Origin of the sequence: Streptomyces lavendulae subsp. lavendulae (assembly GCF_002803845.1) — a bacterium.
GTDB lineage: Bacteria > Actinomycetota > Actinomycetes > Streptomycetales > Streptomycetaceae > Streptomyces > Streptomyces lavendulae.
On sequence record NZ_CP024985.1, the window covers coordinates 7,091,756 to 7,149,426 of the forward strand.

Here is a 57,671-nt window from a genome sequence, read left to right on the forward strand (position 1 = left end):
CTTCAACGTGACGTGCGAGGCGCCGAGCGGTGGCTACTGGGGCTTCTGGGCCCACACTCCGAATGTGACCGTGGTCTGACACATGTAGGAGGGGGCTGCCTCGACTCACCGAGGCAGCCCCCCTCGTGTCCACGATGCTCACCACGGGGGAGGTGGCAGGGTGCCGGGGTTACGGCAGTTCGATGGAGTTCCAGTCCCAGCCGGCGTTGGCGGGGACGGTGTAGCTGCTGGTGAAGGGCTGGATGTGGCCCGTGGTGTCGGCGAGGCCGGTGTACATCTTGATGGTGCCGTCGGTGAAGCGGTACATCATGGCCATGTCGGTGCGGCGGTCGCCGTTGAAGTCGCCGGAGATGAGCTTCATGGCGTTGCGGTCCCAGCTGTTGGCGGGGACGGTGTAGCCGGCGGTGAATTCGTCGAAGCCGCCGTCGGGCTTGGCGAGGGCGGTGTAGAAGCCGATGCGGCTGTCGCCGTGGTAGTAGGTCATGAGGGCGTCGGAGCGCCCGTCGCCGTTGGCGTCCCCGGCCTTGAGCTCGATGGAGTTCCAGTCCCAGCCGGCGTTGGCGGGGACGGTGTAGCTGCTGGTGAAGGGCTGGATGTGGCCCGTGGTGTCGGCGAGGCCGGTGTACATCTTGATGGTGCCGTCGGTGAAGCGGTACATCATGGCCATGTCGGTGCGGCGGTCGCCGTTGAAGTCGCCGGAGATGAGCTTCATGGCGTTGCGGTCCCAGCTGTTGGCGGGGACGGTGTAGCCGGCGGTGAATTCGTCGAAGCCGCCGTCGGGCTTGGCGAGGGCGCTGTAGAAGCCGATCCGGCTGTCGCCGTGGTAGTAGGTCATGACGGCGTCCGAGCGCCCGTCGCCGTTGGCGTCCCCGGCCTTGAGCTCGATGGAGTTCCAGTCCCAGCCGGCGTTGGCGGGGACGGTGTAGCTGCTGGTGAAGGGCTGGATGTGGCCCGTGGTGTCGGCGAGGCCGGTGTACATCTTGATGGTGCCGTCGGTGAAGCGGTACATCATGGCCATGTCGGTGCGGCGGTCGCCGTTGAAGTCGCCGGAGATGAGCTTCATGGCGTTGCGGTCCCAGCTGTTGGCGGGGACGGTGTAGCCGGCGGTGAATTCGTCGAAGCCGCCGTCGGGCTTGGCGAGGGCGCTGTAGAAGCCGATCCGGCTGTCGCCGTGGTAGTAGGTCATGACGGCGTCCGAGCGCCCGTCGCCGTTGACGTCCCGCTGCACTCCCGGCCGGACCGTGTCCCGGATCCAGCCGGCCAGGTCGTCGGTACGTGCGCCGATGGCGTCCGTACGGGTCTCGGCGGCCGGAGCGCCGAGGCAACCACCCTGCCAGGAGCGGGAGTTGATGCCGACCAGTTCGCCCGCGGAGTTGAGGAGCGGGCCGCCGGTGTCACCCTTGCAGATCGCGTCGGTGCCCTTCCCCCTCACTGCCAGGGTGGTGGCGCTGCCGGAGCCGACGGTGAAGGTTCCCGTGTGCGCCTTGTCCGGAACCCATTCGCCCTTGGTGCGGCCGAACCCGGCCGCCGTCAGCTCGGCACCGGCCGCGGGCGCGGCAGTGGCGAGGGATACGGACGTGACGGCGGCGACCGGCGTGGCCAGGCGCACCAGTGCAACGTCACGGTCGTCGCGCGGAGCGATCTCGGTGATCTCGACCGTGCTGCCGTCGCCGAGCGTCGCGGTGGCCTTCAGCGCGGGCTTGCCGGCCGGGACCGGGGTGCCGGGAGTGGCGGCGAAGCAGCTGGCGGCCGTCGCAATCCAGTTCTGGTCGACCAGAACACCTGTACAGGCGCGGGAGTTGGCCTCGTCGCCGATGTTCAGCCTGGCCAGGGCCGGGACCTGGCCGACGGTGACCTCCGGACCGGTGACGGCGGAGGCCGGGACGGAGGTGGCCAGACCCGCGGACACCGCGATGGCCGTGACGAGCAGGCCGCTGATCCGCGCCGGGCGCGGACGGGTTGCGAACATGTGCCTTCCTTAGGGATGGGCGGGAGGGACATCGCCCTCCCCCCGCGGCGCGCCTGGCGCCGCGGGGAGCCGGACCGGGTGTCGGAGAGTGCGTCAGGGCGCGCGTCAGAGGGTGCCGGCGAGCGTGATCGCGCCGAGCGTTCCGGTGACGTTCCGGGCGGCGACCGGCGCGGTCGGGCCCCAGGTGCGGTCGGTGTGGCGGATGGTGTGCACGATCCGGTCGTCGGTGGTCGTCACGGCCACCTGGAGCTCGCCGTCGACGGTGCCGGCGGCCACGGACCTGGCCGTCACGGTGCCGAGGTAGTCCTTCAGGTCACCGAAGGGCGCCCAGGTGGCGTTCCCGTAGCGGACGGAGTGGTACTGGCGGGTGCCGTTGTCGGTCGCGATGACGATGTGGGCGTCGCTGCCCGCACCGGCCATGGCCACGGAGGTGATCGGTCCGGTGGCGCCGGCCGCCCGGGCCACATCGCCCCAGGCGGTCCACTGCCCGTTGGTGTGACGGATGGAGTGGTACGCCTTGCCGCCGGTCACGGCCACGAGCTGCAGCTCGCCGCCGGCGCTGGCGGTGGCGACGGAGGTGACGGAGCCGATCGGGCCGACCGCGCCGGCGACGTCGCCGAACGGGGTCCAGGTGCCGTTCGCCCCGCTGCGGACGGTGTGGAACACCTTGCCGCCCGCGACGGCCACGACGTGCAGGTCGCTTCCGATCGACACGGTGGACACCTGCGTGATGTTGTTCAGCTCGCCGGCCGCGGTGTTCACGTCGCCGAACGCGCCCCATGTGCCGTCCGCCTTGCGGATGGTGTGCTGAAGACGGCCGTTGCCGCCGAGCGCCACCACGTGGGTGTCGCCGTTGATGCCGGCCACGGCGGCCGTGCGCACCCCGCCGATGTTCCCGGCCTTGGACTGGACGTCGGTGAAGCCCGTCCAGGAGCCGTCGGCCAGCCGGATGCCCTGGTACAGCGTGGAGCCGGCCTGGACCAGCGTCTCGGCCTTCCAGCCCGGGGTCAGGGCCCGCACCGACTGGATCCAGTCGGTCAGGTCGTCGGTGCGCGCGCCGATGGCGCCCGTACGGGTCTCCGTGGCCGGAGCGCCGAGGCAACCACCCTGCCAGGAGCGGGAGTTGATGCCGACCAGTTCGCCCGCGGAGTTGAGGAGCGGGCCGCCTGTGTCGCCCTTGCAGATCGCGTCGGTGCCCTTGCCGGCAATGGCGTAGGTGGTCGCGTCCGCGGTCGCGAGGGTGAAGGAACCGGTGTGGAGCTTGTCCGGGACCCATTCCGTCTTGGTGCGGCCGAACCCGGCCGCCGTCAGCTCGGCGCCCGCGGCCGGTGCGGCGGTGGCCCGCTTGACGCCCGCGATGCCGGTGGCCGGCGTGGCGAGGCGGGCGAGGACCAGGTCGCGGTCGGTGCGCGGCGCGAGGTCGACCACCTCGACGGCCCTGCCGTCGCTGAGGGTCGCGGTGCCCTTCAGCGCGGGCTTGCCGGCCGGCGCCGGGGTGCCGGGGGTGGCGGCGAAGCAGCTGCCCGCCGTGGCGACCCAGTTCTCGTCGACGAGGACGCCGGTGCAGCCACGGGAGTTGGCCTCGTCTCCGATGTCCAGCCTGACGACGGAGGAGAGCTGTCCGGCGGCGGCTTCGGGGCCGGTGAGGGCGAGGGCCGGGGTCGCGGAGATCAGGCCCGCGGAGACCGCCGTGGCGGACACGAGGAAACCGGTGATCCGCGGAGTGCGCGTACGGGAATCGGACATGGAGGTTCCTTCGAATGAGCGGATGCGTGGGAAATCGACCGGGGTGGCCGCCGTGAATTCGACCTCGGCCGCGCGCGAGGGCACCGCGACAGGTCGCGGGTGCGGTCGACACGGGACCGGATCCGGCGTGCGGAAAATGGGAAAGCGCATCCCGGCAAAGACCGATGCCGGGGCTGCCCGGCGTGTTACTTGGCGGTCCGGATTTCCAGGAGCATGAAATCGCGGCCCTGCTCGTCCGCGCTTTCGCCGACCGGGGTCCACGCGTTCTTGTTCACGTCGAAGGATTTCTCTTCGGCGCCCGTGGTCATGTCGACCTTGGCCGAGTAGCTGTTGCCCTTGACGGCGAACACCGCTGGAATCTCAAGGGTCAGGTATCCGGTCTTTCCGGTGACGCGGAAGCAGATCTTTTCGTTCGCGCGAGACCACACCTCCATCAGGTCGGTGGCGCTCGCGCAGTCCGCGAGGAGGATGTGGCCGTCACCGCGCTTCAGGGTGATGCCCCGCTCCGCGAGGATCTTGTCGGCGTTCGGGTAGCCGAAGTCCTCGATGGCGTAACCAGGGCCTTCGTCCGCGGTCGGCCTCATCGCGGAGCTGTCCGCCGAGGCCCCACCGATCCCGCCGGTGGTGATCGCGCACCACGCCAGGGCGCCCGCGCCCAGCGCCGCGCCCACCGTGCGGAGCATCGTCTTGCGTGCCTTCATCGCTGTCCTGTCGTCGGTTCGGGGAAAGCCCGAAGCATGTGTCAACGCGGAGGTGAAGGCTGCTGTCCAGCCGAAGGAAAATGAACCCGCACCAGGGTTCACCGCCCCGTGGAAGCCCCCCACTCCCCGAAAGAGCGTAACTGTAGGCCCGATGTGCCGGCTCCCCGCAAAGGGGCAGGGGCATGGCGGGTGGCGGAGAGATGGAGCACCGCCGGGCCTTCCGTATGGAAACACCAGAGCGTGAATCCAGTCAACGTGCGACGCGTGAGGTATGTCACGTCACTCGGGGGTTTCTCGTGTTGCCTGGACTTTTGAATTCCATTCCGCTTTTCCGGAGTATCGGATTCCATATTTGGCCGAGTCTGGAATAAGTGTCCTTATTTCGTCGAACGGGTTTTCAATACGGTGCCTTTCTGCGTAGGGTCACGATGCGCAGCCGCCCGTCCCGGCCTGACGTCCTTACGGGGCAGGGGACTTGGCCGCGGCCATCCCAACTCTCCGTCCGGCCCCGTCCGTCCGCCCGTGTGCGGACCGCCGGAGGCTGATCCCGAAGGGACCGTTTTGGACACCATCTTCTGGAGCAGGCGCCGGATCCTCGGCGCCGTCGCCGCCACTTCGGCCGTCGCGGCCACCTCCAGTCTCGTGCTCAACCCCCTGTCCGCGTGGGCCGATGACACCCCGCCGCCCGCGGGCGACCCGTTCCTGCTTCCGGACACCGAGCGGGCCAAGGTCGTCAAGGCCTGGATCCTGGGCGGCAGGGCCGTCCGCGCCGCCGCCGCGGCCGCGCTGACCGGCTCCGACGCCGACGTGCGCAACTTCCTCGACAACAAGCTGGCCGCCGAATCGGCGCAGGACAACCGTGTGGCGGTCATGAGCGGCCTGGCCGCGGCCGGCAAGGGGACCCGCCGGGAGGCCACCGCCGCGCTCAACAACGGCGACGCCTCCATCGCGGCGTTCCTCGGGGGCGGCTTCAAGGCCGCCATCATGGAGGACCTGCGGGTCGCCACCTCGACGGTGATGGCGGTGGGCGGCAAGGCCGTGAACCGTACGGGCAACGCCGCGCTGAACAACGGCGGCCAGCCCGCGCTGGAGGCGTTCCTGCTCGAAGGCCAGTACACGGCCCGGCTGGAGGACCTGCGCGTCGACGCCTCCAAGCTCATGGTCCAGGCGGGTCCTGAGGTGCAGAAGTACGCCAACCGGGCCCTGTCCGGCAGCCCCGACGACATCGTGTGGTTCCTGGAGACGGGGCAGCACATCGCGCGCGCCCGCGACCAGGAGCGCGTGAAGATCGAGGAGCTCGTCGCCGTCGTCCAGCGCGAGGGCAAGAACGCCGAGGCCAAGACCCAGCAGGCCGAGGAGTCCGCGGCCCGCGCCGTGGCCGCGGCCGCCAAGGCCAGGGAGGCGGCCGAGAAGGCCGCTGCCGAGGCCCAGGCCGCGCAGGACGACGTGGCCTCCGCCGGCCGGGCGGCCCGCAAGGCCGGTGATGCGGCGAAGGGCGCCGCCGACGCCTCCCGCGTCGCGATCAACGCCTCCCACGCCGCGGTCGAGGCCTCGCGCCGGGCCGCCTACGCCGCCGCGGCCGCGAGCCAGGCGGCGGCCAGTGCGGGTTCGGCCGCGGCCACGGCGTACCGGGCCGCGATCGCCGCGTCCAAGGACGCCGGCCAGACGGCCGCCGCCAAGGACGCCGCCGTCGCCGCTCGCAACGCCGCGGCCAAGGCACGTAGCGCCGCGGAGGCCGCCAACTACGCCGCCGACGCCTCGGCGGCCTCCGCCACGGCCGGCGCCGCCGCCGCTTCTGCGGCCCGCAACGCCTCCGCCGCCGCAAACGCCTCCTCGGCCGCCGCCTCCGCCGCGGGCGCGGCGCAGTCCGACGCCGCCGAGGCCAAGCGCCAGGCGCAGATCGCCAGTTCCAACGCCACCATCGCCACCAACGCCGCCGGCACGGCCCAGGCCCTGGCGAACGCCTCCGCCGCGGCCGCCCGTACCGCCCGGGACGCCGCCAACAGCGCCGCGGCACACGCCGACAAGGCCGCCGAGGCCGCGGAATGGGCCGTCAAGTACGCCGGCCAGGCCCTGGAGTACGCGAACAAGTCCACCGAGTTCGCCAACGAGGCCACCAAGGCCGCCAACAACGCCACCGAGGCCGTCAACAAGGCGATCGACGTGGAGAAGGCCGCCCGTGAGGCCGAGTGGCAGCGCCTGAACGAGGACACCCAGCGGGCCGTCGAGGAGATGCGCCTGATCGCCCAGATCGAGGCCAAGGAGAAGTCCGAGTACGAGCGCAAGCGGACCCAGGCCGAGCAGACCAGCCAGGCCACGAAGGACCTCGTCGCCCAGGCCGAATCCGCCCTCAAGGCGGGGAACACCGCCGCCGCCACCGCGCTCGGCCGCAAGGCGGCCCTGGCCCTGATGGAGTCCAAGGGCGGCTGGACCCAGGAGGCCGCCCGCTTCGCCCTCGCGGGTGCGGACGCCGAGATCCACGCCTGGATCGACGTCGACCGCCAGATCGCGCAGCGCCAGGACGACCGGGAGTCGACCCTCTTCCTCTCCCGCGTCTCCACTCCGAACGTGGCCTTCGGCGCCGCGGCGGCACTGGCGAGCAGCGAGCCGGACGCGGCCGGCACCTTCCTGAGCACGGGTGCCGTGCAGGCGGCCCAGATGGACAACCGCGTCGCCGTGGCCCGCGTCCTGAACGAGAGCCCCGGCGCGGCGGTGACCAAGGCGGCCAACGCCGCGCTGGACGCCGGGACGGCCCAGGCGCTGTACGACTTCCTCACCGGCGGCTTCGAGAAGGCGTTGCAGGAGGACGACGCGGTGGCCACCGCGACGCTCCTGCGGACCGGGGGACCGTACACCAAGGCCCACGCCCAGGTCGCGATGGAGGGACCGGCGTGGATCCGCCGCAACTTCATCGCCGGCATCCAGTACAAGAGCGCGCAGCTCGACGCCGACTCGGCCACCCACATCGCCGCCATGCAGGGCGCGATCGCCGCCGCCGCGAAGATCGCCCAGAAGGCGCAGGAGGACGCCAACCGGGCCCAGCAGGCGGCCGCCCTGGCCCGCAACGCCGCGGCCGAGGCGCAGCAGTGGGCGGACCAGGCGACGGCGTCGGCCCTGCAGGCCGAGACCTACGCCCAGCAGGCGAACACCCTGGCGAACAACGCCGAGCAGTCGGCGAAGAACGCGCAGGCCTCCGCGGACCAGGCGAGCCAGGCGGCCTCCAACGCCCGCCTCGCGGCCCGTTCGGCCAACTACTCGGCCAGCCGGGCCATCGAGTCCGCGCGCAGCGCGGTCGCCTCGGCCAACGCCGCCCAGGCCTCCGCCTCCGCCGCCCGGGCCTCGTCGCTCCAGGCCAACCAGGACGCCTCCACCGCCGCTGCCGCCGCCAGCCAGGCGTGGCAGATCGAGGGCGAGAAGCGCCGGACCGAAGCCGCCGCGGCGGCCAAGAAGGCGGCCGAGGAGGCCCAGGCGGCCAAGTCCTCGGGCCTCAACCAGTGCGACACGACCGCCTACGACTCGGTCAAGCCCGAGTCCGAGGTCGGGGACGCGAAGTGGTGGGCCGACTACCTCCACAAGGCCGGCATGTACGCCGGGCTCGCGGGCGCGGGCATCGGTCTCGTCGGAATCGGCGTGGGCCTGTTCTTCCCGCCCGCCGGCGCGGTCATCATGGCCGTGGGCCTGGGAGTCGGCATCGGCGCGGCCATCCTCGACGTGGGCAGCGCGGTCTTCTACGGGATCGGCTACGGCTGGTCGAGCGGCGAGTTCAAGCACCAGGCGGCCATCGCGGCCCTGAGCGTGGTCACCCTCGGCGCGTCCGGGGTGATCGGCGCGGCGGCGAAGGGCATCTCCAAGGGCGCCCACGTCGTGAGCCAGATATCCGAGGTCGCCCACGAGGCGGTCTCACCCATCGTCAGCTGGCTGGGATCCAAGTTCCACTGATCCCGCACGACGGGGCGGGCAGCGGCCACCGGCCGCCGCCCGCCCCACCGCCATGCCCGCTCCTCAGCCGCCTCCGCGGCGCCGGAGGCGGCCGACGGGCGCCGAGGCCAGGGCTCCGGCCCCTCCGACGGCTCCGCGCGGCGTTCGGGTCCAGCACGGGCACGTCCGCCACGGCCGGCGGCGTGCTGTGCACGGGCGCCCCGGAACGCGCATGTTCATCCGATCCTCCCAAGACCGGCCGATTTCCGGATAATGAGCGATCGGACGGGCAGGCGCACAGCCTCAGCAGTCTGCCGGCCCCCGCCGTTCGTCATGGCGGGCGTGCCGGCCGGTCGAGGAGGTGCGCCGTGTCCTGTCCGGCTCCGGCCGGGAGGATGCTGCCCGCCGGCCTGATCGCCCTGCCGGGTGTGTACCGGCCGCAGGCGGACACCCGGCTCCTCGCGGCGGCGCTCGACCACGAGGACCTGGGGCCCCGGACCCAGGTGCTGGAGATCGGTACGGGCACGGGCGCCCTGGCCCTGCACGCCGCGGGCCGCGGCGCGCGGGTCACGGCGGTCGACGTTTCCTGGCCGGCGGTGCTCACGGCACGCCTGAACGCCCTGCGCCGGCGACTGCCCCAGCGGGTGCTGCACGGACACTTCGCGGCGCGTGCCGCCCCGCTCCGCTTCGACCTGGTCCTCGCCCATCCGCCTTACGTCCCCGCCCCGCGGGCCCGACTGCCTTCCCACGGGCCGCAGCGCGCCTGGGACGCCGACCCTGACGGGCGCAGGGTCATCGACCGGATCTGCTTGGCCGCCCCCGCCCGGATCTGCTCGGCCGCCCCCGCCTCGCTGCGCCCCGGCGGCATCCTGCTGATGGTGCATTCGGGGATGTGCGGGGCCGAGGAGACCGTCGCCCGGCTGACCCGGGCGCGGCTGGCCGCCGAGATCACGGCGACGGCCTCCATACCGTGGGGCCCCGTACTGCGCTCCCGGCGGCCCTGGCTGGAACGCCAGGGGCCGGCGACCCGCGCCGAGCTATGGGAGGAACTGGTGATCATCCGTGCCCGGCACCTCTGACACAGCCGGTTCCGGCGCCCCGGACCCGGCGTACACCGCGGCTCCCGCCCGCCGGGTGTTCGTCGATGCGCGGGGCCCGGTCGTGGTGGAGGGTCCGATCGAGATCGTCCTGGAGACCGGGACGGTCGTCCGGTCCGACCGCTTCATGGTCGCGGTGTGCACCTGCCGCCGCAGCCGTACGTACCCGTGGTGCGACACCAGCCACCGCCGCCGCGCGCGGACCGTCCCGCCGCCCGAGGACAGGAACCCGTGAGGGCCACCAGCAGGGCGAACCGGTCCATCCCGGGGTCGGGGGCGGCAGACAGCCCGTCCGGCTGCAAGGCCCGCCGCCGTGCGGTGTCGGCGGCCGCTCGCGGCGCCCCCCCCCGGAGACCCGGGAACTCGTCGGGCGCGGGCCAGCGCGCCAGCGCCCCGACCCGGCCGAGGGACTCGTAGGCTGACCGGGTGCGCCACCACGATCTTGTCGTCATCGGTGCGGGATCCGGCAACGCCGACGTCGACGACTCCTTCGCCGATCTGGACGTGGCCATCGTCGAGGAGCGCTGGTTCGGCGGAACCTGCCTGAACGCCGGATGCATCCCGAGCAAGATGCTCGCCCACACCGCGCACATCGCCCGGACCGTCCGCGAGGCCGGGGCCTACGACGTGGATGCCTGGGCGCTGGAGGACACCACCGGCTTCCGCAAGGTGCTCGCCGAGCCCGGAACCGGGCGCATCCTCGGCGCACATCTGATGGGCGCGCAGGCCCCCACCCTGATCCAGCCCCTGGTCCTGGCGGCGACGCTCGGTATCGACGCCGTCACCCTCGCCAGGTCCCCGTACCGGATCCATCCCGCGCTCACGGAGGTCGTGGAGAACACCCTCCTCGACCTCGGCCTGTGAGCCCACCCCGCCGAGGAGGCGCCGTGACGGAGCTTGACCCCTTCACCGACGATCTCGACGGCCCGGTGTACGTGGTCACGGTCGCGGTCGGTGCGGAGCGGGCCGGGTGCCTGGTGGGCTTCGCCTCGCAGTGCTCCATCGACCCGCCGAGGTTCATCGTCTGGCTGTCGGTCGCCAACCACACCTACCGCGTCGCGCGCGGGGCCGAGTACCTCACCGTGCACCTGCTCCGCCGGGACGACCGGGCACTGGCGGAGCTCTTCGGAGGGGAGACGGGGGACCGCGTCGACAAGTTCGCCGCGGTCGGCTGGCTTCCGGGGGAAGCCGGAAGCCCGGTCCTGGCGCAGCTGCCCACCTGGTTCACCGGCCGGATCGAAGGGTGCATCGAGGGCGGCGACCACGTGGGCTTCCTCCTGGCCCCCGCAGCGGTGTGCCGCCCGGGCGACGGCCCGCCGCCCCCGCTGCTCCGGTACCGGGAGCTACGGAACCTGGAGCCCGGACACCCGGCCTGAGGCCACGGACGGCCGCCCCCGCCGGCCCCGGCAGCCGGTCTGCTGCGCGAGCTCGACCGGCGGGGCCGGCGGGTCGTCCTCGTGACCACCGCCGGGCCGCACCGCTTGAGCCGTGACCTGTCGGGTAGGCGCAGTGCACAGGAGAACGCCCAGGGACAGCCGCACGAAGGAAGTCGGACAAGGCCCCAGGACGGAGGCCAACAATGTCGAACACCACGCTCATCGTCATCATCGCCGTCGCAGCCGTCGTCGTGATCGCGCTCGCGGTCGGACTGTGGATGGCGGCGCGCCGACGGCGTCTGCAGAAGAGGTTCGGACCCGAGTACGACCGCGCGGTCGAGGCCGAGGGCGGCCGCATGGCCGCCGAACGCGACCTACGGGCCCGCGAGGAACACCACGACAAGCTTGAGATCAAGGCGCTGCCACCCGAACGGCGAGACCGGTACGCCGTCGAATGGAGCAGCGTCCAAGAGCATTTCGTGGACCGGCCGGAAGGCTCCGTGAAGGAGGCCGACGAACTGGTGTCGCGGCTCATGCGCGAGCGGGGTTACCCCACGGACGACTACCGCGGTCAGCTGCGTGACCTTTCAGTCGAACACGGCCGGACCCTGGAGCACTACCGGGCCGCCCACGACGTCAAGGTACGCAGTGCAGGTCACCAGACGACGACCGAGGAACTCCGCGGGGCGATGGTGCACTACCGCGCCCTGTTCGACGACCTGCTGACCGACCAGAGGAGTCGTTGAGATGCAGAACCACGCGAGCAGCAACGAACGAGTGGGGGACGCCGGAATCACGACGGAGGACATCGCCCATCCGGCGTCGGAGCCGGCTCCGGAGACCGGATCCGGCGGCACGCCGGCCGACGGGCGGACGACGCCCGTATACCCGGGGGAAGCCACCATGGACACGGCTGACACGGCTGACACGGCTGACACGGCTGACACGGCTGACACGGCTGACACGGCTGACACGGCTGACACGGCTGACACGGCCGATACGGCCGACACGGACCGAGGACCGGAGGCCGGCTCGGCGTCGCAGACCGGTGTCGACGAGCCATTGCTGGGTGCCGAGGACACCGCGGAGTACCACAAGAAGTGGAGCGAGATACAGGGCCGGTTCGTAGACGACCCGCAGGAGGCGGTCAGGTCGGCGGACGCCCTGGTCGCAGAGGTGATGCAGACGCTCGCCCGTTCCTTCTCCGCCCACAAGCAGGGACTGGAGGAGCAGTGGAGCCAGGGCGAACAGGTCGCGACCGAAGACCTGCGGCTGGCGCTGCAGCACTACCGGTCGTTCTTCAACCGCCTCCTGAACACCTGACCCGCGTCGGGTGCCCGGTGTGGGTGTTGCCCGAAGAAGGCAACACCCATACGGGTGACGGACCTCGGCACCCGTATGGCGCTGAGGTTCCGAACGAACGTCGCGGAGGTTCAAGTACGCGCCGTGTCGGCATTCCTAAGCTTCGACGGCAGAGGGAAACCCGGGCTTCGATCATCGAGGAGCCCCTTTTTTGAAGCCCGGTGGTCGGACAGTGCTGCCGTGGGAAGCGGAGACATGATGGGCCGGCGTCCTTATGACTATGTCGTTGTGGGAGCGGGGACAGCGGGGTGCGTGATCGCATCCCGGCTTACGGAACGCCCCCGCGTGCGGGTGCTGTTGCTGGAGGCGGGAGCCCGGGACGCGACCGAGGCGATGGCATCTCCTTGGGGGTTCCTGGGGTTCGACCCGTCCACCCTCTGGCTGGGCTCCTCGACCGTGCAGGCCGGTACGGGCAGGGCCGCCGACGTGCTGCGCGGTAAGGCGCTCGGCGGATCGTCGAGCATCAACGGCCTCTACCACCTGCGGGGGCACCGCTCCGGTTACGACGAATGGCCCGGACTCGGCGCTCCGGGCTGGGGTTTCGACGATCTGCTGCCCCATTTCCGCCGCAGCGAGAGCACGCGCGGTCGTGATGCCTCCGTGCGCGGCACGGAGGGGCCGGTCGTGGTCGCCCCGGTTCCGGAACCCCACCCCCTGGCCATGGCGGGCGTCGACGCCGCGGTGCAGGCGGGGTTCACACGCGCCGATGACATCGGCGGCGGGCTGGAGACCGGGTTCGGGTGGAGTGACATGAACCTGCCCGGCGGCGCCCGTCAGAGCGCGGCCGACGCCTACATCCGTCCGTTCCTCGGCCGGCCGGACCTGGACGTCGTCACGGACGCGACCGTGCGGCGGCTGCGCATCACCGCGGGCCGCTGCACCGGCGTCGAGTACACCGTGGGCGGTCGGCACCTGTCCGTCGAGAGCGCCGAGGTCATATTGACCGCGGGGGCCATCGGTTCCGCGCACCTCCTGATGCTGTCAGGGATAGGCCCGGCACGACACCTCGGCGAACACGGCATCGGCGTCGTCGCCGACCTGCCGGGAGTGGGATCCCATCTGCAGGACCATCCGATGGCGGCAGTGGTGTACGAGGCCGGCCGGCCCGTACCGTTCGTTCCCGCCAACCCGCCGGCCGAAATGATGGGCCTGCTGTACAGCGACCCCGCCGCGCCCCGGCCGGACCTCCAGGTCTACGTCGTCGCCGCACCGCTCCCGTCGGCATGGGGCCAACCGCCGGCCAACGGCTACTCCATCGCCTTCTCGGCGATGGCTCCGTACAGCAGCGGCACCGTGCGCCTGGCGGACGCCGATCCCGCCGGCGCTCCCGTCGTCGACCCCGGCTACCTGAGCGACGACCGTGACCTGGAGGTCATGCGCAAGGGCCTGGCAGTGGCACGCCGCATCGGGGAGGCCGACGCCTTCGCCGACTGGCGGGGGCAGGAAGCGGTGCCGGGCCCCGGGACGAGCGGCGCATCCGTGGAAGAGTTCCTCCGCAAGGCCACCGGCCCCTACTTCCACTTCACCGGCACCTGCCGCATGGGAACCGACGCCGATGCCGTCGTCGACCCTGCGAACCTTCGCGTACACGGGCTCGCCGGACTGCGGGTCGCCGATGCCTCGGTGATGCCGTCCATCCCCTCGGCCAACACCAACGCGACGGTCTACGCCATCGCCGAACGGGCTGCCGAACTGCTCGGCTGAGCCTCCTCCCGCGCGCGGCCGCCCCGCCCACGCTGCCCTCCCCCGGCAGCACCTCCCCCCTCAGACAGGAGCACCACCATGTCCGGAACGCTTCGGACCACTGACGTCGTCACCTCCGACGCCGACCTGCTCGACCGCACCGCGACCGCCGTGCGCGCCGCCGGTGCGGCGCTGCGCGAGCGCTTCGGCGAGGTGGTCCGCTACGAGACCCGCGAAGAGCTGATGCACGCGCTCGCCGCCAACGACAGCGCGGCGCTCGACATCCTGCGCCCCCGTCTCACGAGCCTGCGTCCGGAGGCCGGTTGGGTGGAGGACGAGCTGGACGGCGGGGCCCTGCCACACGGCGAGTGGTGGGTCGTGGACCCGGCCGAAGGCAACGTCAACCACCTGCACGCCCTGCCCGAGTGGGCGGTGACCGCCACCCTCGTACGGGAGAACCAGCCCGTACTCACCGTGGTCCACCTGCCGTTGACCGGCGAGACCTACACCGCGCTCACCGGCGCCGGCGCCCACCTCGACGGCCGGCCGCTCCACGTCTCCGGCACCGCGGACCTCGGCCTGAGCATCGTGGCCACCAGTCAGGCCCGGCCCGACGAGGACGAGAAGGTCGTGCGGCGCGTCGGCTCCTCGATCACCGCGATGCTCTTCGACGCGCTCGTCGTCCGCACCGCCGTACCCGCGACCCTGCACCTGACGAACGTGGCCGCCGGCCGGACCGACGCCTTCTGGCAGTTCGCCGGCGCCCGCGCGGACCTGCTGCCAGGCGCGCTGCTCGTCACCGAGGCCGGCGGACGGATCTCGGACGCCGAGGGCCGCCCCTGGACCCCGCAGAGCGGGAGCTTCCTGGCCGCCGCGCCCGGCGTCCACACCGAGGCCGTCGCCACACTCTCCCGCTGACCCCACACACCACGCCTCGCACACCACACCCCGCACAGCACATCACGCACCCACGCAAGGACCACATCACCATGACCACGATCGCAGTTCTCGGAAACGGCCGCGTCGGCGGCAACCTCGCCACGGCCCTCACCCGGGCAGGGCACGAGGTGACCGTCGCGGACCGCGCACCGGGCGCCGCCGCCGACGCAGCCCGGACGGCCCGGATCGTCATCAACGCCACCCCGGGCGACGGCTCACTGGACCGGCTCGCCGCCCTGCGCGAGGAACTGCACGGCAAGATCCTCGTCGACGTCTCCAACGCCACCGTCGACGGACCGGACGGACTGCCGGCCGACCTCGTCTACCCCGGCTCAAGCCTCGCCGAACAGCTCCAGGAAGCACTCCCCGAAACGCACGTCGTCAAGACGCTCAACACCATGCTCTTCCCGGTGATGACCGCGCCGGCCGCGCTCACCCAGTCGCCGACGGCCTTCCTCTCCGGCGAGGACCCCCTGGCCAAGCAGACCGTCCGCGAACTGCTCGTCGACCTCGGCTGGAACAAGGACTGGATCACCGATCTCGGCGGCATCCGGACCGCCCGCGCCACGGAGGCCGCCATCCTCTTCGTGCCGCACGTGATCCGGTCCACCGGATTCACCCCCTTCGCGATCTCGATCGCCCGCTGACCGCCGAGCCGCGCGAGCGCGACCAGCTCTGCCCCTCCATCGCTGCAATGCGAGCCGTCTATAGGAAGATTGGCACGGTGTTCACATGAGTCATGGCGCCGTCCTGCGGAACACGGTCACCACAGGACGGCGTCGAAGCATGCGTACGAGAGGGCCGGAGAGGGATGCACGGTACTGGAGCGGAGGTCGACGGCGCGCGCGGGGTGTTCGCGGTGGACTCGACCGCCCCGGGCTCCGCACCGCGGGGACTCGACGAGTTCCGGCGCGGATGGGAGACGCAGGTCGGTGACGAGGTCTTCCAACTGCCGGCCTTCAGCCCGGACACGATCGGTGACTTCCGGGTCAAGGGCACCGTCGCCAAGGTGCACGGCGCGGCGATCGCCGATCTTCACGCCGCGTCGGCGACCCGGACCGCGGACGTCCCTGGCGGCGATCAGGATCTGGTGGCCATGTACGTCGTGCGGCGCGGCGCGTGGACGCTGGGCGGCCCGCCCGGTTACGGCGACCAGACCGTGCCGGCCGGACAGTTCCTCGTCCGCCACCTCGGGCGCCTGACGGCCTTCGAGACGTCGGCGCACCTCACGGCGAAGTTCCTCGTCCTGCCTCCTGGCGAGCTCAAACCCCTCCTCGGGAACCGGGTCGTCACCGGGCCGGCGGACTCGGCCGAGATGCGCTTGCTGACGGCCATGACGGACATGGTTCACACGACCGTGGCCGACCTCGGCCCCGCCGGTGTGGCAGCTGCCCAAGGCACCCTGATCGAGCTGACCAAGGCGGTGGCGAAGGGCCGCTTCGACGACGTGGAACCCCGGTTGGCTCCCGCGCTCACCCAGGCGGCCAAGGACATCGCGGACCGTCGGCTCGCCGATCCCGACCTTTCTCCGGCGATGCTCGCGCGCGAACTCAACGTCTCCGTCCGCACGCTGCACCGGGCGTTCGCCGCGGTGGGCGAGCAGGTGACCACCTACATCCGCCACCGGCGACTGCACGAGGCCCGGCTCGCCCTCGTCGCGCCGTCAGGGCGCCTGAGCATCTCGGAACTCGCCGCGCACTGGCAGTTCGCGGACGGCAGCCACTTCACCCGGGCCTTCAAGAAGCACTACGGCCAGACTCCCACCGAGTACGCCCGCTCGACCGCAGCAGCCACGCCCTCCCCGCACCGCGGCGCTGCGTCCCCGACGAGCTGACGACAGGGCCGGTCACCCGGGGAGGGCGGTTTCCCTTCCGGGAGCCCGAGCCCGACCTGGCGGTCTAGAAGAACCCGAGCTTCTTCGGCGAGTAGCTGACCAGCATGTTCTTCGTCTGCTGGTAGTGCTCCAGCATCATCTTGTGGGTCTCGCGGCCGATGCCCGACTGCTTGTAGCCGCCGAAGGCAGCGTGGGCGGAGTTTGATGAAGTTCCGTAGGTGTGAAAGGTGGTTGACCAGTCATGATGACGGACCAGGAGTGGCTTGATCACTGGTTGCAGCGGGCGCCGGCTCTCTCAGGGGAGGTCCTGGAGCGACTCACGGAGCACATGACCGAGGGCGAAGACGAGTGACCACCGGGCGGTGTCGTCACTCCGAGCTGGCGAGCCTCGAAGCCTGCACGGACAGCAGGCCACGGAGATGGCCGAAGCCCCAGGTGTCGAGGCGTCGGCGTAGCTGTTGATCCAGTCCGTCGGCGGCGGGTCGTGTGGCTCTTCCAGGCCGTGGCACCACTGGGAGATGATGTTGTTGCCGAGAACGAGATCCGTGACGGCAGTGCGCAGCTGTCTGCGTTCCTGGACGACATGGACGGCTCTTGGAGAAGGTTTGACGGCACCGCATCGTTAGGCGCTGGAAGCCGCGGAACCAGGCGATGGTGCGTCCAACTACCCGGCGGTAGACGCCAAGGCCGGAGCTGTGCGGGACGCCGCGGCGGGCGATCGGGATGCCCTGCCCGTCGATGGCCAAGATCGGGCGGACCGTCGTCTCTCGTTCCGAGTCTCTTCCGATTCGGTTGGATCTTCAGGTGGTTGCGCCGGGCGTGGTAGAGCTGAGGTCGTGCTGGCCGTACGGGACGCTGAGGCATTTCGCAAGGTCGGAGGGGCTCAGTGCCGCACGAACGGTAGATCTCCGGGTTTCACCCGCTCGCGCGGCCCTGCATCACCTGCCCCGCTTGCTCCGTGACCGTCTGCTCCCTTGCTTGGGCTGCTTGCGCGGGGGCGCAGGCGGGCGGTCCTGCGCGTCAGGGGTGGGGGAGGGACGCAGGTTCACGGAGACAAGTGCGGCGGCGAGAAGGCCTTTGCTGCTGACGTCTGACAAGCGTTCACCAAGTGTTGCGGGCGACGAGAGAAGACGCCGGTGGGCTGCCGTCTCTTGCAGGTCGAGGCCGTAGCCGTAGTAGACCACCGCGGTGCCTCGGGTGCGTGCTGCCTTGAGCCATTGGCCGGAGACGTGGACGCTGGCGCGGGCGATGACCGTGCCGTCCCTGTGTTCCAGCACGAGGTGACGGCCGGTGAGAGTGAGAGTGATGTCCTCGGCTGACGGAACGCTGGCGGCCCTGTCTATCAGGCGCCTGAAGCCCTTGTCACAGGCCCGGTGGATCTGCAGTTCGGTCGACTTCCCGGATTCGAGAGAAGTCACCACGCGCATGTTGGTGGGTTCGAGGAACACCATGGCGCGGGGGCCGGGGAGCATGTGGCGGAACTCGGGAAGCAGAACCTCGAGGTTGGAGGTGCCGCCCAGAACGGAATAGGCGGGGTCGGAGGACATCGCCGCTCGTCCATGGCATGGGGCTGCCTCCTCGTACACGGCGTGCATCGCTGGGGCGGCGAGGAGCTGGGTGCCGGCGGCGGAGATGATCTCCCCGCTCTCAGCCTGGTGCTTGCGATGCACGATTTCCCCGGCCAACACCGCGAGCCGCGGTGTGAGTCCTTGGTAGAGCCGTTCCCACACGCTGTCCGGATCGTAGGGCTCGGTGAACGTCTTGTCCGTCAGATGCCTCATTAGGTCCATGGGCGCGGAGGCTGCGGAGTTGGTGCTGAAGGACCGCCACATGCCGTGCACCAGACGCAGGAGGACGAAGCGCGCGTGATCCGTGGGGATTTCCGGCGCCGGGTTCTCGTCGATGCTGGTTTCTTCGAGGAGGCGCCCCAAGAACTCGACTGCCTGCTGATTTCCGCTCGTGACCCACTTCCATGCGCTGGCAAGGCCGACATTGTGTACAAGGTTTCGCACGGAGAAGCTGTGCAGAGTGTGGGGCCCGGAGTAGGGCAGGAAGTCGGTGAGCGCCGCATGGGCGTCCTGCCACTTCTCCTGCTGGACGAGAGCCTCGATGAGCAGGCGCTTCAACTCTGCCGAGGACTTGCTCCAGGGCACGGACACGGTGGCGATGGCAGCGGATGCGGCCTGTTCGGCGCGCTGGGCTTCCCCCGCGCTCAGCAGCTCTGAGATGTCAGCGAGGTCGCGCAGTGCCTGGGTGGTTGCGGTTCCTGGGGCGGCATCAGTTACTGAGACGAAGCGCTGGAGCAGCCGGGAGAGACCGTCGTGGGAGGCCAGGCGTAGCTGGGTCTGGAGGACCAACACCGCGTTGGCGGCGAGCTCGATCGGACGGGGATCGAGTGGGGCTGGCAGGGCGAGGAGATGGGACAACACTCGACCGAGCCGTTCTTCGATCTGGTCGGCTGCGTCGACGGGTTCACGTAGTTGCACAATGTGGGCCAGCAGGACTTCGACCTGTGCGGTCACACCGAGATCGGGATGGCCAGCCTGCTCAAGTCGTACCAGCTCGCGCTCGAGTAGCTGCTGCGCGGTCTCGTACTGGCCGTGCGCGAGATGAAAGGCCGCGAGGTTCCCCATGAGCAGACAGGTCTGGAGATCGGCAATCCCGACGTCCTCGACGTGCCCGATCAAGGCAGTGACGTGTTGAGCAAGCTCCCACGAGCGCTCGGCCTCGTCTGTCTCGATCGCCCCCAGAAGCCACTGATTGGTGTGGGCGGCCACTTGCGGCAGCGCCGTCGCAGCAATCTGCGCCAGCCCGAGGTGCCGTGCCAGGATGACCTGCAGCACCGAGTTCATCGAAACGGTGTCTTCGCTCCCCGCAAAGGCCTCCTTGCGAACCGGCAGAGGCTCGTCGTAGCGCACCAAGGAGACGTTAGTGAGTTCGCGGAAGACCTCACGTACGGGATGTTCGACCTCGTCCAGGACCAACCAGCCGGGAGACGACGGCAACTGCTCTATGCCGACGATTGCGCAGGCGAGGGCGAGATGGACGGGGATCCGACGTGGAGCCAGCCAGCACAAGGCCGCGAGAGTGGACAGGGTGGGTTGCACCAGGTTCCTGGCCTGGGCACTCGTGATCAGACGCTCGACGCTCAAGGCGACTGCGGCGGCCAGTGTGCGGGGATAGCCGGATGGAACCGAGTCTTCGTCGTCTGCCGCTCGCTGCAGCAGTGTGTCCGCATAGGAATCCAGCCGATGCACTCCGATTCCACAGCTGACCAGATAGCCGCAGGCCACCTCGATGGCCAAAGGCCAGCACTCCAGGGCCTGCGCTAGGCGGGACACCACCTCGGCATGCTGCGCAGCCTCACCGTCCGACAGCTCCAGGCGCAACCGCAGCAACTCCAGAGCCTGCTCGTCGCGCAGGGCACCTACTTCGACGTGTCCACGCGCATTACGCCAGTTTCCGCCCAGCGACGTGACGATGATCCCGCCCCGGCCCAAGCTGGGCAACCAAGGGCGGGTGGACTTCGCCGCCGCATCGTCGAACACCATGAGCCACGGCCCTGGCAAAGACTGGAGCAACGCGTGCACCCGCTCACGAATCAGCCGAGGGTCCGTCACCTCCACAGAACCGCCAGTCCCCGTCAGATGACCGAGTATCCGGGCGAACGACGCGGTCAACGCCTCTTCCGTCTCGGCCTCGACCCAGAAGATCCTGTCGTAGCGGTAGGCATGCTCCGCGACGTAAGCGGCGGCCAGACTCGATTTGCCCAGCCCTGACAAGCCGGTGACGACACATACGGGAACGGTGCCGGAGTTTCCTGAACCGCTAGAAACGACCGCGTCGATCTCGGCGACCAGATCCGACCTGGACACCTCAGGGACGTTCGGCATCGGGCCGTATACGAGACCGAAATCCTGCCGGCCCACCGCAGCGATCAGCTGCTTGTCCTCAGCCAGCGCCAAACGCCGGAAGTCCTCGACGTCCCACTGCGCCAGACCCGGATCGGCCGCACGCCGCATGACCTCGGCCACCAAGTATCCCAGTACGAAGCCGCCGACCCGATCGGACAGCCCACGCCCGCTTCGCTCTCGCTGGAGGCGCAACGCGTCGTTGAGGTCCTGGCGCAACTGCGCCTCACTGCGCGGGTCGAAGTCGATCTCCGCACGTCCCAGCCGCTCCCACTGCTGTGACGTCAGCGCCTTGCATAGCGCCCAGGTGGCCGGAGCCCGCTTCAGGAGTTCTTCCAACTCCTTCTGCAGAGCCGGTAGGTCGGCGCCGTGAAGCCTGAGTACTTCGGCCAGCCGGAGACAGCTTTCGTTTGGGGAAGCAGAAGTGATCAAACGGTACTTCATCGCGTCAAAACCGGTGATCAGATGCAGCACTACCGCCACGGCGTCCCGTGCCCGGATCACACGTGTGGGCCCGGCGCTCTTGACCTGCACTGCCACAAGAGAACGCCCGTCGGCGTCGACCAGATCGAAGTCGACGCAATCAGCCTGCTGGACCGACGTCGCTCCAGCAGGTCCCTCCACCCGGCACGCCGCCACTTCACCTGTGCCAAGTCCTGCCAGCAACGCTTCCACGGTACGCAAGTACTGGTACTGAAACCCGCGAGCAGCGACCCGGCCACCGTCGAGCGTCATGCGTTCCTCCCCCTGGACCTGTTTAACCGACAGGATAGAGAGCACCACCGACAAGGCCTCTTAGACCGTGTCCTATGCGGTGAGACGGAGGAGTTACTTGTAGCAGCCCAGGGAAGCAGCGAGGTCGAGGAAGACCAGGTAGTTGCGGGGTGGTGTCCGTAGCGATGGTTGAGCCGACGGTATCCGGTGAGCCAGGAGACGGTCCGCTCGATGACCGACCGGTGCTGGCCCAGGCACTCTTTCGCGGAGGCTGCCGTGGCCTGTGTCGAGGCTATCTGAAGCGTCCAGGCCGGTGGCGGAGCCCGAGCCGACTGCACGGGGCCGGACAGAGCGGAGCTGTGTGGACGAGTCGACGTGCTGCGACCGTCCATCAGTAAGGCGCTGGCGCTGGTTCTGGTGGAGGGACCAGAGGAAGTGGCGCACGCCGCCCACCAGGCCGTGCGCGCGATGACCGCCTGGGCATGTGCGGCTGGCGTGTATCCACCTGAGCATCCTCTGGCAGTCTCTCGTTCCGTACGGTCCGTGTTTCGCGAGGGCCCGACTGACGTGGTGGGGCTGTCAGACATGGTGTGGGAGCGGATTCGCGAGTTCGAGGCGCGTGCCCGCGCAGCGCTGGATCATCGGGTGCCGGCCGCGTGAGCGGGGGCGGGAATCAGCGGCGGGGCAACCCAGGGAACTGGTCGTACCCAGCGTCGCCCGGAGTCACGATGGACTCAATCCGGTGGGGCGGGATCGGCGCCCGGTAGACGATGCTGGCGTCGGCTGGCGCGTAACCAAGGGCTTTGCCGACGAGTACGTGCACGATGGACCGGGACACATGGTGTGGTCCGGTGCCGGGGGCCGTGAAGTCGAGCAGCGCTGTGACGATCGTTGCCGTGCCGAGGTCGCGGAGCTTCATGGCGAGTTCGGAAGCAGTTCCTTCATGCAGCGCATAGAGTGCCTCACCTCCCCAGCAGGTCAGCAGCCGGCCACCGCCACCGTGATGCACCATGGCGGCACGGGAGAGACGCAGACATATCTGGTCCTCGCGCTTTGCCCACCCACGGTGCTCCGGGACGGTGTGGTTGTTCGCGCGCAGGGTCCTGTACTCAGAAGGGGTCAGGAAGCCGCGCTCGCGGGCCTGGTCCAGGCGCTCGTTCACGAGGTCGGGGGTGAGGAGCCGCAGCCCCCGAACGCGGATCGCTTCTCTCTCGTGATCTAGGAGGCGGCTGCTGTGCCATGCCCGGACGACATGCCCTTCGAGGAAGCGGCGCACGGTCTCCTCGTACGAGTCGAGGTCGAGGTCCTCGTAGCTCTCGGGATCGTGATGCTCACGGCGAGCGTCGTCCGCGAGCTCGTATACGAGGTCGGCGAGAGGCTGCGGCCACGTGGTGGGATCGTCGGCGTCGACGACGAGCAGGGGGCCGGGGTTCGTGGTCATGCCCGCCAGTCTGAAGTGGGGTGCTCCAGCGGCCAACTGCATTACGGAAGCCGGTTCGTCAGACCTAAACCATCAAGTCGTGATCCACGCCGACACCTGGGGCGTCGTTGTGGTCGGCCGGCCGTTGTCCGGCAACCGCAACGACTGCGAGGCGTGGGCAATGTCCGGAGCCAAGGACGCCGTCGGCCGCCGCGGCATGACGTACCGCTGCTGCAGCACCGCCTCATGGCTCGCGATCTAGGCTGCTCCAGCGCCTGCTGGCGCGTCTCACCGAAGACGTCAGAAGAACCCGAGGTTCTTCGGCGAGTAGCTGACCAGCAGGTTCTTGGGGACTGGCTCGATCACTGGCTGCGACAGGCCCCACCTCTGTCGGCGGAGGCACTGGAGCGTGTCGCTGCCCTTGTTGGCGGTGAAGGCGAGGGGGAACGAGGGCCGTCAGACGTCCCAGCTCGGAGCCCAAGTCAGGGTCGGAGCCGGTCCCATTGGACGTCGAAACAGACCAGGCCCATCGAGTGCGCGAGATCCGCAGCGTAGGCCGACGCTTCGTCGGCCATGCTCCAGCGCATGGGGAAGTAGATCAGTGGCCCGCTGGCTTCACCGATCAGCGGGCCCGTTGACCACGGTGACGTGTCTTCCTCGTCCTCCGTGAGGTCGCACCATCGTTCCAGAAGCGCGGCTACGTAAGCGGAGATGCGTTCGCTCGGAGGATGATTGGGCCCTTCTTCGATGTAGTGGTTGTAGAGGTCGGCGAAGACTTTGCCGGCGGTCTTGTCGTCCGTGGGACGTGCACCTTCCCAGACAACGAGGTCGTAGCTCATGCCCGGAGGCTCGCACACCGGTCTGACAGGAGTGCGAGCCGGACTGAGCAGCAGTGGCTGCGTTCTTAGAAGAATCCGAGCTTCTTCGGTGAGTAGCTGACAAGCAGGTTCTTGGTCCACTGGTAGTGCTCAAGCATCATCTTGTGGGTCTCGCGGCCGATCCCGGACTGCTTGGTCCCACCAAATGCAGCGTGGGCCGGGTAGGCGTGGTAGCAGTTCGTCCAGACGCGGCCCGCCTGGATCGCGCGGCCCGCGCGGTACGCCGTGTTGATGTCGCGGGTCCAGACGCCCGCGCCCAGGCCGTAGGACGTGTCGTTGGCGATGCGCACGGCGTCGTCGAAGTCCTGGAAGGAGGTCACCGACACCACCGGGCCGAAGATCTCCTCCTGGAAGATCCGCATCCGGTTGTCCCCCTCGAAGATGGTCGGCTCGACGTAGAAGCCGCCCGCCAGGTCGCCGCCGTGGTCGATGCGCCCGCCACCCGTGAGGACCTTCGCGCCCTCCCGCTGGCCGATCTCCACGTACGACAGGACCTTCCTCAGCTGCTCCTCCGAGGCCTGCGCGCCGATCATCGTGTCCGTGTCCAGGGGATGACCGGGCACGATCAGCTCCGTGCGGGCGACCGCCGCGTCCAGGAAGTCGCCGTAGCGGCCGCGCTCGATCAGGGCGCGCGACGGGCTCGTACACACCTCGCCCTGGTTCAGCGCGAACATCGTGAAGCCCTCCAGGGCCTTGTCGCGCAGGTCGTCGTCCGTCGTCCAGATGTCGTCGAAGAACAGGTTGGGACTCTTGCCGCCGAGTTCCAGGGTGACCGGCTTCAGGTGCTCGGCCGCGTACTGCATGATCAGGCGCCCGGTCGAGGTCTCCCCGGTGAAGGCCACCTTCGCCACGCGCGGGCTCGACGCGAGCGGCTTGCCCGCCTCCTCGCCGAAACCGTTGACGACGTTCACCACGCCCGGAGGCAGCAGGTCGGACACCAGGCTCAGCCAGTAGTGCACCGAAGCCGGCGTCTGCTCGGCCGGCTTGAGGACCACCGTGTTGCCTGCCGCGAGCGCGGGGGCGAGTTTCCACACGGCCATCAGGATGGGGAAGTTCCACGGGATGATCTGCGCGACCACGCCGAGCGGCTCGTGGAAGTGGTAGGCCACCGTGTCGTCGTCGAGCTGGCTCAGCGCCCCCTCCTGGGCGCGCAGCGCGCCCGCGAAGTAGCGGAACTGGTCGATCGCGAGGGGGATGTCCGCGGCGAGGGTCTCGCGGACCGGCTTGCCGTTCTCCCACGTCTCCGCGACCGCGAGGGCCTCCAGGTTCTGCTCCATCCGGTCCGCGATGCGCAGCAGGACCGTGGACCGTTCGGTGACCGAGGTGCGGCCCCAGGCGGGGGCCGCCGCGTGCGCCGCGTCCAGGGCCCGCTCCACGTCCTCCGCCGTGCCCCGCGCGATCTCGGTGAAGGGCCGGCCGTTCACGGGGGAGGGGTTCTCGAAGTACCGGCCCCGGACCGGCTCGACGTACTCGCCGCCGATGAAGTGGTCGTAGCGGGACGCGTACGCCATCAGCGCGCCCTCGGTACCGGGCGCAGCGTAACGGGCCATGGTGTTCCTCCCCTTGCCGGGCGCCGGCCACCGTCGGACGGCGCTCGGGGAGGAGGCTAGGAGCGGGCGGGTTGCGGGTACGTTGCGTGCCGCCGGGGCACCCGCTGCGGGCCCCCGCCCAACTCCTCGTCCAGGGCCCGTACGCGGGCCAGCGCGGCCGGCCGTCCCTCCGGCGGCAGGGCCGCCGCCAGCGCCCGCCACACCTCCGGGTCCTCCGCGCCCCACGCACTGCACACCCAGTCGGTCAGCAGCCCCGCGTCGGCACGGGCGATCACCGCCGCCCGCGCCTGGTCCTCGATGCGCCGCCGCAGCCGTACGATGCCCGGCGCGCCGGAGGCCGGCAGCAGGGGGCCCGTGTACCGGGACAGGCCGGCCGATACCGCGCCGGCGGCCAGGTGCCGGGTGACCGCGGTGAAGTCGGCCTCCACCGGGGCGGCGGTCCGGTAGGGGCGGGAGAGCAGGTTCCCGGCGCCCAGCAGCGTGCGCAGCCGGGACACCTCCGCCCGCAGGGTCACCGCCGAGACCGACTCGTTCTCGTAGAGCGCGTGGGCCAGTTCCTCTCCCGACAGGCCCTCGGGGTGCTGTGCGAGCAGCGCCATGATCTCGCTGTGCCGCCGTCCCAGCACGATCCGCCGGCCGCCGAGCACCAGCAGGGCCTCGTCGCGGCCGAGCGCCGTGAGGCTGTCCCGGGCCGCGCCGGCCGGGTGCGGCGCGAGCAGCGCCAGCTGGGCCTCGGCGGCCCGTGCCACCGCCTGTACGAGCGCGAGCGAGTGGGGGTGGGCCAGCCCGTCCCCGCCGGTGATGTCGACCGCCCCCAGCACCCGGCCGGTGGCGGGATCGCGCACGGGAGCCGCCGCGCAGGTCCAGGGGTGCACGAGGCGGCTGAAGTGTTCGGCCCCGAAGACCTGGACGGGTTCCCCGAGCGCGACCGCCGTGCCGGGCGCGTTGGTTCCCACCACGGTCTCCGCCCAGCGGGCCCCCGCTACGAAGCCCAGCCGCTCGGCCCGCCGCAGGGTCTCCGGTTCTCCCTCGACCCACAGCAGCCCGCCGCGCGCGTCGCACACCGCCAGCAGATGGGCCCCGTGCGCCGCGAACGCCCCGACGAGCTCCCGGAACAGGGGCATCACCCGGGCCAGGGGGTGCGCCGCGCGGTAGTCCCGCAGGTCCGCCCCGGACAGCTCCAGCCGGGGCCTGGCCTCCGGGCTGACCCGCGCCCGCGCGCACCGCCGCCAGGACTTGGCGATCACCGCCCGCACCGGCGGCTCGACCCGCCCGTCCCGGGTGAACGCCTCGTGCGCCCGCCGCAGGACGCGCGTGCGCTCTACGGGATCCGCCCCGCCCGGCAGCGCCAACGACGGACCACCCATGTCACCCTCCCGAGGGACCGTGGCGCCGCGGGTGCGCGGAGCGCCCCCATCGTCGTGCGGCTCCCGCACCCCGGCAAGCACTACGTCGGCCACACCGTGCCGAAACCGGGTGGGGCGGGGGATTCGCGGGGGATCCGGGGCGTGGGGGATCGGCTAAGGGAGGCCCTGTCGGGGGTCGGGTGGGGTGGTCGGGGTGGTCGGGGTGGTCGGGGTGGGTGGGGCCGGTGCCGGCGTGGCCGGGAGGTCCGGTGGGGCGAGGGAGGTCAGGGCCGATGCCGGGTCGGGGGCCGAGGGGCCCGCCAGGTGCCATCGGCCCGACTCGCGGCGCAGCGGCCACCAGCGGCCGTCCCGGTCCAGCCGCAGCTGCCGTTCCCCGTCGGGTGCCGTCCAGCGGGCACGGACCCGGCGCAGCACCGGCGCCTCCTCGTCCGGCCAGGCCGCCGCCAGGGCGGAGCCGGCCCGGGTCAGGGTGGCACGGTCCGGCGTCCAGTCGTCCTCCAGCGCCGCGAGGGCCGGGGCCCCGCCGAAGCCCCAGGCCCGTACGGCCCGGTCGGTGGCCGCCCGGTCGCGTCCGGTAGCCGCCGCCAGGCGGAACCGGAGCCGGAAGGGGCCGGCCTCGGCGGTGAGCCGTACCGCGTCTTCGGCCGTGGTCAGCGGGGGCCGCGGAGCACGCGCCGCATGCCCCGGAGCCAGCGCCTCCGCGAGCAGCCGGAAGGCCTCGGAGGCGGCCGCCTGCGCGAGGAACTCCACCGCGTCCACGTCCAGCCCGGCCGGCTCCGATTCGGTGTCCAGCGACGGCGGCTGGCCGGGACCCTCCGGCGGCACGGGCAGCGGCGGCAGCGGCGGCAGGCCCCGGGCGGCGGCCGCGAACGCCTCGGCGGCCGGCACTCCCGCATCCCCCGGGGTGGATTCCGCTTCGGTCCCCGTCTCCGCACCTGCCGCGCTGCGTTCCTCCAGCGCTTCCAGCACCTCCCGCTCCCCCCGCCCGCGCAGGAGGAGCAGCACGAACGGATCCCGGTCCAGCAGCCGTGCCACCTGGTGGCAGAGCGCCGCCGTGTGCGGACAGTGGTCCCACTCGCCGCAGTCGCACTGCGGGTCGAGGTCGCCGAGGCCGGGCAGCAGGCCCACCCCGGCCGCCGCCGCCTCCTCGGCCAGCCCCGGCGGCACCTCCCGGTCCAGCAACTCCGCGATGTACCCCGACTCCGCGGCGGCCAGGCCCAGCACCCGGTCCCATTCCGCTCCCGTGAACTCCCGGACCAGCACGTCCGTCCGGTGCGCCGTCCCGTCCGGGTCGCGCACCACGGCCGTGAGCCGGCCCGGGCGCGCCGACACGGCGCCGACCGCGCCCGTACGCGCGTACCGCCTGCCCTGTCCGACCTGCTGCCCGTCCAGTGCCCCCTCCTCCACGGCCCGCAGCCAGGCGTGGCCCCACCAGGTGGCGGCGGAGCTCCGCCCGGTGTGCCGGGGCAGCGCCGGGAAGGTCCTCGCATAGGGGTCGTCGTGGCCGCCGTTCACCGGTGGTTCCCCCCGTCGTCGTCGGTGCGCAGGGCCACCAGCTCGGCCAGTTCGGCATCGGTCAGCTCGGTCAGCTCGGTCAGCGCCGACTCGCCGGAGCCCAGTACCGCGTCGGCCAGGGCGCGCTTGGCCTCCAGCATCTCGGCGATGCGGTCCTCGACGGTGCCTTCGGCGATGATCCGGTGGACCTGGACGGGCTGGGTCTGGCCGATGCGGTAGGCGCGGTCGGTGGCCTGTTCCTCGACGGCGGGGTTCCACCAGCGGTCGTAGTGGACGACGTGTCCGGCGCGGGTGAGGTTGAGGCCGGTGCCGGCGGCCTTGAGGGAGAGCAGGAGGACGGGGACCTCGCCGGACTGGAACAGGTCGACGAGTTCCTCGCGGCGCGGGACGGGGGTGCCGCCGTGCAGGAGCCGGCAGGGGATGCCGCGGTCGGCGAGGTGCTTCTCCAGGATCCGGGCCATGGTCACGTACTGGGTGAAGACCAGCACCGAACCGTCCTCGGCCAGGATCGTGTTCAGGAGCTCGTCGAGCAGTTCGAGCTTGCCGGAAGCTCCTCCCCGGCGGTCCCCGGTGTACTGGCCGGGGTGGTTGCAGATCTGCTTGAGCGAGGTCAGCAGCTTCACGACGAGCCCCCGGCGCTCCATGCCGTCCGCCGCCCCGATCGCGGCGAGGGTCTCGCGTACGACGGCCTCGTACAGTGCCGCCTGTTCGGGGCTGAGCGCGACGGGGTGGTCGGTCTCGGTCTTGGGCGGCAGTTCGGGGGCGATCCCCGGGTCGGACTTCTTGCGGCGCAGCAGGAACGGCCGCACCAGCGCCGCCAGCCGGGCCGCCGCGTACGGGTCGCGGCCGCTCTCGACGGGCTCGGCGTAGCGGGTGCGGAAGGTGCCGGGGCTGCCGAGGAGTCCGGGCGTGGTCCAGTCGAGCAGGGCCCACAGTTCCGAGAGGTCGTTCTCGACGGGGGTGCCCGTCAGGGCCACGCGGGCCGGGGCCGGGATGGTCCGCAGCGCCTTCGCGGTGGAGGAACGCGGGTTCTTGACGTGCTGGGCCTCGTCGGCGACGACCATGCCCCAGGGCGTGGCGGCGAGGGTGGGGGAGTCCCGGCGCATGGTGGCGTACGTGGTGAGCACGAAGCCGCCGGCCGGGCCGTCCAGGCTGCGGCCCGCGCCGTGGAAGCGGCGCACCGGTGTCCCGGGCGCGAACTTCTCGATCTCCCGCTGCCAGTTCCCCAGCAGGGACGCCGGGCAGACCACCAGCGTCGGCTCGGGCCGGGCCCGGTGCAGGTGCAGGGCGATCAGCGTGACCGTCTTGCCCAACCCCATGTCATCGGCCAGGCAACCGCCCAGCCCGAGCGAGGTCATCAGGTCCAGCCACGCCAGACCCCGCAGCTGGTAGTCCCGCAACGTCGCCCGCAACCCCACCGGCGCCACCACCGGCGCCGGCTCCCCGGTCAGCCGCTCGCGCAGCGCGGCCAGCGCCCCCGACGCCGTGACGTCGACCCGCGCGCCCTCGACCTCGGCCGATCCGGTGAGTACGGCGGCCAGCGCGTCCGCCGCTGCGACGGGGACGGGCCCGTCCCGGCGGGCGCGGGCGCGGCGTACGGCGGCGGGGTCGACCAGCACCCACTGGTCGCGCAGCCGGACCAGGGGGCGCTTGTCCTCGGCGAGCCGGTCGAGTTCGGCGGGGGTGAGGTCGTCGGCCCCGTCGCCGAGGGAGTGGCGCCAGTCGAAGGAGAGTAGGGAACCGGCGCCGAGGAGGGCGGGCGGCACGGAACCGGGGGCGGTGGCCCTGCCGGGGCGGGTGCTCGTGACCGGGAGGGTGGCGACGGCGCGGGAGGTGAGGGTGCGCGCGAGACCGCGGGGCCAGTGCACCTGGACGCCGTCGGCGGCGAGGACCCCGGCGGTTTCGCCGAGCAGCTCGGCGACCTCCTCGTCGGCGAGGTCGACCGAGTCCGGTACGGCCGCCCCCAGCATCGGGGTGAGGGGCGGCCACAGCTTGACGGCCCGGCGCAGGGCCCGCAGGGCGTCCAGCCGGGCGCGGGGCGGGAAGGCGGCGCCGGTGGGTCCGGCGGCGGCCCAGACGTCGCGGGCATCGGCGACCAGGGAGGCGTCGGCGAGGCCGTGCAGTTGGAGGACGGCGCGGAAGGACGGGGCCGGGGTTTCCGCTCCCTCCTCCCCCTCCTCTCCCTCCTCGGCACGCCCGGCGCCACGGAGTTCGACGCGCAGGGAGATCCGGATCCCGCGGTCGTGGCCCGCGGCCACCTCGTCGGCCCAGGCGCGCAGCCCGGTGCCGGGCGGGGGTGCGGCCGCCGCCGGCCCGGCGGCGGCGTAGGCGGGACCGCCCGCCACGACGGACGCGGCGGGGGACCGGGGGAGGGTGTCGGCGACCGCGTCGAGGAAGGCCCGCAGGAGCGGCTCGGGCGAGGGCAGCCGGGGCGGGGCGGTGGTGTCGTCGGGGCCCACGGGGACGCAGTGGGCCGCGGGTGGCATCGCGGCGGCCAGTTCCCGGATCTCGTCGAGGGCTTCGGCGTCCAGCGGGCCGATCCGCCACGCGTCGTGGCCCTCGGGGCTCAGCCCGGGGAGCAGCAGACCGCGGGCGACGAGGCGGAGGGCGAGCAGCGCGGCGGCGCCCCAGAACGCGGTGGCCGAGGGCCCGGCATCCGAGGAACCGGCGTCTGAGGCGCCGGCGTCCGAGGGCCAGGCGTCCGAGGGCCCGGTGGCCGAGGACCCGGGGGCCGGTGCGGCGGCGGCCGTCCGGGCCCGGGTGAGCAGGGGGAGGGCCGCGCCGACGGGCAGCAGCAGGGCGGGGACGGTGGCGAGGCGCAGCCCGGGGGTGACGACGCGCAGTTCCCCGGATCCCGCCCGCACAGCCTCCGGTCCCCCGGGCCCCGTGGGCTCCCAGAAGGCGACGCGGCCCTCACGGGGAGGGTCCGCGGGCAGGAAGACGGCCGAGCGGGGGACGGGGCCGGAGACCTCGGAGAGCACGCGTTCCTCACACTTGACTACCGGGTACGGGGCGGCCGAGGGTAACCCACGCCGGAGAGCCGCGGGCCGGGGTGATGCCGTGACCCGGGTCACTCCGAAGGCCACCCGGGTGGCCGGGAACGCGCGGCACCGGTGGCGCGTTGTGAGGGTAGTGGTCGACGTGGAAGAAGGAGGTGTCCGCCGATGTCGAAGGGCGCGAAGATCGCCGTTGGTGCGGTCGTGGCAGCCATCGTGCTGTACTCCCTGCTCGGGTTCTGGGCAGGACTGGCGGTCCTGATCGGAGTCCCGGTCGTGGCCTATCTCCTGCTGGATTCTTCCCAGAAGCGTCGTCTGCGGGGTATGTCGAGGAAGCAACTGGGCCGCTGACGGCCACAGGGGGGCGTTTACGATGAGCACGGCACAGATCGCGGCGGTCAGCAGCAACGCCGAGTACTCGTTCACCAAGCCCAACCGGGAGAGCATCACGCTGCTCGCGGGCCTGGGTGTGGAGGGCGACGTGCACGCGGGGGTCACGGTCAAGCACCGTTCGCGGGTGGCCGCCGATCCGACCCAGCCGAACCTTCGCCAGGTGCACCTGATCCACCGGGAGCTGTTTGACGAGGTGGCCGCGGCGGGATTCAGCGTCGCACCGGGCCAGCTCGGGGAGAACGTCACCACGGAGGGCATAGACCTGCACGCGCTGCCGACCGGTGCGCTCCTGCGTCTCGGTGAGGAGGCGGTGGTCGAGGTGACCGGGCTGCGCAATCCCTGCCCGCAGATCAACTCCTTCCAGGACGGGTTGCTCAAGCAGGTCGTTGGCCGGGACGAGGAGGGCCGGGTGGTCCGCAAGGCCGGGATCATGGGCGTGGTCCACCGGGGAGGCACCATACGCCCCGGCGACTCCATCACGGTGACCCTGCCGGAACTCCCGCACGTTCCGCTCGAACGCGTCTGAGGCCCGGTCGGTCGATCGCGCCGACGGGGAGGCACCGCCGGCCTGCCGGCGGGTGACGTTCGCCGCGCACCTACGCCCGCCTCCACGTCCGTGTCCACGTTTGTGCCCACGTCCGTGCTGACGCCCACGCCCGGACCTGCGAACAGGGCCCGGAGATGAGCGGGGCGTGAGCCCGCGGGGTGTCAGGAAGGCCGGGTTGCCGCGCGGTCCAGGGCCGCCAGCAGCTCGGTGAGTCCGGGCAGTTCCGCGGCGCCCGCGCGCGGGACGGTCAGGACCTCGCCCGGCTCCTCGTCGAGCAGGACGAAGGCCGCGTCGTCGGTCCGGGCCACCAGGGACCAGCCGGGCCCGTCCGCCCGGAAGGTCCGCACGCCCTCACCGGCGAAGGCGGACCGGACCCGGCCCGCCGGTGGCGCCTGCACGGCGTATCCCGTGGCCTCCCGCAGCGCCCGCGCCAGCCCGGGGTGCGCCGCAGCGGCGGCCCCGCCGTCCGTCGCGACCCGCTCCCGCCAGTCCGCCCACTCCCGGGCGATCTGGTCCGCGCCCAGGCGCCGCTGCACCGGGCCCCACGACTCCGCCGACGGCGGAGCCAGCGGCACCCGCCCGGTGCCGTCCGCACCCTGCTCCGGGTCGTGCGGCTCCGGGATGCCCGGCGCCGCCACCGTCAGGTCCAGCGGCCAGCCCGCCAGCGAGAGCACGATCGTGCTCTCGTCGGGCGACAGCTCGTACTCCATGCCGCAGTCCCAGGAGGCGATCGCGGTGGCCACGAGCGAAACGTCGTCGACGACGACCGTCCAGCGCGCGCCCTCCGCGTCCTGCCCGAGCACCAGCCCGTACCCGTCGGCGACCGGGGACACGCCCAGAAGGGCGCAGGCCTGCGGAAAGTCGTCGCCGAACGCCGTCGGGAACTGCGTGGGGGTCAGCAGTACGGCGGTCAGCACGAACAGCGAACCCCCATCCTCCTCAGCGGACACGTGGCCTCCCGATCGCTCTCTCGTCGGCGCACCTTAACCAGCGGGTAATACGCGCGTCGAGAGTCCACGGGCGTCGATTTCCAAGCCCGCTACCTGCACGTAGAGTTGGGCACCCGCCACAGAAAGGGACACCGGTGCAGCGTTACGACCGGCTGAGGGAGATCCTCCGGCTCGACCCCGACAAGGACTTCCTCGCCATCTACCGGCTCACCACCACCTATGAGTTCCCGTGGGACTTCACCCGCGCCCTGGAACTCGCCCTCTTCCGCACCTACGCCGTGCCCTCCATCGGCGGCCTGCTCGCCGAGACGGCCGAATTCACCCGGCGCGCCCAGAAGCGCTACGACGACACCGCGCTGCTCCTCGACGCGGTCGTCGAGCACGGCTTCGACAGCGACACGGCGCTCACCGCGATCCGTCGCGTCAACCAGATGCACCGCAGTTACGACATCTCCGACGACGACATGCGCTACGTCCTGTGCACGTTCGTCGTGATCCCCGCCCGCTGGATCGACGCCTACGGCTGGCGCCCGCTGACCCACCACGAGCGGCGGGCCTGCGCCAACTACTACGCCACCCTCGGCCGCCATCTGGGCATCAAGGACATCCCGGGCTCCTACGAGGAGTTCGAGGCCACCCTGAACGCCTACGAACAGGCGCACTTCGGCTGGGACGAAGGCGGCCGGGAGGTCGCCGACTCCACCCTCGACCTCATGGCCTCCTGGTACCCGGCGCCGCTCGCCCCCGCCGTGCGCCGCGCGAGCCTCACCCTCCTCGACGAGCCGCTGCTGAGCGCCTTCCGCTACGAGCCCCCGGGTCCAGGCCTCCAGCGCCTGGTCCGGGGGGCGCTGTGGCTGCGGGGTCGCGCGGTGCGGCTCCTGCCGCCCCGCCGGGCACCTCACTACGCCCGCCAGAACCCGGAGATCAAGGGCTACCCCGACGGCTACGACGTCGGCGAGCTCGGTACGTTCCCCGTGCCCGGCGCGGGCGGCTGCCCCGTGCCGCACCCGCGCCGCCCGGCCGGAGCCGAAGCCCAGCCGCCCGCGTAGCCGCCGGGCGCCGGGGCGGCCCCGGCGCGCGGGGAGACGTAAGGCCCGAAGGCCTCAGGGGCGGCGGGCCGCCAGGACCAGGAAGCGGGCGTCCTCGTCGGCGTACGAGGTCATGTCCCAGCCCGAACCGGACAGCAGCGGGCGGAGGTTGTGCTCCGCCCGCAGGTCGTCCGGGGTCAGCTCGCGGCCGTGGCGGGCGGCGAGGGCCGCTCGCCCGATCGGGTGGAACAGCGCGAGGCGGCCGCCGGGGCGGACCACACGGGCGAGCTCGGCCAGGTTCGCCGCCGGGTCGGGCAGGTGCGCGATCAGCCCGGCCGCGAACACCGCGTCGAGGGATCCGTCGCGCAGCGGGAGCCGGGCCACGTCCGCGAGCAGCAGGGTGCCGTCGGCGTCCCGCCCGGCCTCCCGCGCGGCGGCCAGCATCCGCTCCGTGAGGTCCACGCCGAGCACGGTTCCCGCAGGGCCGACGGCCGCGCGCAGCGGGGTCAGGGCCCGGCCCGTCCCGCAGCCCGCGTCGAGCACCCGGTCGCCCGGGCCCACCCCGAGCTCGCCCACGGCGGCGGTGAAGGCGGGTCCGTCCTCCGGGAACTTGCGGTCCCAGTCGGCGGCGCGTGCCCCGAAGAACTCCTGCACGTGTGTGTGGTCCTCGTTCGTACGGCTCATAGGGCTCATGCCGCCATGATCCCGCACCGTCACCGCCTGTGGGCCGTGTGCAAGCTGGCACGTGGTGTGATCGGAGATGAACGTATCTCTGTCATATTCCAGCAGTTCCAGCGGCTTTCGAAATGCTCCCCTTGTTCGCGCCCTCACCCGGACTAGCGTCCCGTGGCCATGGGACACCTGGACCACGCCGCCTATGGCTGGCTGACACCCGCACTGTCATATGTGATGGCATCGATCGGCGCCGCCCTCGGACTGCGCTGCACCGTCCGCGCGCTCGCCGCCACCGGCACCTCCCGCCGTAACTGGCTCCTCACCGCGGCCTCGGCCATCGGCACCGGCATCTGGACGATGCACTTCGTCGCGATGCTCGGCTTCCACGTCACCGGCACCGAGATCCACTACAACGTGCCACTGACCGTCCTCAGCCTGTTCGTCGCGGTGCTCGTCGTCGGCGCGGGCGTCTTCGCCGTCGGTTACGGCACCGCCCACGGCCGCCGGTCCCTCGTCCTCGGCGGACTGACCACCGGACTCGGCGTCGCGAGCATGCACTACCTCGGCATGGCGGCCCTGCGCCTGCACGGCCGGGTCGCCTACGACCCGCTCACCGTCGGGCTCTCCGTCGTCATCGCCGTCGTCGCCGCCACCGCCGCCCTCTGGGCCGCGCTCAACATCAAGTCGCCGGCGGCCGTGGCCGTCGCCTCCCTGGTGATGGGCCTCGCGGTCAGCAGCATGCACTACACCGGGATGCTGGCCGTCTCCGTCCACGTCACCCCCTCGGACCGGGCACTGCCGGGGGCCACCGCCCTGCAGTTCATCTTCCCGCTCGCGGTCGGGCTCGGCTCCTACCTGTTCATCACCGCCGCGTTCGTGGCGCTGTCCCCGACCGCCGACGAACGCGCCGCGTCCGCCTCGGCCTCCGGTGCCGCCTCCGGGGCCGTCGCCGCCCCCGCACCCGCGGCGCCCGGCCGGCCGGGCGAGGGAGCCGTGCCCGCCCACTGAACGACCGCCCGTCCCGGCCACGTCCCGTCCCGGCCCGTACCGCCCCGAACGAGGAGCCCATGCGCACATCCCGCAGAAGACCGCAGGCAGCGGCTCCGCGGCCGGCCGTGCCACCCGTGCCACCGGTGCGCGGCCGCCGGGCGCACGCCGGTCCGCCCGCCGAGGAACCGCCCGGCCCGGACCCCGCTACCGCCCCGGCCGGGAGCGGTCCCGTCGGCACGCGCCCCCGGATCCGGCTGCGCCCCGCCACCGTCCGGGCGAAGATCGTCTCGCTGCTGATGGTCCCGGTCGTCTCCCTGCTCGGCCTGTGGGCCTTCGCCGCCGTCGCCGCCGCCCAGGACGTCGCCCGGCTCAGCCGGGAACGGCAGGCCGACGCCGAGATCCGTACCCCCGTCGCCGCCGCCCTGACCGAGCTCCAGGCCGAACGCCGCGCCGCCGTCCGCTTCCTGGCCGATCCGGCTTCCGACCAGGCGCCGGCCCTGGAACAGCAGGCCCGGCGCACGGACGAGGCCGTAGGGCGGCTCCGCCTCGGAAGCCGCCACACCGTCGCCGACTCCGGTGACCACCACGGCGACGTGGTCACCCGGCTGGACACCTTCGTCTCCCGCGCGGAAGGTCTCGCCGCGGCCCGCAAGGACGTCACCGGGCGCCGCGCCACCCCGGACGGCGCCTACGCGGTCTACACCGAGGCCGCCGACGCCGCCCTCGCCGTCGAGGGAGCCCTCTCCGGCGGTCAGGACCCCGAAACCGGCCCCGGCTCCCGCGTGCTGCTGGAGTTCGCCCGCGCCGGCGAGATGCTCTCCCGCGAGGACGTCCTGCTCGCCCTGCCGGGACCGCGCACCCCCGAGGCGCTCCGCCGCCTGACCGGCGTGGTCGAGAACCGTCGCACACTGACCGCCGCCACCGCCCCCGACCTGCCGGCGGCCCAGCGCGCCGCCTGGGAGTCCGTGGCGAAGAGCGCGTCCTACGCCGAGCTCACGGGCGCGGAGGACAAGGCCCTGGCCGCCACCCCCGCCGGCGGTGCGACGGCACAGCGGGAGGCGCCCAAGGAGGCGCCCAAGGAGGCCCCCAAGGAGGCATCGCGCGGGGTGCCCGCCGGGTGGGAGGCCGCGTACACGAGCGTCAGCGGCTCGATGCGCGACATCCGGCAGGCCGCCGGTGACGGGGCAGTGGGTCAGAGCGACCCGCTCGCCGAGGGGCTGCTCGGCCCCGCCGGGGCGGCGGTGTTGCTGGGGCTGGCCGCCGTCGCCGCCTCGCTGGTCATCTCGGTCCGCATCGGCCGCACCCTCGTCGTCGAACTGGTCTCGCTGCGCAACACCGCCCTGGAGATCGCCCACCGCAAGCTCCCGGACGCCATGGAACGGCTCCGCTCGGGGCAAACCGTCGGCATCGACATCGACATCGACACCGACACCGACACCGACGTCGAAGCCGTGGCCGTGCCCGGACGGCGGACCACCGAGGACGAGATCACCCAGGTCGGCACCGCGCTGTCCACCCTCCACCGCGCCGCCCTGAGCGCCGCCGTCGAACGGGCCGAATTCGCCAGCGGGGTGAGCGGGGTCTTCGTCAACCTCGCCCGCCGCAGCCAGGTCCTCGTGCACAAGCAGCTCAGCCTGCTGGACTCCATGGAGCGGCGCGCCGACGACCCCGGCGAGCTCGACGACCTCTTCCGGCTCGACCACCTCACCACCCGGATGCGCCGTCACGCGGAAAGCCTGATCATCCTCTCGGGCGCCGCTCCCGGCCGGGCCTGGCGCGTGCCGGTCCCGCTCACGAACGTCGTGCGCGCCGCCGTCTCCGAGATCGAGGACTACCCGCGGGTCGAGGTCCGCGGCCTCGCGGAGACCGCCGTCGTCGGCGCGTCGGTGGCCGACCTCACCCACCTCCTCGCCGAACTCGTGGAGAACGCGACCCAGTTCTCCCCGCCGCACACCAAGGTCCGGGTCAGCGGCGAGCCCGTCGGCGCCGGGTACGTCCTGGAGGTCGAGGACCGGGGACTGGGTATGGGCCGCGAGGCGCTGGCCGACGCCAACCGCCGCATCGAGCACTCCGAGGACCTCGACCTCTTCGACAGCGACCGCCTCGGCCTGTTCGTGGTCAGCCGCCTCTCCTCCCGCCACGGGGTGCGGGTGCGCCTGCGGCCGTCACCCTACGGAGGTACGACCGCGGTCGTGCTGCTGCCCAACTCCCTGCTCCAGGGCGCGATCGAGCCCGCCCCCGCCTCCGCCCCCACCACCCCGGACCCCGACCCCGTCCCGGTGCCGGGCCCGGCCCCCGTCTCCGCCGCGCCCGGCGCCCCCGGACCGCAGGGGTCGCGCCCCGCTCCGGTGGCCCCCCTCCGGCCGCGCGGCCCCGGTGGCACGGGCACCCGTACGCACTCGGCGTCCACCCCCGCCCCGGGGCCCGCGCCCGCCCTCGTCGCCGCACCGGTCGCCGGACTGCCGCGCCGGGTACGGCAGGCCAGCCTGGTCCCGCAGCTGCGCGAGGCGTCCGGTGAGCAGGCCCCCGGTGACGCCCGGACCTCCGAGGAGCCCCCGGACCGCAGCCCCGAACAGGCCCGGGAACGGATGGCCGCCTTCCGGGCGGGCTGGGCGCGCGGGACCCGGGAGACCTCGAACCCGAACGGCGGCCCCCACGCGGGCAGCGAAGGAGAAGTGTGATGATCGAACACCACGGGACCGGCTGGGGAACGACCGGACGCAGGAGCGCCCCCGGGACCGGCCGCGGGACCGACCCCAGGACCGGTTCCGACCCGGTGCGCCGGTCCGGCGAGCTGGACTGGTTGCTGGACGACCTGGTGACGCGGGTCCGCGAGGTCCGGCACGCCGTCGTCCTGTCCAACGACGGCCTGGCCGTGGGCTCCTCCAGTGCGCTGAGCAGGGAGGACGCCGAGCACCTCGCCGCCGTGGCCTCCGGGTTCCACAGCCTGGCCAAGGGCGCGGGCCGGCACTTCCGCACCGGGGGCGTGCGCCAGACGATGGTGGAGATGGACGAGGGCTTCCTCTTCGTCGCGGCCGCGGGCGACGGCTCCTGCCTGGCCGTCCTCAGCGCGGCCGGTGCCGACATCGGGCTGATCGCCTACGAGATGGCCCGGCTGGTCAAGCGGGTCGGCGAGCACCTCTACGCCCCGCCCCGGTTCGCGGTCCGCCCGCCGGCCGCCGGGTGAGGGCGGGGTCCGGAGCATGAACGGCCAGTGGTACGACGCCGAGGCGGGCCCGCTCGTGCGCCCCTACGCCATGACCGGCGGGCGCACGAAGCCGGGACCCCACGGCGTGCGCTTCGACCTCATCGCGCTGGTCGTGGTGGACCCGGCGGCCGGGGGAACGGGGGAGGAGGCGCTGCTCGGTCCCGAGCACCGGGCACTGCTCGGGCGCTGCCGCGACGAGACCCAGTCGGTGGCCGAACTCGCCGCCGACGCGGACCTGCCCGTGGGGGTGGTGCGGGTGCTGCTCGGTGACCTGTTGGAGGCGGGGCACGTCAAGGTCAGCCGTCCGGTGCCGCCCGCGCGGCTGCCGGAGATGCGGATTCTGCGGGAAGTCATCGAGGGATTGCGAGCGCTGTGATGGGACTGCACGACAACGGACCGGCGGAGCGGGGAGGTCCCGGGACGGACGAGGAACTGGCCGCGCTCGCTCTGAAGATCCTCGTGGCGGGGGGCTTCGGCGTCGGCAAGACCACGCTCGTGGGCGCGGTCAGCGAGATCAGGCCGCTGCGGACGGAAGAGCTGCTGAGCGAGGCGGGCGAGCGGGTCGACGACACCGGCGGGGTCGAACGGAAGACCACGACCACCGTGGCCATGGACTTCGGACGGATCACGATCCGCTCCGGCCTGTCCCTGTACCTGTTCGGCACGCCGGGGCAGGACCGGTTCTGGTTCCTGTGGGACGAGCTCGCGCTGGGCGCGCTGGGTGCGGTGGTCCTCGCCGACACCCGGCGGCTGGAGGACTGCTTCCCGGCCGTGGACTACTTCGAGCACCGGCGGATCCCGTTCGTGGTGGCCGTCAACTGCTTCACCGACGCCCGCCGATACGGGACCACCGACGTGGCGCGGGCCCTCGACCTGGAGCAGGGGACGCCGGTGGTGCTGTGCGACGCCCGTGACAAGGACTCGGGGAAGGAAGTGCTGATCAGGCTGGTCGAGTACGCCGGGCGGGTGCACACCGCCCGGCTGCTCGATGCGGTCGGGTCGCAGGCCGATCCGGTGTGACGTCAGTCGGCGATGCCGGCCGTCGCGATCACCTTCTCGATCGGTACGCGGACGAGGAGTTCGCCGGGAACCGCGTTGCGGCGGCCGAAGGCCTCGCCCCGCTCCTCGCCCATGTAGCGGGAGCCGATCCGCGTGGCCCAGGGGAGCATCTCCTCCAGGTCCTCGCTGATCTCGGCGCGTCCCTGGAGCACGACGTAGGAGAAGGGCGGCCGGTCGTCGTCCACGCAGAGGGCGACCCGGCCGTCGCGGGCCAGATTCCGCCCCTTGACGGTGTTCTTGCCGGTGTTGAAGACGAAGGCGTCACCGTCGAGAACGAACCAGATGGGAGCGATGTGCGGGCTTCCGTCCTCGCGGACCGTGGACAGCTTTCCGGTGCGGGTGGAGTGCGAGACGAACGCACGCCATTCCTCTTGAGTCATCTTCTGTGCCATGGGCCCATCCTCCTTGCCGGAAAGGGGCTGGTGGGGAAGGCTTGCGGCACGACTACGCGGGGTGGGGCGCGGCCACGTCGGCCGCGTCGACGGGGAGGGGCTGGAAATGGCACTGGACAAGCAGCTCGACTGGCTGCTGGACGATCTGACGCGCAGGGTCCAGCAGGTCCGCCACGCGGTGGTGCTGTCGAACGACGGGCTGGTGACGGCCGCGAGCGCCGGGCTGGCGCGTGAGGACGCCGAGCACCTAGCGGCCGTCGCGGCGGGGCTGCAGAGCCTGGCCAAGGGGTCGGGGCGGCACTTCAGGGCGGGGGAGGTGCGCCAGACCATGGTCGAGTACGACGAGGGCTTCCTGTTCGTCGTCGCGGCGGGTTCCGGCAGCAGCCTGTGCGCGCTGAGCGCGGCCGAGGCGGACATCGTGCAGGTGGCGTACGAGATGACGCTGCTGGTCAACCGGGTTGGGGAACACCTGGGGGTCGCGGAGCGGAGGATCACCGGGGGCTGACCGGCGGGCGCCGGGAGCGGAGTTTTCCACAGGCCTCGCGCGGGTTCGTCACGTTGGGTTACCTTCTTCACGCAGAGTGATCGTCGCTCGTGGGGGAGGACCGTGATGAAGGTGCAAGCGCTGGAGCGTGCGTCGGCCGGCAGGGAGACGCCCGAGGGCGTGCGTGCGGAGCAGCCGCTACCGGAGCCGGACGCGCGGCCGCCGGAGCTGCTGAGCGGCCCCCGGGCCGCGGGGGAACTGGGCCTGCGCCGGGGTGAGTTCGCGCGCGCCGTCCAGCTGGGTCTGGTGCGTCCCGGCCCGCGGGCGGCCGGCGGAGCCGCCCGTTTCACCCGGGCCGAACTGGACCGGGTCAGGGCGGCTGAGGGGTACCCGCAGGCACTGCGGGAGCGGGTCGAGACCGTGGCCGGTGCCGACGCCGGGGCACGGGCGCTGGGGACCGGACCGAGCCGCTTCACCCGGCTCGCGCGCTGCGGGCACCTCACCCCCGTCGGCTACCGGATCAACCGCTACCGGGCCGTCGTCTGGCTCTACCTGGCCGCCGAGCTGAGGGAGTTCGCCGCCCGGGAGCCCGGGATGCTGAGCGGGGCCGCGCCCCCGGAGGACCGGGAGATGCTGGAGGCCAAAGCGGACCTGCGCCCGCGCCGGTGGCGCGGGCGGCACGTGGGGCTGCTGCTGAGACGGACCGCCGATCCCTGGGAGCGGGCCGCCGTACTGGCCTCCGTGCTCCCCGAGCAGCAGGTGCGCCAGGCCGTCCCCGATCCGGCGGAACGGATCGTCCTCGCGGCGCTCGCGCCGCCCCCGCCCTACGGACACCCGCAGGTCCCGGCCGCGGCCGCCGTGGCCGGGCGGCTGCTGCTGGCGGAACCGCCGGACGAGGTGCACTGGTACCGGACCAGCCTCGACTTCGCCCTGACCGGGGCGCGAGGCCGGCGGAACTCGACGGGGGAGCGGGGTCAGTCGAACTCGACGGGGGAGAGGGGGCCGACGTAGACCCAGGCCCCCGCCTCGCGGGAGAAGGCACTGTGCTCGCGCAGCGAACCCGTGTGCCCGCCCTCCCGGTAGTGCGCCCGGAACTCCACCGACCCCTCCGTCTCGAACATCCCGCCGCGCTCGGTGGCCAGGATCTCCAGCCGCTCCCAGTGCTGAGCGGGATCCAGATCGAGCCGGCCCGGCCGGGTCGAGGAGTGCCAGGAGCGCATCAGGTAGGCGCTGTCGCCGACCGCGAACGCGCTGAACCGCGACCGCATCAGCAGCTCGGCGGTGGGCGCCTGTTTGGCGCCCGAGTGGAAGCGGCCGCAGCAGTCGGGGTAGGTGGCGGGCAGCCCGCAGGGGCAGGGGAGGACCGGGGTGGACATGTGCGCTCGACTCTGGGGAGGGGAGATGACGGGATTACGGACGCCACCGCCGCCGGCGCAGGAGCTGGCGGAGCGGTCGCGGAGACTACTGCGGGGACACGGCCGGCTTGGCCGCCGAGGCCGGGTACGGGCGGAAGAGACCCTCCTGGACCACGGAGACCAGCAGCCTGCCCTCCACGTCGTAGATGCGGCCACGGGCCAGACCGCGGCCGCCGTGCGCGATGGGTGACTCCTGGTCGTACAGGAACCACTCGTCCGCGCGGAAGGGCCGGTGGAACCACATCGCGTGGTCCAGCGAGGCCATGTCGAAACCGCGCATGCCCCACAGGGGTTCCACGGGGATGCGCACGGCGTCGAGGAGGGTCATGTCACTGGCGTAGGTGAGGGCGCAGGTGTGCACGAGCGGGTCGTCGCCCAGCGGGCCGACCGCCCGCATCCACACCGCACTGCGCGGATCGGCGTCCTTGAGCTCCTCCGGAGTCCAGCGGAGCCGGTCCACGTACCGGATGTCGAAGGGCTGACGGCGGGCCATCCGCTCCAGCGCCTCGGGCAGCGCGCCCAGGTGCTCGCGGATCTCGTCCACGACCTTCGGAAGCGCGTCCGGGTGGGGGAAGTCGAGGCGAGGAGGCAGCTGGTGCTCGATGCTGCCCTCCTCCGGGTGATGGAAGGAGGCGGTCAGATTGAAGATGGTCTTGCCCTGCTGGACCGCGGTGACCCGGCGTGTGGTGAAGGAGCGCCCGTCGCGCACCCGTTCCACCTGGTACACGATCGGCACCCCGGGGATGCCCGGACGCAGGAAGTACGCGTGCAGGGAGTGGACCGGCCGGTCGCTCTCGGTGGTGCGGCCGGCCGCCACCAGGGCCTGCCCGGCGACCTGCCCGCCGAACACGCGCTGGAGGGATTCCTGGGGGCTCGCGCCCCGGAAGATGTTGACCTCGATCTGCTCCAGGTCGAGCAGATCGACCAGTCTCTCGGCGGGGTTCGTCATCAGCAGCTCTCCACTGTCGGGTGCGGCGGGTCCGGCCGGCGCGGTGCCCGGGCACCGGCCGGCGGCGTGCGGGGTCGGGTCAGAGCAGCCCGAGTTCGCCGACCGAGGTGACCCGGATGACGGCCCGGCCCTCCTCGTCGGACGCGGCGAGGTCGACCTCGGCGCTGATGCCCCAGCCATGGTCGCCGTTCGGGTCGGCGAACGTCTGGCGGACGCGCCACAGGCCGTGGGCGGGGTCCTCCTCGATCTGGAGGAGCTTGGGGCCGCGGGCGTCGGGGCCGGTGCCGAGGTCGTCGTACTCGTCCCAGTACCCGTCCATGGCCTCGCCCCAGGCGTCGGCGTCCCAGCCGGACTCGGCGTCCAGCTCGCCCAGCACGTTGACGTGGTCCAGGGCCGCCAGCTCGACCCGTCGGAACATGGCGTTGCGGACCAGCACCCGGAAGGCGCGGGCGTTCGCGGTGACCGGCTTGACCTGGTCGGCCTTCTCCTGGGCCTGCTCCGCCGTCTCCACCTCCGGGTTCGCCAGCTGCTCCCACTCGTCGAGCAGGCTGGAGTCCACCTGGCGGACGAGCTCGCCCAGCCACGCGATGAGGTCCTGCAGGTCCTCGGACTTGAGGTCGTCGGGGATGGTGTGGTCCAGCGCCTTGTACGCGCCCGCCAGGTAGCGCAGCACGATGCCCTCGGTGCGGGCCAGCTCGTAGAAGGAGGTGAACTCGGTGAAGGTCATCGCGCGCTCGTACATGTCGCGGATGATCGACTTCGGGGAGACCGGGTGGTCGCGGACCCACGGGTGGCTCTTGCTGTACACGTCGTAGGCGTGCAGCAGCAGCTCTTCCAGGGGCTTGGGATAGGTGACGTCCTGGAGGCGCTCCATGCGCTCCTCGTACTCGATCCCGTCGGCCTTCATCGCGCCGACCGCGATGCCGCGCTCCTTGTTCTGCTGGGCGGCCAGGATCTGGCGCGGGTCGTCCAGGGTGGACTCGACGACCGAGACCATGTCCAGCGCGTAGGACGGGGACTCCGGGTCCAGCAGGTCGAAGGAGGCCAGCGCGAAGGTGGACAGCGGCTGGTTGAGCGCGAAGTCCTGCTGGAGGTCGACGGTCAGGCGGATGGTGCGGCCCTCGGCGTCCGGGGTGTCGAGCTTCTCCACCACGCCGCCGTCCAGCAGCGAACGGTAGATCGCGAAGGCCCTCCGGATGTGCCGCAGCTGGGCCTTGCGCGGCTCGTGGTTGTCCTCCAGGAGGTGGCGCATCGCCTGGAAGGCGTCGCCCGGCCGGGCGATGACCGACAGCAGCATGATGTTGGTGACCTTGAAGCGCGAGGTCAGCGGCTCCGGGTCGGCGGCGATCAGCTTCTCGAAGGTGGTGTCCGACCAGGCCACGAAGCCCTCGGGGGCCTTCTTGCGGACCACCTTGCGGCGCTTCTTCGGGTCGTCGCCCGCCTTCGCGAGGGCCTTCTCGTTCTCGATGACGTGCTCGGGCGCCTGCGCGACCACGAAGCCGGCCGTGTCGAAGCCGGCGCGGCCCGCGCGTCCGGCGATCTGGTGGAACTCGCGGGCGCGCAGCGTGCGGACGCGGTTGCCGTCGTACTTGGTGAGCGCGGTGAACAGCACCGTGCGGATCGGGACGTTGACACCGACGCCGAGGGTGTCGGTACCGCAGATGACCTTCAGCAGACCGGCCTGGGCCAGCTTCTCCACCAGCCGCCGGTACTTGGGCAGCATGCCCGCGTGGTGCACGCCGATGCCGTGGCGGACGTAACGGGAGAGGTTCTGGCCGAACTTCGTGGTGAAACGGAAGTTGCCGATCAGCTCCGCGATCTTGTCCTTCTCCTCGCGGGTGCACATGTTGATGCTCATCAGCGACTGCGCCCGCTCGACCGCCTGGGCCTGCGTGAAGTGCACGATGTAGACCGGCGCCTGCCGGGTCTCCAGCAGTTCCGTGATGGTGTCCGTGATCGGCGTGGTCACGTACTCGTACGACAGCGGGACCGGCCGGCTCGCCGAGCGGACCACCGACGTCGGACGGCCGGTGCGCCGGGTCAGGTCCTCCTCGAACCGCTTCACGTCGCCGAGGGTCGCCGACATCAGGACGAACTGCGCCTGGGGCAGTTCCAGCAGCGGGATCTGCCAGGCCCAGCCGCGGTCCGGCTCCGCGTAGAAGTGGAACTCGTCCATCACGACCTGGCCGATGTCGGCGTACTTGCCGTCGCGCAGGGCGATGGAGGCCAGCACCTCGGCCGTGCAGCAGATCACCGGGGCGTCCGCGTTCACGGAGGCGTCGCCGGTCAGCATGCCGACGTTCTCGGTGCCGAAGAGCTTGCACAGGTCGAAGAACTTCTCCGACACCAGCGCCTTGATCGGGGCGGTGTAGAAGGTCACCTTGTCCTGGGCCAGCGCGGTGAAGTGGGCGCCGGCCGCCACGAGGCTCTTGCCCGAGCCGGTCGGCGTCGACAGGATCACGTTCGCCCCGGAGACGACCTCGATCAGGGCCTCCTCCTGCGCCGGGTACAGGGTGATGCCCTGGTCCTCCGCCCACGAGGAGAAAGCCTCGAAGAGGGCGTCGGGGTCGGCGTTCGGCGGGAGCTGATCAATGAGGGTCACACCCCCCATCTTGCCTGGCTTCCGCCCGGAAGAGGGAACCGGCCACCGGGACGAAGATCGTCACCGGTACGCTGTGCCGTCGAGGCGGCCCGACCGAAACGCTCGACGGGGCCCGACCACACAGGACTGGGGCGGGACACAAGCCATGATGGGTCCGGCGCACTCACTGTCCGGGGCAGCGGCCTGGCTGGGGGTGGGCGCGGCGACGGCCGCCGCCGGGCACCCGATGCCGTGGCCCGTACTGGTCGTCGGCGCGCTCATATGCGCCGGTGCGGCCCTGGCCCCCGACCTCGACCACAAGTCGGCGACGATCTCGCGCGCCTTCGGCCCCCTCTCGCGGGGCCTGTGCGAGGTGGTCGACAAGATCTCCTACGCCGTCTACAAGGCCACCCGCGCCCCTCGCGACGCCCGCCGCAGCGGGGGACACCGCACCCTGACCCACACCTGGCTCTGGGCGGTCCTGATAGGCGCCGGCTCCTCGGCGCTCGCGGTCACCGCCGACCGCTGGGGCGTGCTCGTGCTGCTCTTCGTCCACCTGGTGCTGGCCGTCGAGGGCCTCCTGTGGCGGGCGGCCCGGATGTCCAGCGACGTCCTGGTCTGGCTGCTGGGCGCCACGAGCGCCTGGATCCTGGCCGGCGTGCTCGACCAGCCGGGCAACGGCGCGGGCTGGCTCTTCACCGGCCCCGGCCAGGAGTACCTGTGGCTCGGCCTGCCGATCCTGCTCGGCGCCCTCGTCCACGACATCGGCGACGCGCTCACCGTCTCCGGCTGCCCGATCCTGTGGCCCCTGCCGATCGCGGGCAAGCGCTGGTACCCGATCGGCCCTCCGAAGGCGATGCGGTTCCGTGCCGGCAGCTGGGTGGAGCTCAAGGTCCTGATGCCGGTCTTCATGCTCCTCGGCGGCATCGGCGGCGCATCAGCCCTCGGCTTCCTCTGACCACCCCGCCTCCGCGGACATCCAAACCCCCGGGCCCCCGACACCCGAGTCCCCGAGCAACCGGGCCTGCGGGTCCCGGACCTCGATCCTTCTGCCCCGAGTCCCCACCTCCGGGCCCTCGGGCTCCCGGGCTTACCGGCCCCGGCCTCCCGGGCTCGGCTCACCGGCCGCGGTACCCCGGCCGTGGGTCCCGGGTCCGCAGGCCCGGGCTCGCAGGGCGGGGAGGCAGGGCCGGGGACGCTCGTCGGTCAGCCGTGCCAGGAGTGCCAGAGGGCGGCGTAGGCGCCGTTGGCCGCCACCAGTTCGTCGTGGGAGCCCAGTTCGCTGATGCGGCCGCCCTCGACCACCGCGATCACGTCGGCGTCGTGCGCCGTGTGGAGCCGGTGGGCGATCGCGATGACCGTACGGCCGTCCAGCACCCCCGCGAGCGACCGCTCCAGGTGCCGGGCGGCCCGCGGATCCAGCAGCGAGGTCGCCTCGTCCAGCACCAGCGTGTGCGGGTCCGCCAGCACCAGCCGGGCCAGCGCGACCTGCTGGGCCTGAGCCGGGGTCAGCGCGCTCCCGCCGGACCCCACCTCGGTGTCCAGCCCCGCCTCCAGGGCCCGCGCCCAGCCGTCCGCGTCCACCGCGCCCAGCGCCGCCCACAGTTCGGCGTCGGCCGCACCCGACCGGGCGAGACGCAGATTGTCCCGCAGCGATCCCACGAAGACGTGGTGCTCCTGGTTGACCAGCGCCACGTGCTCCCGCACCCGCTCCGCCGGCATCCGCGACAGCATCGCGCCACCGAGCGTGACCTCACCCGTCCGGGGCGCGTAGATGCCCGCCAGCAGCCGGCCCAGAGTGGACTTGCCCGCGCCCGAGGGGCCGACCAGCGCCATCCGGGTGCCCGGCGGCACGGACATCGACACCCGGTGCAGGACGTCCACGCCCTCCTTGTAACCGAACCGGACCTCCCGCGCCCGCACCTCCCGGCCCCCGGGGGCGACGGCGGCGTCCCCCGCGTCCGGTTCGATCTCGCGCACACCGACCAGCCGGGCCAGCGAGACCTGGGCGATCTGGAGTTCGTCGTACCAGCGCAGGATCAGGCCGATCGGGTCGACCATCATCTGCGCCAGCAGCGCCCCGGTCGTCATCTGCCCCACCGACATCCAGCCCCGCAGCACGCAGTACCCGCCGATCATCAGCACGGCGCCGAGGATCGTCACGTAGGTGATGTTGACGACGGGGAACAGGACCGTCCGCAGGTACAGCGTGTACCGCTCCCAGGCGGTCCACTCCTTGATCCGCCGCTCCGACAGCGCGATCCGGCGACGCCCCAGCCGGTGCGCCTCCACGGTCCGCCCGGCGTCCACCGTCTCGGTGAGCGCCGCCGCCACCGCCGCGTACCCGGCCGCTTCCGAGCGGTACGCCGAGGGCGCCCGCCGGAAGTACCAGCGGCATCCGACGACCAGGACCGGCAGCGCCACCAGCGCGGCCAGCGCCAGCGGCGGGGCGGTGACCACCAGCGCCCCGTAGAGCAGCCCGGCCCAGACCACGCCGATGGTCAGCTGCGGCACGGCCTCGCGCATCGCGTTGGCCAGCCGGTCGATGTCGGTGGTGATCCGCGAGAGCAGGTCGCCCGTCCCGGCGCGTTCCAGGACGCCCGGGGGCAGACCGACCGACCGCACCAGGAAGTCCTCGCGCAGATCGGCCAGCATCTCCTCGCCGAGCATCGCCCCGCGCAGCCGCACCATCCGGACGAAGAACGTCTGGACGGCCAGCGCCAGCGCGAACAGCAGGGCCACGCGCCCCAGATGGAGCTCGCGCGCCCCCGAGGACAGCTCGTCGACGACCCGTCCCAGCAGGGTGGGGCCCACCATGGAGGCGACCACCGCCACGGCGTTGACCCCCACCAGCACCACGAAGGCCCGCCGGTGCCGGCGCAGCAGGCCGCGCACGTAGCCCCGTACGGTCGCCGACGTGCCCACCGGCAGGGTCGCGGCCGTCTCCGGGGCCGCCGGATCGTGTTCCGGGGGCGCCACGCCGATCATGCGGATTCCTCGATCCCTGTGAGTTCCTCTGCCGGCCCCGCCAGGCCGATCCCGGCGCGCCGCTGTTCCTCGTCCGTCTCGCGGGTGACGACCGCCCGGTAGCGCGGCTCGCCGTGCAGCAGCTCGCGGTGCGTGCCCGCGGGCAGGGCCCGGCCCTCGTGGACCAGGACGACCCGGTCGGCACGGTCCAGCAGCAGCGGCGAGGAGGCCAGCACCACCGTCGTGCGCCCGGAGCGCAGGGCCGCGATCCCGTCGGCGATCCGCGCCTCGGTGTGCGAGTCCACCGCCGAGGTCGGCTCGTCCAGCACCAGCACCTCCGGGTCGGTCACCAGCGACCTGGCCAGCGCCAGCCGCTGGCGCTGGCCGCCGGACAGCGAGCGGCCGCGCTCGGTGATCCGGGCGTCCATCGGGTCCCGCACCCCGTCGGGGGCCGACTGCAGCAGCGCGTCCAGGACGTCGTCGCACTGCGCGGCCTCCAGCGCCGCCCGGGGCGTCACCGACCCCGAGGCCGGTACGTCGAACAGCTCGCGCAGCGTCCCGGACAGCAGCACCGGATCCTTGTCCTGGACGAGGACCAGCTCGCGGGCCGTGTCCAGCGCGAGTTCGTCCAGCGCCACCCCGCCGAGCAGCGCCGAACGCGCCGCGCCGGCGGAGTCCGTCGGATGGCCGCCCAGCCGCTCCGCCAGCCGCCCCGCCAGGTCCGGGTCCCCGCACACGACCGCCGTGAAGGCACCGGCCGGGGCCAGCACCCCCGTCTCGGGGTCGTACAGGTCCCCGCCCGGAGCCGGAGCCGCCGCGGCCCCCGTCGTGCCGGCGCCGGCCGGGACCGCTTCCCCGGTGCGCGTCAGCGACAGCACCCGCGCGGCCCGCGCGGCGGAGGGCCGGGAGAAGGAGTAGGCCATCGCGATCTCCTGGAAGTGCCGCAGCGGGTACAGCATCGTGGCCACCGCGCTGAAGGCCGCGACGAGTTCACCCACCGCCAGCTGTTCGTCCGTCACGAGGACGGCCCCGTACCAGACCACCGTGATCATCAGGGCGCCCGGCAGCAGCACCTGCACGGCGGCGATCAGCGCCCACATCCTGGCACTGTGCACGGCGGCCCTGCGGACCTCCTGGGAGGCTTCCCGGTAGCGCCCGAGGAAGAGTTCCTCGCCGCCGATGCCCCGCAGGACGCGCAGGCCCGCGACGGTGTCGGAGGCCAGCTCGGTGGCCTTGCCCGCCTTCTCGCGCTGGACGTCCGCGCGCCGGGTGGCGCGCGGCAGCAACGGCAGGACGGACAGGGCGAGCACCGGGACGCCCACCGCGACGACCACGCCGATCGCGGGCGCGTAGAAGAGCAGGCCGACGCAGATCGCGGCGACGGTCAGGGCGGCGGCGAGGAACCGGGAGACCGCCTCGACGAACCAGCCGATCTTCTCCACGTCGCCCGTGGACACGGCCACCACCTCGCCCGCCGCGACCCGGCGGGTCAGGGCGGAGCCCAGTTCGGCGGTCTTGCGGGCCAGCAGCTGCTGGACCCGGGCGGCCGCCGTGATCCAGTTGGTGACGGCGGTGCGGTGCAGCATCGCGTCGCCGAGCGAGATGGCGATGGCGAGCAGCAGGAGCAGCGCGCCGACGCGGAGCAGTCCGCCGCCGTCGCGGCGCACGACCGCGTCCACGCCGAGTCCCACGGCGTAGGGCAGCCCGGCGACGCCGCCGAAGTGCAGGAGCCCCCAGGCCAGGCTGCGGGCCTGGCCGCCGAGTTGCCCCCGGCCCAGCCACAGCAGGAACCTCGGGCCGGTGCGGGCGTCCGGTACTCCGGGATCCGGATACGGAAGATCACTGATCTGCATGACGCCCCATGACTGGTCGAGTAGGCCGAACCCCGCAAGGTTCGTCCTCCCGGACCGGCCCCGGCAATCGATTTTCCGGTGCACGGGGGTGCGCCCGCGCGTGTTTCGGGGGTACGGAAACGCGAGCGTGCGGCGCCGGACCCGAGCCCGCGCGGGCGCGTTCAGGGGCGCGTGGCACGCTCCAGGGCGAGCAGCGCCGAGGAGTAGCCGCGCCCCGTGGCCCGGTCCATGCCGATCTCGCACATGCGGTTCGCCGACAGGTGCGCGTCGAACTGCCGGGAGGTCACCTCGGCGGCCTCGCGGGCCGTCGCCGATTCCGTCAGCTCCGGGTGCAGCATCCCCCGGTCGCCGGCGAAGGCGCAGCAGCCCGTGTCGTCCGGGACGACCACCTCGTCGGCGCAGGCCCCGGCGACCGCGCGCAGTTCGGCCTCGTCACCCAGACGGCGCATCGAGCAGGTGGGGTGGAGGACGGCGGACCCGACCGTGCGCAGCACCTCCAGCCGTGGCAGCAGTTCCCGGGCGGCCCAGACGACGGAGTCGAGGATCCGCAGTTCCGCGTGCAGGGCCCGGTTGTCCTCGGTCAGGTACGGGACGACCTCGTGCGCGAGGCCGAGGGTGCAGGAGGAGGCGTCGACCACCAGGGGCAGCCGGCCGCCGGCGGTCCAGCCCCAGGCGGCCTCCACGATCCGGTTGGCCATCACCCGGCTGCCCTCCTCGTACCCCTTGGAGTGCCAGATCGTCGCGCAGCAGGTGCCGGTGACATCGCGGGGGATCCACACCGGCTTCCCCGCCCGCTGCGACACGGCCACCACGGCCTCCGGCAGGGAGGGCCCGGGATCGCCGGCGGGCCCGCCGAAGATGCGGTTGACGCAGGCCGGGTAGTAGACCGCGGCCGCGCCCACCCGCCGGGTCGTGGGCAGCGCGCGGGCGGCGGCACCGGGGATCTGCGGCAGCCAGCGCGGCACCAGGTCGGGCCGTACGGCCTTGCGCGCGGCCTCCGTCGCCACCGCCAGGGGGCGGTCCCCGACCGCGGAGGTGATCTTGTCGGCGGCGGCCACGGCCAGTCGGGCGGCCGCCTCGACGGTCCGGAACCGCCGGGCGGCCAGGGCGGCGGCGCGTTCCTCGCGCGGGCCGTGCCGGAGGTGGCGGAAGTCCTTCATGAGCGCGCCGGTGTCGATGCCGACGGGGCAGGCGAGGGCGCAGGCCGAGTCGCCCGCGCAGGTGTCGACGGCGTCGTACCCGTAGGCGTCGAGCAGGCCGTCGAGGACGGGGGAGCCGGGCGGCTGGCGCATCATCTCGCGGCGCAGCACGATCCGCTGGCGCGGTGTGGTCGTCAGGTGCTCGCTGGGGCAGACCGGTTCGCAGAAACCGCACTCGATGCAGGGGTCCGCCACGGCCTCGACCCGCGGGATGGTCTTCAGTCCGCGCAGATGGGCCCGGGGGTCGCGGTCGAGGAGGATGCGCGGGGCGAGGACCAGGTCCGGGTCGACGAGCCGCTTGGTGCGCCACATCAGCTCGGTGGCCCGCGGGCCCCATTCGAGTTCGAGGAAGGGGGCCATGTTGCGGCCCGTGGAGTGCTCGGCCTTCAGCGAGCCGTCGAACCGCTCGACCGTGAGCCGGCAGAAGGCCTCCATGAAGGCCGCGTACCGGTCGACGTCGGCGGGGACGGAGGCGTCGAAGGCGAGCAGGAAGTGCAGGTTGCCATGGGCGGCGTGCCCCGCGACGGCGGCGTCGAACCCGTGCTCCGCCTGGAGTACGAGGAGCGCCTCGCAGGCCTCGGCGAGCCGGGACGGGGGGACCGCGAAGTCCTCGGTGATCAGGGTGGTGCCGGGGGCGCGGGCCCCGCCGACGGCGGTGACGAAGGCCTTGCGGGTCTTCCAGTAGCCGGAGACCACCGCGGGATCGCCGGTGAAGGTGTTCGTCACGGAGGCGACGGGGGCCACCAGCTCCAGTCCGGCCAGCACCCCGGCGGCGCGGCGCTCGTGCTCCGCGCGGCCCGCCGCGTCCGGGGCCCGGAACTCCACCAGCAGCGCGGCCGTGTCCCGGGGCAGCCGGGCCCAGTCGGCCGGCACGCCCGCGACGCTGACGCAGGCGCGCAGGGTGTTGCCGTCCATCAGCTCCACGGCGAGGGCGCCGGCCGCGTTGAACAGCGGCACGGCCGCGGCCGCGGCGGGCAGGGAGGGGAAGAAGAGCAGGCCCGTGGTGAGCTCGCGGTCCAGGGGGAGGGTGTCGAAGACGACCTCGGAGATGAAGCCGAGGGTGCCCTCGGAGCCGACCATCAGGCCGCGCAGGACCTCCACGGGGGTGGTGCCGTCGAGGTAGGCGTCGAGCCGGTAGCCGGTGGTGTTCTTGATCTCGTATTTGGCGCGGATCCGGGCGACCAGCTCCGGGTCGGCCTCGATCTCCCGCTTGATCTCCATCAGCCCGTGGCACAGCGCCGGCTCGGCGCGGGCCAGCTCCTCGTCCGCGAGCGGGTCGGCGGTGTCGACGACCGTTCCGGTCGGCAGGACGAGGGTGAGGGAGGAAAGGGTGCGGTACGCGTTCCTCGTGGTCCCCGCGGTCATGCCGGAGGCGTTGTTCGCGACCACTCCGCCGAGGGTGCAGGCGATGGCGCTGGCCGGGTCGGGACCCAGGATCCGGCCGTGCCGGGCCAGGGCCGCGTTGGCCCGCAGGACGGTGGTGCCGGGCCGGATGCGGGCGCGCCGGCCCTCGTCCAGGACCTCGATCCCGGCCCAGTGGCGGCGGACGTCGACCAGGATGTCCTCGCCCTGGGCCTGGCCGTTCAGCGAGGTCCCGGCGGCGCGGAAGACCACCTCGCGCTGTCTGCCGTGGGCGTAGGACAGGACGGCGGAGACGTCGTCGATGTCCTCGGCGATCACCACGACCTGCGGCACGAACCGGTACGGGGAGGCGTCCGTGGCGTAGCGGACCAGGTCGGAGACCTTCCAGAGCACCTTCTCGGCGCCGAGCAGTTCGGTCAGCTCGGCGCGCAGCACCGAGGGGGTACCCGGGGCCATGCGGTCGGGGACCCGGTCGGGGGCCGGGGCGGCGGGGCCGTGCGGGCGCAGCGCCCCCGGCTTCGGTTCCAGCAGCGGCATGTGGAGCCCCTCCGTGTCCTGGTCCGTCCCCCGGCCGGGCGCCGGCGGCTGCCGGCTCAGCAGCCGCCCTGGGCCGGGGCGTCGGCCAGTGCGTTCAGCAGGCCGCCGAGCACCTCGCGCTGTGGCGCGGTCAACGGAGCCAGGATCTCCTCCGCGGCGTCGGTCCGCGCGCTGCGCAGACGGCGCAGCGTGGCGCGGCCGGTTTCGGTGAGCTCGATCCGGATGACGCGGCGGTTGGCCGGATCCGGCGCGCGGCGGACGCAGCCGGCCGCCTCCAGGCCGTCCACGAGGGTGGTCACGGCCCGCGGCACGACCTCCAGACGCGTGGCCAGATCGGCCATCCGGGGCGGCCGGTCACCTCCGTAGTGCGCGACGAGCCTCAGCAGCCGGCCCTGGGCCGGGGTGATCCCGAGCGGCTCCATGTGGCGCTTCTGGATGCGGTGGAGCCGCCGCGTGAGGCGCAGCAGCTGCTCGGCGAGTACGCCGTCGGTGGAGTCCGGGGTGGGGTCGGCGGCGGACCCGGCGGCGGAGTCGGGGATGTCGGTCTCGGAACCGGTGCTCATACTGGAAAACAGTACCAGGACCGGATTCATTGTGAGTATAGGTAACAATGAGCTATGCTCATCGGAGTCTCGTCAGAAGGAGGCCCATGCGCCCCGAAGAACCGAAGTGGACCCCATCGAACGAATCCCTCGACCCCACCCGTCCGGCCCCGGCGGACCGGCCGCGCGAGCTGCGGCGGATCCTCGGCCTGTTCCGGCCCTACCGCGGTCGCCTCGCGGTGGTCGGCGCCCTGGTCGGCGCCTCCTCGCTGGTCGGCGTCGCCTCGCCGTTCCTGCTCAAGGCGATCCTGGACGTCGCGATCCCCGAGGGGCGTACGGGCCTGCTGAGCCTGCTCGCGCTCGGCATGATCCTCACCGCCGTCGTCACCAGCGTGTTCGGTGTGCTCCAGACCCTGATCTCCACCACCGTCGGCCAGCGCGTCATGCACGACCTGCGCACCGCCGTCTACGCCCAGCTCCAGCGGATGCCGCTGGCCTTCTTCACCCGCACCCGCACCGGTGAGGTGCAGTCCCGGATAGCCAACGACATCGGCGGCATGCAGGCGACGGTCACCTCGACGGCGACCTCGCTCGTGTCGAACCTGACCGCGGTCATCGCCTCGGTCGTCGCCATGCTCGCGCTCGACTGGCGGCTCACGCTGGTCTCCCTGCTCCTGCTGCCGCTCTTCGTGTGGATCAGCCGCCGGGTGGGCCGGGAGCGCAAGAAGATCACCACGCAGCGCCAGAAGCAGATGGCGGCCATGGCGGCCACCGTCACCGAATCCCTCTCGGTGAGCGGCATCCTCCTCGGGCGCACCATGGGCCGGTCCGATTCCCTGACCAAGGCCTTCTCCGAGGAGTCCGAGAAGCTCGTCGGGCTGGAGGTGCGCTCCAGCATGGCCGGGCGCTGGCGGATGTCGACCATCGGCATCGTCATGGCCGCCATGCCCGCGCTCATCTACTGGGCCGCGGGCATCGCCCTGCAGGCCGGCGCCCCCTCGCTCTCCGTCGGCACCCTCGTCGCCTTCGTCACGCTCCAGCAGGGCCTGTTCCGGCCCGCCGTGAGCCTCCTGTCGACGGGGGTGCAGATCCAGACCTCGCTCGCCCTGTTCGCCCGGATCTTCGAGTACCTCGACCTGCCGGTGGACATCACCGAGCGCGAGGCGCCCGTGAAGCTGGACCGGGCTAAGGGCGAGATCCGGCTGGAGGACGTGCACTTCTCTTACGACGCCAAGGACGGCCCGACCCTCACCGGCATCGACATCACCGTCCCGGCCGGCGGCTCCCTCGCCGTGGTGGGCCCGACCGGCTCGGGCAAGAGCACCCTCAGCTATCTGGTGCCCCGGCTCTACGACGTGACCGGCGGCCGCGTCGCCCTCGACGGGGTGGACGTGCGCGACCTCGACTTCGACTCGCTGGCCCGCTCCATAGGCGTGGTCTCCCAGGAGACCTACCTCTTCCACGCCTCCGTGGGGGACAACCTGCGCTTCGCCAAGCCGGACGCAACCGACGAGGAGATCACCGAGGCGGCCCGGGCGGCCCAGATCCACGACCACATCGCATCCCTGCCCGACGGGTACGACACCCTGGTCGGCGAGCGCGGCTACCGCTTCTCCGGGGGTGAGAAGCAGCGGCTGGCCATCGCCCGTACGATCCTGCGCGATCCGCCGGTGCTCATCCTCGACGAGGCGACCAGCGCCCTCGACACCCGCACCGAGCACGCCGTGCAGCGGGCCATCGACAACCTCTCCCGGGGCCGCACCACCATCACCATCGCGCACCGGCTCTCCACCGTCCGGGACGCCGACCAGATCGTGGTCCTGGACGCGGGCCGGATCGCCGAGCGCGGCACGCACGAGGAACTGCTGGGAGCCGGAGGCCGCTACGCCGCGCTGGTCCGCCGGGACCGCGACGCAGCGCATGTGGCGCCCGGAACGGGCGAGCTCGGTGCGGCCGCCACCACGGGCAAGGCCGAAAGCGTGACCGCCGACGTGACCGCCGACGTGATCGCGAGCCCGAATGCGGGTGCGGGCCGGGGAACGCCGGGGGAGCCGATGCCGACTCCGGTGAACGTGTGATCATATGAATGGTTTGGGTGGGTAATGCCGCAGAGAGGGTGTTCTGCCATCTAGCGTGCCCGTATGCATGATGAGTACCGGCCGCCACCACGCCGTTCACGGCTCACCCGCCGGGGCCGCCTGGCGCTCTTCCTCGGCATGCTCCTCGGGCTCGGGGCTGCCGTCCTGATCCCGCTGCTGCCCGGCGGAGAACCGCCCGAGAAGCCACGCCGGCTGCTGATCCCCGAAGGCTGGCGGGCCCCGCAGGTCTACGCCGCCATCGACCACGAGCTCCGGCTCCCGGCGGGCACCACGAAGAAGACCGTCGCCACGGCCGCGCTGGCCCTGCCGGCGGAGGCCAAGGGCAACCCCGAGGGCTACCTCTTCCCGGCCACCTACCCGGTGACCTCGAAGTCCACCCCGAGCGCGCTGCTCGCGTACATGGTGGAGACGGCGAACCGGAACCTCGCCACGAAAGCCGTCGCCGACGGCGGCAAGGCGCACGGGATGACCCCGTACCAGACGGCCACCCTCGCCAGCATCATCGAGGCGGAGGCCCGGACCCCGGCGGACATGGGCAAGGTGGCGCGCGTCGTGCACAACCGGCTGGCGAAGTCGATGCCGCTCCAGATGGACTCCACCCTCAACTACGCGCTCGACCGCAACACCCTCGACGTCACACTGAGCGACACCCGGATCGACCACCCCTTCAACACCTACGAACGCCAGGGCCTGCCCCCCACCCCGATCGACAGCCCCGGGCTGCGCGCCATGGCGGCGGCGGTCGCGCCGACCCCCGGCGACTGGCTGTTCTTCGTCACGGTGAAACCGGGTGACACCCGCTTCTCGAACACCTACGAGGAGCACAAGAAGCACGTGGCGGAGTTCAACCGGCTGCGCGCGGCGGCCGGCGCACCCGCGGCCCCCAGGCCCTGATCCCCCCAGGCCCTGAGCCCCTGACCCCTCACCCGGTGCCGCCGACCCCTGCGGCGGCCGGCTCCCGGTCCAGCAGGCGACGGATCTCGCGGACGGCGGTGGCGCCCGCGCGGTTGGCGCCGATCGTCGAGGCCGACGGGCCGTAGCCGACCAGGTGGACACGCTCGTCCCGTACGGCCCTGGTGCCCTCGACCCGGATGCCGCCGCCCGGCTCGCGCAGCCGCAGCGGGGCCAGATGGTCGACGGCGGCCCGGAAGCCGGTGGCCCAGAGGATCACGTCCGCCTCCACCCGGCCGCCGTCCGCCCAGGCGGCCCCGGATGCGGTCAGGCGGTCGAAGACGGGCCGCCGCTCCAGGATCCCGGAGGCGAGCCCCGCCCGGACGGCCTCGTTCAGGGGCAGACCGGTCACGCTGACCACGCTCTGCGGGGGCAGCCCGCGCCGGACCCGATCCTCCACCAGTGCCACCGCCGCCCGGCCTTCGGCCTCCCCGAAGGTCCCGTCGCGGAACACCGGGGGCCGGCGCGTGACCCACGTGGTCTCCGCCGCGACCTCGGCGATCTCCAGCAGGTG

General features: G+C 72.3%; 45 protein-coding genes and 4 pseudogenes (2 of these 49 running past the window's edge). 26 read left to right on the forward strand and 23 right to left on the reverse strand.

Going from position 1 to position 57,671, the window contains the following annotated elements; genetic code table 11:
- Positions 1–79, forward strand: partial view of an FG-GAP-like repeat-containing protein gene (locus tag SLAV_RS31735; protein ID WP_100661105.1) — the end only. It extends 1,868 nt beyond the left edge of the window; only the last 79 of its 1,947 coding nucleotides appear in the window; the start codon falls outside the window, past its left edge; the stop codon is at positions 77–79.
- Between the two features lie 90 nt (positions 80–169).
- Here the strand turns inward: SLAV_RS31735 and SLAV_RS31740 are convergent, their stop codons facing one another.
- The 3 genes from SLAV_RS31740 to SLAV_RS31750 form a co-directional block, all read right to left on the reverse strand.
- Entirely contained in the window at positions 170–1,969 is a 1,800-nt protein-coding gene (locus SLAV_RS31740) for a trypsin-like serine protease (protein ID WP_100661106.1), read from the reverse strand.
- A 105-nt stretch (positions 1,970–2,074) separates the two neighbouring features.
- Positions 2,075–3,715 (reverse strand): trypsin-like serine protease, encoded by a 1,641-nt coding sequence (locus tag SLAV_RS31745; RefSeq protein ID WP_051841093.1) that lies wholly within the window; start codon positions 3,713–3,715, stop codon positions 2,075–2,077.
- Positions 3,716–3,900: 185 nt separating this feature from the next.
- On the reverse strand, positions 3,901–4,416 hold the full coding sequence (locus SLAV_RS31750) for a hypothetical protein (RefSeq protein WP_199922184.1): 516 nt from the start codon (positions 4,414–4,416) through the stop codon (positions 3,901–3,903).
- A gap of 561 nt (positions 4,417–4,977) precedes the next feature.
- Between SLAV_RS31750 and SLAV_RS31755 the strand changes: the two genes are divergently transcribed.
- The 11 genes from SLAV_RS31755 to SLAV_RS31810 all read left to right on the forward strand — a co-directional run bounded on the left by SLAV_RS31755 (position 4,978) and on the right by SLAV_RS31810 (position 16,625).
- A complete protein-coding gene (locus SLAV_RS31755; RefSeq protein WP_037687655.1) occupies positions 4,978–8,355 on the forward strand; it encodes a hypothetical protein in 3,378 nt (1,125 codons plus the stop codon).
- Between the two features lie 374 nt (positions 8,356–8,729).
- Positions 8,730–9,413 (forward strand): methyltransferase, encoded by a 684-nt coding sequence (locus SLAV_RS31760; protein WP_030232580.1) that lies wholly within the window; start codon positions 8,730–8,732, stop codon positions 9,411–9,413.
- Positions 9,397–9,666: a CDGSH iron-sulfur domain-containing protein gene (locus SLAV_RS31765; RefSeq protein WP_030232584.1), complete on the forward strand. Its 270-nt coding sequence runs from the start codon at positions 9,397–9,399 to the stop codon at positions 9,664–9,666. Before SLAV_RS31760 ends, SLAV_RS31765 begins: the two co-directional genes overlap by 17 nt.
- A 191-nt stretch (positions 9,667–9,857) precedes the next feature.
- A complete protein-coding gene (locus SLAV_RS31770) occupies positions 9,858–10,295 on the forward strand; it encodes an oxidoreductase dimerization domain-containing protein (protein ID WP_030232586.1) in 438 nt (145 codons plus the stop codon).
- 23 nt (positions 10,296–10,318) lie between these two features.
- Positions 10,319–10,807, forward strand: coding sequence for a flavin reductase family protein (locus SLAV_RS31775; RefSeq protein ID WP_030232588.1), 489 nt, complete (start codon positions 10,319–10,321; stop codon positions 10,805–10,807).
- Between the two features lie 203 nt (positions 10,808–11,010).
- Positions 11,011–11,553: a hypothetical protein gene (locus SLAV_RS31780; RefSeq protein ID WP_030232591.1), complete on the forward strand. Its 543-nt coding sequence runs from the start codon at positions 11,011–11,013 to the stop codon at positions 11,551–11,553.
- Between the two features lies 1 nt (position 11,554).
- The gene (locus SLAV_RS41850; protein WP_208754741.1) at positions 11,555–12,130 is read left to right on the forward strand and encodes a hypothetical protein; all 576 of its coding nucleotides are present in this window, start codon (positions 11,555–11,557) and stop codon (positions 12,128–12,130) included.
- Between the two features lie 237 nt (positions 12,131–12,367).
- Positions 12,368–13,873: a GMC family oxidoreductase gene (locus tag SLAV_RS31795; protein ID WP_051841113.1), complete on the forward strand. Its 1,506-nt coding sequence runs from the start codon at positions 12,368–12,370 to the stop codon at positions 13,871–13,873.
- Between the two features lie 78 nt (positions 13,874–13,951).
- On the forward strand, positions 13,952–14,770 hold the full coding sequence (locus SLAV_RS31800) for an inositol monophosphatase family protein (RefSeq protein ID WP_030232599.1): 819 nt from the start codon (positions 13,952–13,954) through the stop codon (positions 14,768–14,770).
- 71 nt (positions 14,771–14,841) lie between these two features.
- Entirely contained in the window at positions 14,842–15,438 is a 597-nt protein-coding gene (locus SLAV_RS31805; RefSeq protein WP_030232601.1) for an NADPH-dependent F420 reductase, read from the forward strand.
- 164 nt (positions 15,439–15,602) lie between these two features.
- Positions 15,603–16,625: a helix-turn-helix domain-containing protein gene (locus SLAV_RS31810; RefSeq protein ID WP_051841094.1), complete on the forward strand. Its 1,023-nt coding sequence runs from the start codon at positions 15,603–15,605 to the stop codon at positions 16,623–16,625.
- Positions 16,626–16,689: 64 nt separating this feature from the next.
- On the opposite strand, the pseudogene SLAV_RS40660 reads toward SLAV_RS31810, so the two are convergent.
- The 4 genes and pseudogenes from SLAV_RS40660 to SLAV_RS31825 all read right to left on the reverse strand — a co-directional run.
- Positions 16,690–16,824 (reverse strand): annotated as a pseudogene (locus tag SLAV_RS40660) (aldehyde dehydrogenase family protein); the annotation flags it as partial.
- Positions 16,825–17,563: 739 nt separating this feature from the next.
- Complete coding sequence (locus SLAV_RS31820; protein ID WP_158740719.1) at positions 17,564–21,271, reverse strand: tetratricopeptide repeat-containing protein; 3,708 nt, start codon at positions 21,269–21,271, stop codon at positions 17,564–17,566.
- Between the two features lie 93 nt (positions 21,272–21,364).
- Positions 21,365–21,516, reverse strand: a pseudogene (locus SLAV_RS42660) (IS5/IS1182 family transposase); the annotation flags it as partial.
- Positions 21,517–21,923: 407 nt separating this feature from the next.
- A complete protein-coding gene (locus tag SLAV_RS31825; protein WP_030232612.1) occupies positions 21,924–22,691 on the reverse strand; it encodes a hypothetical protein in 768 nt (255 codons plus the stop codon).
- Positions 22,692–22,758: 67 nt separating this feature from the next.
- Here SLAV_RS31825 and SLAV_RS31830 point away from each other — a divergent pair.
- Positions 22,759–22,881: pseudogene (locus SLAV_RS31830) on the forward strand (IS5/IS1182 family transposase); the annotation flags it as partial.
- A 271-nt stretch (positions 22,882–23,152) separates the two neighbouring features.
- On the opposite strand, the gene SLAV_RS31835 reads toward SLAV_RS31830, so the two are convergent.
- The 5 genes from SLAV_RS31835 to SLAV_RS31855 form a co-directional block, all read right to left on the reverse strand.
- A complete protein-coding gene (locus SLAV_RS31835; RefSeq protein ID WP_030232615.1) occupies positions 23,153–23,509 on the reverse strand; it encodes a hypothetical protein in 357 nt (118 codons plus the stop codon).
- Between the two features lie 65 nt (positions 23,510–23,574).
- Positions 23,575–25,098, reverse strand: coding sequence for an acetaldehyde dehydrogenase ExaC (gene exaC / locus SLAV_RS31840; protein ID WP_030232617.1), 1,524 nt, complete (start codon positions 25,096–25,098; stop codon positions 23,575–23,577).
- Between the two features lie 56 nt (positions 25,099–25,154).
- The gene (locus SLAV_RS31845) at positions 25,155–26,465 is read right to left on the reverse strand and encodes a GAF domain-containing protein (RefSeq protein WP_030232620.1); all 1,311 of its coding nucleotides are present in this window, start codon (positions 26,463–26,465) and stop codon (positions 25,155–25,157) included.
- 153 nt (positions 26,466–26,618) lie between these two features.
- Positions 26,619–27,980 carry an SWF or SNF family helicase gene (locus tag SLAV_RS31850; RefSeq protein WP_030232623.1) on the reverse strand — a complete coding sequence of 454 codons (1,362 nt, stop codon included), beginning with the start codon at positions 27,978–27,980 and terminating at the stop codon, positions 26,619–26,621.
- The gene (locus SLAV_RS31855) at positions 27,977–30,961 is read right to left on the reverse strand and encodes an SCO1167/SCO6262 family helicase (protein ID WP_100661107.1); all 2,985 of its coding nucleotides are present in this window, start codon (positions 30,959–30,961) and stop codon (positions 27,977–27,979) included. The genes SLAV_RS31850 and SLAV_RS31855 overlap by 4 nt, the downstream gene beginning before the upstream one ends.
- Positions 30,962–31,144: 183 nt before the next feature.
- On the opposite strand from SLAV_RS31855, the gene SLAV_RS31860 reads away from it, so the two are divergent.
- Together SLAV_RS31860 and SLAV_RS31865 are read left to right on the forward strand one after the other, a co-directional pair.
- Complete coding sequence (locus SLAV_RS31860) at positions 31,145–31,327, forward strand: tail-anchor membrane protein (protein WP_030232626.1); 183 nt, start codon at positions 31,145–31,147, stop codon at positions 31,325–31,327.
- Positions 31,328–31,349: 22 nt separating this feature from the next.
- Positions 31,350–31,895: an MOSC domain-containing protein gene (locus SLAV_RS31865; protein WP_030232629.1), complete on the forward strand. Its 546-nt coding sequence runs from the start codon at positions 31,350–31,352 to the stop codon at positions 31,893–31,895.
- Between the two features lie 182 nt (positions 31,896–32,077).
- Here SLAV_RS31865 and SLAV_RS31870 read toward each other — a convergent pair whose 3' ends face one another.
- Positions 32,078–32,866 carry a hypothetical protein gene (locus tag SLAV_RS31870; RefSeq protein ID WP_030232632.1) on the reverse strand — a complete coding sequence of 263 codons (789 nt, stop codon included), beginning with the start codon at positions 32,864–32,866 and terminating at the stop codon, positions 32,078–32,080.
- Positions 32,867–33,000: 134 nt separating this feature from the next.
- On the opposite strand from SLAV_RS31870, the gene SLAV_RS31875 reads away from it, so the two are divergent.
- Positions 33,001–33,915 carry an oxygenase MpaB family protein gene (locus SLAV_RS31875; protein WP_030232634.1) on the forward strand — a complete coding sequence of 305 codons (915 nt, stop codon included), beginning with the start codon at positions 33,001–33,003 and terminating at the stop codon, positions 33,913–33,915.
- A 54-nt stretch (positions 33,916–33,969) separates the two neighbouring features.
- Here the strand turns inward: SLAV_RS31875 and SLAV_RS31880 are convergent, their stop codons facing one another.
- A complete protein-coding gene (locus tag SLAV_RS31880) occupies positions 33,970–34,578 on the reverse strand; it encodes a class I SAM-dependent methyltransferase (protein WP_030232637.1) in 609 nt (202 codons plus the stop codon).
- A gap of 168 nt (positions 34,579–34,746) precedes the next feature.
- On the opposite strand from SLAV_RS31880, the gene SLAV_RS31885 reads away from it, so the two are divergent.
- From SLAV_RS31885 to SLAV_RS31905, 5 genes are all read left to right on the forward strand, one after another.
- On the forward strand, positions 34,747–35,577 hold the full coding sequence (locus tag SLAV_RS31885) for an MHYT domain-containing protein (protein WP_051841114.1): 831 nt from the start codon (positions 34,747–34,749) through the stop codon (positions 35,575–35,577).
- 125 nt (positions 35,578–35,702) lie between these two features.
- Entirely contained in the window at positions 35,703–38,240 is a 2,538-nt protein-coding gene (locus SLAV_RS31890; RefSeq protein ID WP_051841095.1) for a sensor histidine kinase, read from the forward strand.
- Entirely contained in the window at positions 38,240–38,746 is a 507-nt protein-coding gene (locus tag SLAV_RS31895) for a roadblock/LC7 domain-containing protein (protein ID WP_234333691.1), read from the forward strand. The genes SLAV_RS31890 and SLAV_RS31895 overlap by 1 nt, the downstream gene beginning before the upstream one ends.
- A gap of 16 nt (positions 38,747–38,762) precedes the next feature.
- On the forward strand, positions 38,763–39,143 hold the full coding sequence (locus SLAV_RS31900) for a DUF742 domain-containing protein (protein WP_030232646.1): 381 nt from the start codon (positions 38,763–38,765) through the stop codon (positions 39,141–39,143).
- On the forward strand, positions 39,143–39,787 hold the full coding sequence (locus SLAV_RS31905) for a GTP-binding protein (RefSeq protein ID WP_030232648.1): 645 nt from the start codon (positions 39,143–39,145) through the stop codon (positions 39,785–39,787). The genes SLAV_RS31900 and SLAV_RS31905 overlap by 1 nt, the downstream gene beginning before the upstream one ends.
- A gap of 2 nt (positions 39,788–39,789) precedes the next feature.
- Here the strand turns inward: SLAV_RS31905 and SLAV_RS31910 are convergent, their stop codons facing one another.
- Complete coding sequence (locus SLAV_RS31910; protein WP_030232649.1) at positions 39,790–40,218, reverse strand: PPOX class F420-dependent oxidoreductase; 429 nt, start codon at positions 40,216–40,218, stop codon at positions 39,790–39,792.
- 106 nt (positions 40,219–40,324) lie between these two features.
- On the opposite strand from SLAV_RS31910, the gene SLAV_RS31915 reads away from it, so the two are divergent.
- Together SLAV_RS31915 and SLAV_RS31920 are read left to right on the forward strand one after the other, a co-directional pair.
- Positions 40,325–40,723: a roadblock/LC7 domain-containing protein gene (locus SLAV_RS31915; protein WP_030232651.1), complete on the forward strand. Its 399-nt coding sequence runs from the start codon at positions 40,325–40,327 to the stop codon at positions 40,721–40,723.
- Between the two features lie 105 nt (positions 40,724–40,828).
- Positions 40,829–41,713, forward strand: coding sequence for a DUF6397 family protein (locus SLAV_RS31920; protein ID WP_051841096.1), 885 nt, complete (start codon positions 40,829–40,831; stop codon positions 41,711–41,713).
- On the opposite strand, the gene SLAV_RS31925 is transcribed toward SLAV_RS31920, so the two are convergent.
- From SLAV_RS31925 to SLAV_RS31935, 3 genes are all read right to left on the reverse strand, one after another.
- Positions 41,677–42,078, reverse strand: coding sequence for a YchJ family protein (locus tag SLAV_RS31925; protein ID WP_030232654.1), 402 nt, complete (start codon positions 42,076–42,078; stop codon positions 41,677–41,679). The genes SLAV_RS31920 and SLAV_RS31925 overlap by 37 nt on opposite strands.
- 85 nt (positions 42,079–42,163) lie before the next feature.
- A complete protein-coding gene (locus tag SLAV_RS31930; RefSeq protein ID WP_030232656.1) occupies positions 42,164–43,066 on the reverse strand; it encodes an acyl-CoA thioesterase in 903 nt (300 codons plus the stop codon).
- A 79-nt stretch (positions 43,067–43,145) separates the two neighbouring features.
- On the reverse strand, positions 43,146–45,668 hold the full coding sequence (locus tag SLAV_RS31935) for a DEAD/DEAH box helicase (protein WP_030232657.1): 2,523 nt from the start codon (positions 45,666–45,668) through the stop codon (positions 43,146–43,148).
- Positions 45,669–45,813: 145 nt separating this feature from the next.
- Here SLAV_RS31935 and SLAV_RS31940 point away from each other — a divergent pair, with 145 nt between their 5' ends.
- Complete coding sequence (locus SLAV_RS31940) at positions 45,814–46,605, forward strand: metal-dependent hydrolase (RefSeq protein WP_030232659.1); 792 nt, start codon at positions 45,814–45,816, stop codon at positions 46,603–46,605.
- A 248-nt stretch (positions 46,606–46,853) separates the two neighbouring features.
- Here SLAV_RS31940 and SLAV_RS31945 read toward each other — a convergent pair whose 3' ends face one another.
- The 4 genes from SLAV_RS31945 to SLAV_RS31960 form a co-directional block, all read right to left on the reverse strand.
- Positions 46,854–48,635 (reverse strand): ABC transporter ATP-binding protein, encoded by a 1,782-nt coding sequence (locus SLAV_RS31945; RefSeq protein WP_030232661.1) that lies wholly within the window; start codon positions 48,633–48,635, stop codon positions 46,854–46,856.
- Positions 48,632–50,467: an ABC transporter transmembrane domain-containing protein gene (locus SLAV_RS31950; RefSeq protein ID WP_030232662.1), complete on the reverse strand. Its 1,836-nt coding sequence runs from the start codon at positions 50,465–50,467 to the stop codon at positions 48,632–48,634. The genes SLAV_RS31945 and SLAV_RS31950 overlap by 4 nt, the downstream gene beginning before the upstream one ends.
- A gap of 161 nt (positions 50,468–50,628) precedes the next feature.
- Positions 50,629–53,565, reverse strand: a complete 2,937-nt coding sequence (locus tag SLAV_RS31955) for an FAD-binding and (Fe-S)-binding domain-containing protein (protein WP_030232664.1) — start codon at positions 53,563–53,565, stop codon at positions 50,629–50,631.
- Between the two features lie 56 nt (positions 53,566–53,621).
- A complete protein-coding gene (locus tag SLAV_RS31960) occupies positions 53,622–54,128 on the reverse strand; it encodes a MarR family winged helix-turn-helix transcriptional regulator (protein WP_030232665.1) in 507 nt (168 codons plus the stop codon).
- 86 nt (positions 54,129–54,214) lie between these two features.
- Here SLAV_RS31960 and SLAV_RS31965 point away from each other — a divergent pair.
- Positions 54,215–56,014 (forward strand): annotated as a pseudogene (locus tag SLAV_RS31965) (ABC transporter ATP-binding protein); the annotation flags it as partial.
- A 234-nt stretch (positions 56,015–56,248) separates the two neighbouring features.
- Positions 56,249–57,100, forward strand: a complete 852-nt coding sequence (gene mltG / locus SLAV_RS31970; RefSeq protein WP_030232669.1) for an endolytic transglycosylase MltG — start codon at positions 56,249–56,251, stop codon at positions 57,098–57,100.
- A gap of 28 nt (positions 57,101–57,128) precedes the next feature.
- Here the strand turns inward: mltG and SLAV_RS31975 are convergent, their stop codons facing one another.
- Positions 57,129–57,671, reverse strand: partial view of an FAD-dependent oxidoreductase gene (locus SLAV_RS31975; protein WP_030232670.1) — the final stretch only. The gene runs 561 nt beyond the window's last position; the window shows 543 of its 1,104 coding nt (coding positions 562–1,104); its start codon lies beyond the right edge, outside the window — the gene reads right to left on this strand; it ends in the stop codon at positions 57,129–57,131.

Coding starts and splice junctions, on each gene's coding strand:
- SLAV_RS31740 (WP_100661106.1), bottom strand. CDS start 1,969: ATGTTCGCAACCCGTCCGCGCCCGGCGCGGATCAGCGGCCTGCTCGTC.
- SLAV_RS31745 (WP_051841093.1), bottom strand. CDS start 3,715: ATGTCCGATTCCCGTACGCGCACTCCGCGGATCACCGGTTTCCTCGTG.
- SLAV_RS31750 (WP_199922184.1), bottom strand. CDS start 4,416: ATGAAGGCACGCAAGACGATGCTCCGCACGGTGGGCGCGGCGCTGGGC.
- SLAV_RS31760 (WP_030232580.1), top strand. CDS start 8,730: ATGCTGCCCGCCGGCCTGATCGCCCTGCCGGGTGTGTACCGGCCGCAG.
- SLAV_RS31780 (WP_030232591.1), top strand. CDS start 11,011: ATGTCGAACACCACGCTCATCGTCATCATCGCCGTCGCAGCCGTCGTC.
- SLAV_RS41850 (WP_208754741.1), top strand. CDS start 11,555: ATGCAGAACCACGCGAGCAGCAACGAACGAGTGGGGGACGCCGGAATC.
- SLAV_RS31795 (WP_051841113.1), top strand. CDS start 12,368: ATGGGCCGGCGTCCTTATGACTATGTCGTTGTGGGAGCGGGGACAGCG.
- SLAV_RS31800 (WP_030232599.1), top strand. CDS start 13,952: ATGTCCGGAACGCTTCGGACCACTGACGTCGTCACCTCCGACGCCGAC.
- SLAV_RS31805 (WP_030232601.1), top strand. CDS start 14,842: ATGACCACGATCGCAGTTCTCGGAAACGGCCGCGTCGGCGGCAACCTC.
- SLAV_RS31810 (WP_051841094.1), top strand. CDS start 15,603: ATGCACGGTACTGGAGCGGAGGTCGACGGCGCGCGCGGGGTGTTCGCG.
- SLAV_RS31820 (WP_158740719.1), bottom strand. CDS start 21,271: ATGACGCTCGACGGTGGCCGGGTCGCTGCTCGCGGGTTTCAGTACCAG.
- SLAV_RS31825 (WP_030232612.1), bottom strand. CDS start 22,691: ATGACCACGAACCCCGGCCCCCTGCTCGTCGTCGACGCCGACGATCCC.
- SLAV_RS31835 (WP_030232615.1), bottom strand. CDS start 23,509: ATGAGCTACGACCTCGTTGTCTGGGAAGGTGCACGTCCCACGGACGAC.
- exaC (WP_030232617.1), bottom strand. CDS start 25,098: ATGGCCCGTTACGCTGCGCCCGGTACCGAGGGCGCGCTGATGGCGTAC.
- SLAV_RS31845 (WP_030232620.1), bottom strand. CDS start 26,465: ATGGGTGGTCCGTCGTTGGCGCTGCCGGGCGGGGCGGATCCCGTAGAG.
- SLAV_RS31860 (WP_030232626.1), top strand. CDS start 31,145: ATGTCGAAGGGCGCGAAGATCGCCGTTGGTGCGGTCGTGGCAGCCATC.
- SLAV_RS31865 (WP_030232629.1), top strand. CDS start 31,350: ATGAGCACGGCACAGATCGCGGCGGTCAGCAGCAACGCCGAGTACTCG.
- SLAV_RS31880 (WP_030232637.1), bottom strand. CDS start 34,578: ATGAGCCGTACGAACGAGGACCACACACACGTGCAGGAGTTCTTCGGG.
- SLAV_RS31885 (WP_051841114.1), top strand. CDS start 34,747: ATGGGACACCTGGACCACGCCGCCTATGGCTGGCTGACACCCGCACTG.
- SLAV_RS31895 (WP_234333691.1), top strand. CDS start 38,240: ATGATCGAACACCACGGGACCGGCTGGGGAACGACCGGACGCAGGAGC.
- SLAV_RS31900 (WP_030232646.1), top strand. CDS start 38,763: ATGAACGGCCAGTGGTACGACGCCGAGGCGGGCCCGCTCGTGCGCCCC.
- SLAV_RS31905 (WP_030232648.1), top strand. CDS start 39,143: ATGGGACTGCACGACAACGGACCGGCGGAGCGGGGAGGTCCCGGGACG.
- SLAV_RS31910 (WP_030232649.1), bottom strand. CDS start 40,218: ATGGCACAGAAGATGACTCAAGAGGAATGGCGTGCGTTCGTCTCGCAC.
- SLAV_RS31915 (WP_030232651.1), top strand. CDS start 40,325: ATGGCACTGGACAAGCAGCTCGACTGGCTGCTGGACGATCTGACGCGC.
- SLAV_RS31920 (WP_051841096.1), top strand. CDS start 40,829: ATGAAGGTGCAAGCGCTGGAGCGTGCGTCGGCCGGCAGGGAGACGCCC.
- SLAV_RS31925 (WP_030232654.1), bottom strand. CDS start 42,078: ATGTCCACCCCGGTCCTCCCCTGCCCCTGCGGGCTGCCCGCCACCTAC.
- SLAV_RS31930 (WP_030232656.1), bottom strand. CDS start 43,066: ATGACGAACCCCGCCGAGAGACTGGTCGATCTGCTCGACCTGGAGCAG.
- SLAV_RS31940 (WP_030232659.1), top strand. CDS start 45,814: ATGATGGGTCCGGCGCACTCACTGTCCGGGGCAGCGGCCTGGCTGGGG.
- SLAV_RS31945 (WP_030232661.1), bottom strand. CDS start 48,635: ATGATCGGCGTGGCGCCCCCGGAACACGATCCGGCGGCCCCGGAGACG.
- SLAV_RS31950 (WP_030232662.1), bottom strand. CDS start 50,467: ATGCAGATCAGTGATCTTCCGTATCCGGATCCCGGAGTACCGGACGCC.
- SLAV_RS31955 (WP_030232664.1), bottom strand. CDS start 53,565: ATGCCGCTGCTGGAACCGAAGCCGGGGGCGCTGCGCCCGCACGGCCCC.
- SLAV_RS31960 (WP_030232665.1), bottom strand. CDS start 54,128: ATGAGCACCGGTTCCGAGACCGACATCCCCGACTCCGCCGCCGGGTCC.
- mltG (WP_030232669.1), top strand. CDS start 56,249: ATGCATGATGAGTACCGGCCGCCACCACGCCGTTCACGGCTCACCCGC.